The sequence below is a fragment of the Microcoleus sp. MOSTC5 genome (assembly GCF_036701825.1).
Lineage (GTDB): Bacteria > Cyanobacteriota > Cyanobacteriia > Cyanobacteriales > Microcoleaceae > Microcoleus > Microcoleus asticus.
Genome location: NZ_JAUBRK010000064.1, coordinates 1 through 47,523, shown reverse-complemented (window position 1 = coordinate 47,523; position 47,523 = coordinate 1). Strand labels below are relative to the sequence as shown.

The 47,523-nt window shown below is 45.3% G+C and carries 25 protein-coding genes; 7 read left to right on the top strand and 18 right to left on the bottom strand.

Features of this window, described 5'->3' with window-relative positions:
- Positions 1-223 precede the first annotated feature (223 nt).
- The 5 genes from QUA54_RS27575 to QUA54_RS27555 form a co-directional block, all read right to left on the bottom strand.
- A complete protein-coding gene (locus tag QUA54_RS27575; protein WP_445301594.1) occupies positions 224-6,871 on the bottom strand; it encodes a CHAT domain-containing protein in 6,648 nt (2,215 codons plus the stop codon).
- A 346-nt stretch (positions 6,872-7,217) separates the two neighbouring features.
- A complete protein-coding gene (locus tag QUA54_RS27570; protein WP_333417453.1) occupies positions 7,218-8,324 on the bottom strand; it encodes a hypothetical protein in 1,107 nt (368 codons plus the stop codon).
- Positions 8,321-10,237 carry a CHAT domain-containing protein gene (locus QUA54_RS27565; protein ID WP_333417452.1) on the bottom strand — a complete coding sequence of 639 codons (1,917 nt, stop codon included), beginning with the start codon at positions 10,235-10,237 and terminating at the stop codon, positions 8,321-8,323. Before QUA54_RS27565 ends, QUA54_RS27570 begins: the two co-directional genes overlap by 4 nt.
- Positions 10,227-11,384: a DUF1822 family protein gene (locus QUA54_RS27560; protein WP_333417450.1), complete on the bottom strand. Its 1,158-nt coding sequence runs from the start codon at positions 11,382-11,384 to the stop codon at positions 10,227-10,229. The genes QUA54_RS27565 and QUA54_RS27560 overlap by 11 nt, the downstream gene beginning before the upstream one ends.
- Before the next feature lie 25 nt (positions 11,385-11,409).
- On the bottom strand, positions 11,410-12,159 hold the full coding sequence (locus QUA54_RS27555) for a hypothetical protein (protein WP_333417448.1): 750 nt from the start codon (positions 12,157-12,159) through the stop codon (positions 11,410-11,412).
- A gap of 1,076 nt (positions 12,160-13,235) precedes the next feature.
- Here QUA54_RS27555 and QUA54_RS27550 point away from each other — a divergent pair.
- Positions 13,236-20,711, top strand: coding sequence for a hypothetical protein (locus QUA54_RS27550; RefSeq protein ID WP_333417446.1), 7,476 nt, complete (start codon positions 13,236-13,238; stop codon positions 20,709-20,711).
- Positions 20,712-20,958: 247 nt separating this feature from the next.
- Here the strand turns inward: QUA54_RS27550 and QUA54_RS27545 are convergent, their stop codons facing one another.
- The 3 genes from QUA54_RS27545 to QUA54_RS27535 form a co-directional block, all read right to left on the bottom strand.
- Complete coding sequence (locus QUA54_RS27545; RefSeq protein ID WP_333417444.1) at positions 20,959-21,912, bottom strand: hypothetical protein; 954 nt, start codon at positions 21,910-21,912, stop codon at positions 20,959-20,961.
- Positions 21,913-22,163: 251 nt separating this feature from the next.
- Positions 22,164-22,376 carry a hypothetical protein gene (locus QUA54_RS27540; protein WP_333417442.1) on the bottom strand — a complete coding sequence of 71 codons (213 nt, stop codon included), beginning with the start codon at positions 22,374-22,376 and terminating at the stop codon, positions 22,164-22,166.
- 140 nt (positions 22,377-22,516) lie between these two features.
- Positions 22,517-22,789 (bottom strand): hypothetical protein, encoded by a 273-nt coding sequence (locus QUA54_RS27535; RefSeq protein ID WP_333417440.1) that lies wholly within the window; start codon positions 22,787-22,789, stop codon positions 22,517-22,519.
- Positions 22,790-23,265: 476 nt separating this feature from the next.
- Here QUA54_RS27535 and QUA54_RS27530 point away from each other — a divergent pair, with 476 nt between their 5' ends.
- The gene (locus QUA54_RS27530) at positions 23,266-24,375 is read left to right on the top strand and encodes a hypothetical protein (protein WP_333417438.1); all 1,110 of its coding nucleotides are present in this window, start codon (positions 23,266-23,268) and stop codon (positions 24,373-24,375) included.
- A gap of 79 nt (positions 24,376-24,454) precedes the next feature.
- Here QUA54_RS27530 and QUA54_RS27525 read toward each other — a convergent pair whose 3' ends face one another.
- From QUA54_RS27525 to cobU, 3 genes are all read right to left on the bottom strand, one after another.
- Positions 24,455-26,524, bottom strand: coding sequence for an AarF/ABC1/UbiB kinase family protein (locus QUA54_RS27525; protein ID WP_333417458.1), 2,070 nt, complete (start codon positions 26,522-26,524; stop codon positions 24,455-24,457).
- Positions 26,525-26,794: 270 nt separating this feature from the next.
- Positions 26,795-27,217 carry a hypothetical protein gene (locus QUA54_RS27520; RefSeq protein ID WP_333417436.1) on the bottom strand — a complete coding sequence of 141 codons (423 nt, stop codon included), beginning with the start codon at positions 27,215-27,217 and terminating at the stop codon, positions 26,795-26,797.
- 276 nt (positions 27,218-27,493) lie between these two features.
- Positions 27,494-28,069, bottom strand: a complete 576-nt coding sequence (cobU, locus tag QUA54_RS27515; protein ID WP_333417434.1) for a bifunctional adenosylcobinamide kinase/adenosylcobinamide-phosphate guanylyltransferase — start codon at positions 28,067-28,069, stop codon at positions 27,494-27,496.
- 309 nt (positions 28,070-28,378) lie between these two features.
- Between cobU and QUA54_RS27510 the strand changes: the two genes are divergently transcribed.
- On the top strand, positions 28,379-29,347 hold the full coding sequence (locus QUA54_RS27510) for a glycosyltransferase family 2 protein (protein ID WP_333417432.1): 969 nt from the start codon (positions 28,379-28,381) through the stop codon (positions 29,345-29,347).
- 1 nt (position 29,348) lies between these two features.
- Here the strand turns inward: QUA54_RS27510 and QUA54_RS27505 are convergent, their stop codons facing one another.
- Positions 29,349-29,561, bottom strand: a complete 213-nt coding sequence (locus tag QUA54_RS27505; RefSeq protein WP_333301340.1) for a hypothetical protein — start codon at positions 29,559-29,561, stop codon at positions 29,349-29,351.
- Between QUA54_RS27505 and QUA54_RS27500 the strand changes: the two genes are divergently transcribed.
- Positions 29,470-30,405, top strand: coding sequence for a glycosyltransferase family 2 protein (locus QUA54_RS27500; protein WP_333417457.1), 936 nt, complete (start codon positions 29,470-29,472; stop codon positions 30,403-30,405). The genes QUA54_RS27505 and QUA54_RS27500 overlap by 92 nt on opposite strands.
- Before the next feature lie 126 nt (positions 30,406-30,531).
- Here the strand turns inward: QUA54_RS27500 and QUA54_RS27495 are convergent, their stop codons facing one another.
- The 4 genes from QUA54_RS27495 to QUA54_RS27480 all read right to left on the bottom strand — a co-directional run bounded on the left by QUA54_RS27495 (position 30,532) and on the right by QUA54_RS27480 (position 35,907).
- A complete protein-coding gene (locus tag QUA54_RS27495; RefSeq protein ID WP_333417430.1) occupies positions 30,532-31,140 on the bottom strand; it encodes a hypothetical protein in 609 nt (202 codons plus the stop codon).
- Positions 31,141-31,342: 202 nt separating this feature from the next.
- Positions 31,343-33,151, bottom strand: a complete 1,809-nt coding sequence (locus QUA54_RS27490; protein ID WP_333417428.1) for an ATP-binding protein — start codon at positions 33,149-33,151, stop codon at positions 31,343-31,345.
- Positions 33,148-34,761 (bottom strand): DEAD/DEAH box helicase, encoded by a 1,614-nt coding sequence (locus QUA54_RS27485; RefSeq protein WP_333417426.1) that lies wholly within the window; start codon positions 34,759-34,761, stop codon positions 33,148-33,150. The genes QUA54_RS27490 and QUA54_RS27485 overlap by 4 nt, the downstream gene beginning before the upstream one ends.
- Before the next feature lie 348 nt (positions 34,762-35,109).
- On the bottom strand, positions 35,110-35,907 hold the full coding sequence (locus tag QUA54_RS27480; protein ID WP_333417424.1) for a cation diffusion facilitator family transporter: 798 nt from the start codon (positions 35,905-35,907) through the stop codon (positions 35,110-35,112).
- 55 nt (positions 35,908-35,962) lie between these two features.
- On the opposite strand from QUA54_RS27480, the gene hpsU reads away from it, so the two are divergent.
- Positions 35,963-36,640: a hormogonium polysaccharide biosynthesis acetyltransferase HpsU gene (hpsU, locus tag QUA54_RS27475; RefSeq protein WP_333417422.1), complete on the top strand. Its 678-nt coding sequence runs from the start codon at positions 35,963-35,965 to the stop codon at positions 36,638-36,640.
- A 19-nt stretch (positions 36,641-36,659) separates the two neighbouring features.
- Here hpsU and QUA54_RS27470 read toward each other — a convergent pair whose 3' ends face one another.
- Together QUA54_RS27470 and QUA54_RS27465 are read right to left on the bottom strand one after the other, a co-directional pair.
- Positions 36,660-37,988, bottom strand: coding sequence for a response regulator (locus tag QUA54_RS27470; RefSeq protein ID WP_333417420.1), 1,329 nt, complete (start codon positions 37,986-37,988; stop codon positions 36,660-36,662).
- A gap of 5 nt (positions 37,989-37,993) precedes the next feature.
- Positions 37,994-43,588, bottom strand: coding sequence for a PAS domain S-box protein (locus QUA54_RS27465; RefSeq protein WP_333417418.1), 5,595 nt, complete (start codon positions 43,586-43,588; stop codon positions 37,994-37,996).
- 1,028 nt (positions 43,589-44,616) lie between these two features.
- On the opposite strand from QUA54_RS27465, the gene QUA54_RS27460 reads away from it, so the two are divergent.
- Both QUA54_RS27460 and QUA54_RS27455 read left to right on the top strand, forming a co-directional pair.
- Positions 44,617-46,104 carry a mechanosensitive ion channel domain-containing protein gene (locus QUA54_RS27460; RefSeq protein ID WP_333417416.1) on the top strand — a complete coding sequence of 496 codons (1,488 nt, stop codon included), beginning with the start codon at positions 44,617-44,619 and terminating at the stop codon, positions 46,102-46,104.
- A 227-nt stretch (positions 46,105-46,331) separates the two neighbouring features.
- On the top strand, positions 46,332-47,507 hold the full coding sequence (locus QUA54_RS27455) for a flagellar assembly protein H (RefSeq protein ID WP_333417415.1): 1,176 nt from the start codon (positions 46,332-46,334) through the stop codon (positions 47,505-47,507).
- The last annotated feature ends 16 nt before the right edge of the window (positions 47,508-47,523 follow it).

The window sequence follows — 47,523 nt, the reverse complement described above, 5'->3', positions numbered from 1 at the left end:
AGACTCGAACTCATGCACTGGCTAATTTCATAAATTCCTTTTTTTGTCAACTCCTAATACTGAACCGACGCCCTAGAGTTGAGTTGTCCTCTTCATAGCAAATTTATGACATAAAAAGATAGTAGTCGTCGTTAATCTCCGCGCCGGACACGGCGCTGTGCCGTTTCCTTACAGATATCGCGCCGGACAAGACGCCGTGCCGTTTCCCTACAGATATCGCCTATTACCAAGGACTGCCAATGATTGTGAATCCGGCCCAAAACTTCGGATGAGATAAATCTGAATTTGCTACTTGTGCCGATTGAGTAAGGTCGATCGCGCCTTGAGTTCCCCGCAATTGACCGTCTTTTACTACAATTTGTTTGTGGATCATTGCCAGTTGAGCTTTTCTGAGCGCTTCAGCTTTAATGTTTTCCGATCGCAAATTGCCATAAAACTCGGTCATCAACCCCAAAGTGCCGATATCATTAACTTTCCACAAACTTGCCAAAGCTGATTTGACACCGCTGCGGACGGCCAGTCCAGCAAATCCCATTTCTGCTGTATTGTCCCCGATCGCTGTTTCGCAGGCACTCAGCACTAATAATTCTACTTGTCGGCGATCGTACCACTTCGCCAACCTAAATTCATCCAGCGCCAAAGAGCTGTCCCACAAATCAATCTCAGCTTCCTTGCGTCCGTTTTCGCCTTGAGGAAAACTGGCGTGAGTAGCTAAGTGAACGATTCCAAATGCCTGTTGTTCGCGCTGTTTCCTCAGGTTTTGCAGGGTGAATTCTTGATTGAGAAAAGAGCGACCTTGCCACAAGGGAAATGCTGCTTGATTTTGCGTTTCTGTTCTCCTCCCGGCGATCGCAGATAATTCGATCGGCACCGCAGGCAAAGGATCTTTATAGGGAAACTCTGAAGCACCCATTGCTAAAACTTGGGCATTCCGCAAACTTTGATAATTGGTGTTAGTCAAGCTGATGCTGGGAATTGAACCTAAACTGTATTTTTCTATTAAAAATTGGTTGCCATCGTGCAAAGCTGCTATGGGCAATTGGCGCAAACCGGCATCAAATGCAAAAATGAGAGTGTCGATATTTAATGATTCTAAATTTTGAGAAATCGGTGCAACTAACCATTTGTAAAGTTCCTGGGCGCTTGGCAAATATCTTGTATCTTGCGAATCGAAAGGATTCCCTAAAGATTCCTGCAAGTATTTCACAGTTTCCTTTAATTCTATTATTGTGGCAATGGCGACTTTTTTGATAATCGGAGGGCCATCTGGAACTACTAAAATTAGCCACAAGTCTCTGATTCCTGCCACAGCGTAAACAATTACAGCTTGCTTCCCGGTTTCCTCCTTAATTGTTTTAAGAGTTTCTCTCAGATATTGAACGTTGATTTTTTTATCCGTGAAATTTTCCCCATAATAATTTTCGTAGTCTTGTTCAAATAGCTGGTCAATTAGAGCAATAGCATCGTTAGCATTGCCTTGTTCTAAAGTTTGTTCGACGAGCGACCTGCTAATTTGTGAGGGAAAGATATTTGGGATATCTGCGGGTGGGGGATTTTCTGCGATCGGAGGGGGAGTGGGAGTTGGTTCGGGAGTTGGTTCGGGAGTTGGGGCAGGAGTTGGTTCGGGAGTTGGGGCTGGTGCGGGGGCAGGAGTTGGTGCTGGTGCTGGTGTTGGTGCGGGTACTGGATTAACGGGAGGTGATTTTATTTGCGGCAGAGAGATTTGGGGAATATTTGCCAACCAATTAGTAGGGTTTTCAGCAGGTTGTTCTGGAGGAGGCGTCTCGGCGGGAGGGGGATTTAAGACTATGTATCCGTCGGGTTGTTCCGTGGAAGAAGCGCCAAGCTGCGACGGGTTTTCTGGAGGGTTTTCTGAAGCTGGGATAAAGGTAAGATTGGGTGTTTCAGCGGGCGGTATGTCGATCGATATTTGTCGATTATTGTCTAGTTGAAAGCCAACTCTGGTATTTCCCGTTTCAGGATTTAGCTCGAAAGAAGTTTTAGCACCCAATAAATCGCCAATTAAAAAAGCTAAATCTTGTTGGGGATTTTGGCTTGGGCTGACAGCGGGTGCGGGGACGGGTGCAGGTATGATCGAGCTTGCAGGCGCGGGTACGATCGCACTTGCAGGTGCTGGCTGAATTGGAGCTAACGGTTGGGTTAGAGAGACAAGAGGGGCTGTGGGCGCGGGATTTGGGGTGTTTGAAGGTTGGGGGGCGATCGCAGGTTGAGAGGCGAGGGAGGAGGTGATTTGGGAAACAGAGGGAAGGGTAGGTCTCGAAGCTATGCGGGCAGCAGCGTTTGGGGTTGTGGGAGTTGAGGGCTGCGTGGGGCGCGCGCGGGGTGGCAGTACGAATGAATCGGGCAATTCAGGTAGTCGGATGTTGAGGGGAAAACCAGGTATCGGATCGGGTGTTGCCGAAGGTGCGATCAAACTTTCGGGAATTGGGGCAGGTGCGATAAATATTTGGAGAATTGGGAAAGGTGCGATCAAGCTTTCCGGTGTTGGGGCACGTGCGATCAAGCTTTCGGGAGTTGGGGAAGGTGCGACGGGTAAACGCGGTGGGAGTTGCGGGGAGGGTGTGCCTGCAGGCGCTGGAGTCGGTGTTGGGGAAGGCGCTGGAGTAGCTGCGACTGTGGGTGCGGGCGATGGAGTAGCTGCGGCTGTGGGTGCGGGCGATGGAGTAGCTGCGGGCGTTGGAGTAGCTGCTGGTGTGGGTGTGGGCGTTGGAGTAGCTGCTGGTGTGGGTGTGGGCGTTGGAGTAGCTGCTGGTGTGGGTGCAACTATTGGCGGCGGTACGGAAATAATTTGAATGCGATCGACATCCTGTCTGTGAGTATAAAGATAGGAGTTATCCCGCAAAATTGTTTGAATAGGATTAGAATTTCCCCTAGTAATTGCACCCGCCGTTCCATTTGTGGCAGAATCACCCACAATAAACGGCGTTAATCCTGCGCCTCCGTGGCGGATAATTATAGTACCGCCGCTGCTATCTCCAGGACTTCCAGCCGTAGAAATGCTAGCATTGATGCCGTTTCTGTCTGTGAAGGAATTGAGCGATCGAAAAAACCTTCCCATTTGAATCTCGACATTGCCTCCCGTACCCTTGCCGAGACCACTTTGAGCGTTAATTTGACTCACCGTAATATCGCCCGCAGCACTGCGGTTATAAGCCGTGACATTCCCTGCATTCCCCTGCGCCGAAGAGTCAATTTTACCAACAGTAATACTTCCGGTAGCGTCGAGCAAGATACTGCCACCATTACCAGCAGACGAGGTATTGATATCGCCCGCAGCAATATTAGTTCCAGCGCTCAAAGCGATATTACCGCCATTGTTAGGGGAAGTCGCATCGAGATCACCTGTGGTGATTTCTCCGTTCTCACTAAACAAAGAAATTCCGGCGGGTGAGATGATATTTTTGGCTGTAATATTATTCGTAGTAATAATGTTAATTGCAGCGGAACTTTCGGGGATATCATCTTGAATATTGACGCTGTTGAGGGGAGCAACACTGCCAACAGCACCACCAAAATCAACACTTCCCGCATCGGGTTGAACAGTCAGATTGTAAGGCCCGTCAACAGTAGACTGAAAAGTAATATCGCCAGTCTCTAAAATTTTGACTGACAGGTTATCAGCTAATGTTACCGGAGCGTTAAAAGTAATATTATTGTGGTTGGTTTCGATATTTCCCTTAGCAGTAATAGTGTCCTTGGCCTGGACATCAATATTGCCACCAGTCACAGTAATACTGGGAGCGAAAGTGCGGGAATTAATATCAGATGTCGCAATAGTTCCGCCAGCAATTATGGTGACACCTCCGCCTTTACCATTTGCCGCAGCGGTAATAATTGGGCCGGCAGTTGTGTCGATATTACCGCCGCTTTGAATGCGAAGATTCCCGCTATTGGCGTTGAAACCGCTTAATAATAGGGCGCTACCAATTCCTGCCGTACTGATGTTGGTTCCAGCTTCGAGGGAAATATTGCCGCCATTGTTGCCGCCGATCGCATTTATGATTCCAGCAGTAGTGTCGATCGCCCCGCCGCTTTTAAACGTGATTGAGCCGCCGTCTTGATTGCCGCTCGCCCGGATGTCGCTCGTAGTAATATTTCCTGTAGCATTTAAATTAACATTGCCGCCTCTGTTAGTTTTAAGCTCGGGAGATGAACCGTCATAACTTGTCAATAGCTGACCTGTAGTGATATTTCCATTGCTATTAGTAAGGTTAAGATTTCCACCCTGTATTCCCGATACTGACACGCTACCTATATTAATGTCACCGTTGGCAGTAGATAAAGTAACATTGCTACCGTTGCCGTTACTAGAAGTACCGGCGATCGCACTTCCTGTTGTCAGTGTTGTGATGCCAGTGCTGGCTTGAATGGTAATATTTCCAGCAGCGTGATCGCCCGTAGTATCGATCGTTCCGGTATTTATGGAACCGGCAGTGCTCGTAAGTGCGATCGGGCCGCCCTCTTGATTCGCCGTTACATTGAGATTGCCAGTCGTAATATTGCGATCGGCATTCAAAGTAATTGATCCACCATTGCCCCCGGCTGAAGAATTATTGATATCGCCAAGCTCGATATTACCATTTACACTTTTAATATTGATATTTGCGCCATCAGATTTTGAACTATCATAACTTAATGCTGATATCCTACCTAAAGTAATATTCCCCCTTGCTTGTAAATTTACAGAGCCAGGAATGCCGAGAGAAGCGTTATTACTGGTATCTATAGCTTGGGGAGTCTGCTGGAAAATAATAGAACCCTGTTCGCTGATGATAGTAACATTACCGCTCGTCCCAGTAGGTGTTAATCCAAAACCCCCAGCAAAACTTTCTATACAAACAGGGGCGTTAGAACAGTTAATAGAGATATCGTTTTTTGCTTTGAGAGTAATGTCACCCGCTCCGCTGGGTGCGAAAGAAGCTAGACTACCTGTAGAAATAGTGCCACCTGCATTCAAAGTAATATCACCGCCCTTGCCACTGCCGCCCACACTAAGAAAAGTAGAAAGTCTTCCTGCAAGGATGTTGCCTCCAGCAGTCAAAGATATATCACCACCATCAGCATTTATCCCCTCTGTCCTAATCGTTTCTGTTTGAATGTTGCCTGTAGCTTGCATAATTACAGGGCCTATGTTCGTCGGGGTACTCGTATAAGCACTAATATTTCCTGTTTGAATGTTGCCGCCCGATCGCAAAATTACCGATCGGAAACTGCCTAATATAAATTCATCACCCGTAGTAGCACCCGCATAAGTTGCATCGGCACTCGTAATATCTATATCTCCATTAAAAATAATATTTCCCGTACCAAAAGTCGTATCTATTTTGATAGATGCGCCCGTATATTTCCCAGAAATAATGTTGCCTTTAGCTTGCATAACTAGAGGACCTATGCCCTTACCGAAGGTATTGTTATAAGTATCAATATTTCTTGTTTGAATGTTGCCACCAGATCGCAAAATTACCGATCGCGAATTACCCAAAATAAATTCATCTGTACCCGGAGAAGCACCAGCATAAGTTGCATCGGCACTCGTAATATTGATATCTCCATTAAAAATAATATTTCCTGTACCCGAAGTTGTATCTACCTTGAGAGATGCACCCGTGTAACCCCCTGAAGTATAGTCATCAGGTTGTGTAAAAATTGGATCGTACAGACTAATAAAATTCGCAGGTTTACCAGATAAATCAACAATCGATGTGTTACTGCCACTGCGAAAGTGAGCATCTGTTGATATGATACCATCACTCACTAAAGTCAGATTTCCGCCGCTCACAAAAGGCGTTTGCGAAAGATGATTCAGCGCCAAAAAATCGATACTTTGATTTCCCTGAATGTAGAGATTTCCGCCAGCATTCGCCACAAATGGATTTACCACACTATCGCGCACGCGCACTGTATTGTCAGCCAGCAAATTCAAATCACCAGTTGTACGTAACTGACTTTCAACTAATGTCAAATTGCGATTAGCTGACAGCGTTGCAGTCTCCGCAGTTACTTCTTTAGCAGTGACATCTCCATTCTCTACCTGTAAACCAGAACCAGTTAATTCTATTTGCCCTGCAGCGTTGACTGTTACCCCCGTGGCACTTCCCCCGCCACCCGCCAACAACTGTGGCAAAGATGCAATTGGCAACACCCAATTTTGAGGCAAACTGCCCGCTACAGATTGCGGCTGAATCTCCAAACTCAACAGATTTCCCGGTTGACTAATTCTGACTAAACTCTCGCCGGGAACCGCCACAATAATAATATTACCTCCCGGTGCAGAAAGTTGTCCCGTACTCAAAACCGTGCCGCCCAATAAACTTAAATTTTGCCCTTGTTCCACTGCCAAATTGCCTAAATTGACAATTCCTCCCGGCTGTGTATTTGTGAAAGCAAAACTATTAGGATTTCCGACTAATAAAGCATAATTATTAGTACCAGCCACACTAAACCAGTTATTGCCAAAACCGATGCCCGTCGCAGTAGTAGCAGTGAAAGCAGCAGGCACGTTCAAACTGGCATTTGTACCGAAAACAATTCCCGCCGGATTCATTAAAAACAAGTTGGAATTGCCGCCCGTAACTTGAATTAATCCGTTAATCAGCGAAGCATCGCCGCCGACAACGCGCCCTAAAATATTGCGAATATTGGGATTTGATATAAAATTAGCAGTTTGTCCTTGAGTTAAACCAAATTGCTGGAAACTGTGAAATAGATTTGCACCGTCACCGGATTGTTGGCCGCCTTGGATGTTAAATTGGTTGCCGCTGGGAGTAATTTGAGTATTCGTGCCGTCGGTTGCGGGGGTGATTTGGGCTGTGGCTGTTTGGGATGGGGCGAAAAGTCCTATTTCCCACATTGTTAAGGCGGTAAATGAGAGAAAGGTGAGGAAAAAGCGGGGTTTTCTGTTTGTTGATTTCATTGTTTTTTTAGTAGATGATATCTCGTACACTCTGATAATTGCGAAAGTCCGCCAGCGCCCTCTGACAGTCCCAAAGTCCGCCAGGGAATGAATTCCTTGGCTCATAGCGAAAGTCCTCTTCAGAGGACTGTAGAAAAAAGTTTGGTATTAGTCCACTGAAAAGGACTATAGAAAAACTTTGATATAAGTCCACTAAAGTGGACTTAAGCTTTGAGGCAGGGAATTCATTCCCTGCCGGAATTCACGTCACAAGCCCTGCCGGAATTCACGTCACAGCGCGTTACTATTTCCTCTCTTCCCTTCTTTGCAAATCCCGCAATTGCTTCTCTACTTTCTCCGCCATCGGCAAATCTCCCAAAGTTGTATATCCATCTTTTGCCAGTCGCAAATATTTCATAGCTTCCAGATTATTTCTCATCGCTGAATGAACTTGTCCCAATCCGTATCGAGCCACTGTCAACTCCTCAATATCGTCAGGTTTCGCCGTATTAATCACCTTGGAATAGTAGACTTCAGCCTGGGGAACCAGTTGTAGCTTTTCCAGATACAGGTCGCCCAACGTGCGATAAATGGGCGGTGTTTCCACTCCTGTTTCTTGTAACTTTTCTAAAATTTCTCTTGCTTCGGCAATCAAGTTTGTGTTAAGATAGACGCTAGAAATTGCTAAATTTTTGGCGTTTTCGTTAGGTACTTGTTTGTCGATCGCCCCAACTGCATCCTTAACGGCCTGAACCTGCTTCTCATCCAGCAACCCAAACTCTATATCTCCTTCTCCCACGGCACTTTCTGAAGAAACGCCCGTATTCGCCTCGACAATTAATCTGTACTTAACACCCGGTTTCAGCGCTGGTTCCCCCGGATACACAGCCTCAGTGCCGCTAACAGTCATTTCCCAGTTTAATTTCGCTCCATTTTCGCGGAGGCTCAACTTATAGCTAGTCGCACCAGCAACCGGATTCCACCGCAAAATTGGCTTGCTGTCGAGCAATTGTGTCCGCCTCGGACTGATAATATAAGGAATTGGCGCGCTATTCCAAGCAATTTTACCGTCGCCGCGATCGGGACATTTAATCAAGTCGGTGCTGCAATCAGATTTCGACTCTTCTTTGGTAAACAAACAGCTATTCAATTGATTTTCACCCGGTGCGATCGACTTAATTCCCAAATCTGCACATTGGATCGTCAGTTGTGCGTTTTGTGCTGTTCGCAATTTGTCTCCCGGATAAATCGGCGTACCGCTGGTAGGGCGAACAATTCGGCCGTCTTGGCGCTCGATCGCAACTTCCCCGCTACTATGGATAATCAGTCCGTTGGATATTCTGTTACTGGCTGCTAGTGCGGTAGTTGCGATCGAGCTTAAAGCTATAAAAACTGCAATCCTGATTTTCACTTGATATTTCCTTTTATTCGTAAATGTTGTTTGGCACTTTGGATACATTGCTCTTGTTCTGGTACGCTAGATTTAGAATATTTAATCGTTTTTTTCCAGTGATATAACGCTTCATGTGGTTTACCTTTAGTTTCCAGAACCTGTGCTAAATAACACTGAGCTTCAGGGCTATTATCTTTCAATCCAATTGCTGTTTGAAAATCTATTTCGGCATCGTCATATTGCTTTTCTTTGAACCGTATCCAGCCGCGATTTTTGATACAAGCAGCTTTTACTCCGTCGTGTTTAGCGTGTTCTAAACAAAGGTTTATCGCCTTTAAAGCTGCTTGATGTTTATCCTTGCGGATGAATAATTTAGATATTTGAGCAGAAGCATCAGGAAGTCCTCGCAATACAGCATTTTGCATTGCCTCTAACGCACCTCTATCGTCATTCAATTCGTCGCACAACATAGCTAAGTTATAGTAAGGTTGTGCATAATTTAGGTTAATTAAACTTGCTAAATTGTAGAATGTTTTAGCAATTAAAGGTTTATTTTTACGGTGGTTTTCCATGCCAATTTGATTAGCAACTGGGGCAAGTATCGGGCCCATTAACATATAACTGCTAGCGGTAGTAGCTAAACCGATTCCCAGGCGCTGCATCAAATTAGAAATAAAAATAGAGATATCGTTGTTTGGGCGATAGCCCCCAGTATCACCCAAAACATCTCCCACAGCAACAACCGGGCGATCGCACTCTAATTGCGGTAAAGTCAACCCCTCAAAAGTTGGCTGCTGACAGAGCACTGGTATCGCGCTCGCGCCAGGGAACTCAGATTCCCACTTCTGCAAATCATCCTTAGCTTTTCGTACTGCTAAAAACAAAGGATTGTCTTCGCTTAAATATCCGAATAAAGACTTAACAAAATCGTGAGCAATTTTATCGGGTATCGGCGCACGCATCACAATCATTGACGGTAAAGGCAAGCCTCCAGCAACTAAATCTGCTGCCAATTGGAGGCTAGAACAAGAGTTTAAAATTAGCAACTCCAATCCTTGAAAAATTGATTTTTCCAACCCCTCTTTTAAATAGTCTATTGTGACAGTATTATCGCAATCTGCTTGATTAATATGCAGCCATCCCTTGACAGCATTGCTATTGCTATGTCCGCCGTAATATAAAATCTGCCAATTTTTTTCATCCTTTAACAACTTCTCGCGTAACTTTTCCGGTGTTGGCTGGTGAATAAATTGTAACTCGCAGCGATCGTAGCCCAAAGATCTCTGAATACTTTTCTCATCTTGTTGCAGATCGAGTCCCTCACTATTACCGGAGACACATAAAATTCTACCTCGCGAAGGCAGAGGCATTCCGCCTATAGTTGCCTGTTTGAGAGCTTTTCTATACTGTGACGGACTTTTAATTATCTCACAATTTTTGTAATCTTCGCGAAATTTCCACGCATCCCAAGGTAGATGCCAATTTTCTGAATCTTTTATTTCTAGAAATACTTCAAAGCACTGATATCTGCCACCAAAAGCATCAACTACGTTTCTAAAATTATGCTCAATTCCAGCATAAAATTCCTCACTACTCAGCCACTGGCTCATCACTTCATTCAAGCATTGATAGATAAATTTAGGATTCTCTTCAGAAATATTTGTGATCCCTGTGGGCTTGACTTTAATCCTAGAAAATATGTTGCTAGATTGTCTAGCAAGGCAAATATTTTGCCACCTTCTTTGCATCTCCTCAACTTCCGACGCTGGTGGCAAACTTCCTTTAAATTTATGGACTGTTGTTCGGCTTTCTTGAAACTCCCCTGTGATGTCGGGAAAACCCTTTTTTAGATCTCCCATCCCTAAACCCAAGATAAATCTTAAGCTCATAAATTTGATGCGATCGCAGTGAATCAAAATATCATACCACAAAATTTTCTGTGACGCTGAAATTATCCAAAGCTACTCGAATACTAAAGCTCTCGTCTCCCTCTACCTCAATATCTTCCAGCAAAATGCACCTGTCCTGAATCCTTGATTGTGACTCGTTTAGGTTTTCTCCGATGTCGGATATTAAGGAAAGTTTAATATTTGTTGGTAGGTAACGCTCTCCCATCGCCGGATATAATTGAACCTGGACTTTGAAAGTGCGATCGCCCTCTTTGGTAATAGCAACCAACAAAGCAACAGTAGTTCTGCCCAAACGCATTCGTAAGTCTATCAACTTTGCCCGCACAGCATCGGCTGCAGGAAACCTATTCATGCTGCTGTGATAGCCCTGGGAGGCAGATTCGCCACTAGAATTTCCACCTCCTCTAAATGCAGGACTTAGGTGCTCATCAGGAAAAATTAAATCTTCTAAATTTTGTTTACCTTGCTCAATTTTATGCCAACCTCTTTCTCTAAGATTTTGCAACCAATTGCCTGAATTAGATTTAACTGGGTTTTTAATCTCAACAGGCGAAGTCTCAGGATGTGGATTAGATACTGATTCAATAGACTCCAAATCCGATCTAGATATCTGATTCAACCACTGACGAAGATTGACTTTAGATTCCGACAAATGTTCGAGGTGAATCAAAAAGTCATCCAAAGAATTTAAATCCCTTAATACTAATTCTCCCGTCTTGGCAGTCGGAGAAAATCCCAGCAATCTTGCTTCCTTGTTATCCCCATCAATTTCTACTACAATATAACCGATACGTTCCTCCCTAGCTTCGATAGGAATAGGACATATTTCATAGGTATTTGCTTGTAAATTTTGATTGCCGTTGTCTGCCTTTTGATGTATGGCCTTAATTGGGCGACATTCAATTTTTCCCAACCCTGTAATATACAAATCTGCCGTATCCTCAAGCATCCGAATTACTGAATTCCAGCTATCGCATTGAGTCAAATCAGCTTCAATATCTAAAATTTTTAAATAATTTTGGACTACCAAGACTGCCAGAGTATTGAGATAAATCTGTTCTATTTTTTTCGGATGATTGTGTGCGGAAGCAAATTGCCATGCTAAACGAATTGCCTTTTGGGTAATTGGCATTGGCAATGATTGAGTTCCGGTAATATTGTTATTCATTTCCCTACTTTAACTCCTTCTATGATTAATAGCCATGATTTTCGCGAAATTCTTGCAAATGATTACGACATTTTTTTTTGTAAAAGCCGTATAGTGTAGGATAAGGACAGCCAAACTCTAATGCTATTGTCGAAAAAGTTTTACCAGATGACAAGCTTCTCAATATAACTTGACAAGTTAGATCTTTCCGCCCTCGAATGTGCTCGCTTAATACCCCATCCGGGTTGGTTTCAATCCAGTTTTTGACTTCTTCAAAATCTCGAATATATTCGAGAATATGACTTTCATCGCGATCGGCTAGCTGTTTGATTAGATCGATCAATTCTCCATCTGGTAAAAGTTGTTCGTTATTGCATATCTTTTTGTTTTCTTTAGCCCTCTTAAGAGTCAAAGTTAAAAGTCGCCACTTCAAGCAATTGTTAAACCAAGTAATCGGATTACTTCGAGTGCGATCGTATTGAGTTCCTGTGCGGGCTTCCCACAAATTGTTACAGAAAAACTCCCACTGATCTTGAACTGCATCTTGGTAGAAAGGTTCATTTTTATGATTTTGGCAGATCAGGCCGGAATTTTGGATCTTAGTCACAATTTGGCTCAAATAACGCTTTCTGGTAAAACCAGGAGGATGCTGGGAAGCTTCGATGAAAAGCCGATCGAGCTCTTGATATAGAAGTTGTCTGTGGGATAAATTCGATTCTCCCTCACCCTCAACAGCATCGGTTTGGTTCTCGGATGGGCGGTCTTCCCCCTCGGAGGGGATGTACTCATCATTCATAGTTCAGTGCGGCCGCAACTTTGTTCCTACATTTATTTATCAGGGTGAGTTGGAGGAATTTATGCGAAATTCTGAAATCTTTTTTGAGCGGATGGTTGAAAGTCTTGCTGTGCGGTGGATTGGGCTGTTCAATTAGATGTGAATTTTTGTTAAGACGCATCAAAACCTGCATAAACCGGGTTTTTGCGATTTATGCAGGTTTGTAACGAAGTATTCTGCGAAAAACCCGGTTTCTGACCACCCGTGCGTAACATCGATCGCCCTTAAATCCCGAAAACACCCGTCGTTCCGTACTTTCACCCAGTGTTTGCAAAACTCGACCAAAAAAACTTGAGAGTTTTGCATAAAACTACTGAGCTCACCCCGATAAGTAGATAGGAAGAACAAAAAGGCTTGAGGGGCGATCGATCTTTGGCGCTAACAACCAGATCGATCGCGCAATCCGGCTATCTCGCAATCCGGAACTCCGGCAAGGGTTGAAACCCCTGCCTCAAAGCGAAAGTCGTCTGAAGACGACTGAAGAATTTACCAGTCCTCTTTGAGAGGACTTTGGCTATGAGGCGGGGAATGAATTCCCCGCCGGATTGTGGGAAAGCGCGTGATTCGATCGCCCTTAAATCCCGAAAACACCGGTTGTTCCGTACTTTCACCAGTGTTTGCAAAACTTTACAAAAAAAACTTGAGAGTTTTGCATAAAACTACTGAGCTCACCCTGATAGATATACAGAAGGGAAATTACGAAGTTCGATCGCACTTGTTGAGAGTTATTCAAAAGTCGCATCGCCCGTAACTTCCCGATCGAAATCCGAACCAACATCCCAACGGATATTGGAAACGGGTTCTTCCGATGTTGGTTTAGTCTATTTCCACGGTTGCATTTATTGAGTTGATTTGAGTCAGTAATTGCGACAACTGAGTTGAAGTGCGATCGCACTTCGCGAGACTTCAGTTTGGGTAAATGACGGATATACGACAGCTAGAGAGTGCAGAAGTGCAGAAGTGCGATCGGGCTTGTCGATACAGTCGCTTTGTCAATTTTCAGAACAGTTTGTATCTACCACGCTAGGATAAAAATCATGGCTACTCCTAACTTTGAATTCGATAAAGTTTACGACCAACTGGTTGAAGATGGAGGTAAATCTCATTTTCTCTATGTCAATGGAATTCGTACTCTCGACTTTGAGTTTAATCGTGACCTGAATTTACTTGACGCACAATGGAAAATCCGTAACAATAAATGGGCGCAAGGTGAATCAGGTTTTCGAGGATCAATTGAACTAGATGACAGATACTTAAATACATCAGGTGGCAAAGATTTTGTAGACCTTGCTTCCTTTGCAACTAATTTTCTCTTTGAAATGGCTCTTAATAATCTTATTAATTTTGATGATTGGAGCCCTAGCAAAGCCAAAGATTATAAAGACGCTCAAGATTCTGGTTTTAATTTAGGTGATTTTTTTGGATCGTTGCTTGGCAATTTTCAAAAAGCTTTTGATTTATTTAATGATTTTGGAGAGGCTTATGAATTAGCTAAAAGCTTTGTGAATGTTTTTGCTAGTGGCGGAAGCGCAGTTAATCTTTTCAGCGATGCTGATTTTACAGCCAAAGCCATAAAGTTTCTGCAAAAATTTTTGCCAACTCCAATTGATGCTGCAATTAATAGTTTGTTTGATGCTCTTAACCCAGATTTAAAGGAAGCTCTCAAACAATTCTGGTATCCAGATATAGCACCTAGTCAGGAGGTAAATAGCCTGTGGGTTCCAGATGTAAACAAATGGCTTATTACACCAAATAATTCTCTAATTCTAGTTGGTCACTCTCAAGGCAACTTTTTCCTAGAAGATGGCTTGCAAGAAATCGGAGGAGCTAGCAAGGCAGATCGAATTAGAGTCCTAGCAATGGGTTCGCCAAGTAGCTATATCAATGCGGGCGGTCTTACTTTATATAAAGGAGAAAATGTTTCCAACAACAATCTCAAAAATAACGATCCAGTAACATGGCTTCAACTCGATCAGCCTAACCCATTTGTCTGGGAAAAATTAACTAAAATTTTTCAATTGGGAGTTGGAATGATCAGTCCAGGAATTAGCGAGCATGAATTTAATGTATACCTGGCTCAACACAAAAATGTTGTTGATGATTATTTGAATAATGTTTTCTACGAACTACACCCCAAAGGATTCTATTTCCCCAAAGGAACGGTTACTACGAGTTCTACCAACGATGATGATTGGGTTCAAGGAGATGGTAACATTCAAGGTGGCTTACGCAACGATGTTTTGCTAGGAACTGGTGATAGCGACACCTTAACAGGCGATTCTGGCTTCGACTTTTTGGACGGGGGAGAAGGAGGAACTGATACTGCTAATTATTCCGGCAGTCCAATTGGAATTAAAGTTCGGGCAGACAAAGTTGGTAATTCCGATGTTTACAAAGTTGAAGATGGCTTTGTTGTAAAAGGCGAAAAAACTGTAGACACTCTTGGAAATATTGAAATTATCAGCGGTTCCTCCTCTCCTGACACAATGACTGGCGGTGACTACACCGATATCTTCTACGGTCAAGGCGGAAACGACCTTTTTTGGGGGCAAAAAGGAGATGACAAATTCTACGGTGGCACTGATAATGATACAGCTTACGGCGGCGATGACAATGATGACCTTCGAGGTGATGAAGGCAGCGACGATTTAAGAGGAGAAAACGGCAACGACACCCTTTACGGCGGTCAAGATAATGATTTCCTCTACGGTGGCGATGGTGAAGACGAACTTCGCGACGAACAAGGTGCCGATGACCTCCGAGGAGAAAATGGCAACGACTCTCTCTACGGCGGAACCGAAAATGATTCCTTGTACGGGGGCCAAGGTGAGGACAAACTCTACGGCGAAGAAGGAGACGATGACTTAAAAGGAGAAGAAGACAACGATTCTCTTTACGGCGGAACTGGCAAAGACACCCTCAATGGCGGCACAGGAAATGACGACTTGCGAGGCGAACAAGGCGATGATTTATTACAAGGAGAAGCCGGAAACGACACTTTATATGGTGGCGAAGACAAAGACAAACTTTACGGTGGGTTAAATGCCGACTTACTCTACGGCCAGGCTGGCAACGACCAACTTTTCGGTGAAGAGGGCGACGACATCCTAGACGGTGGTAGCGACAACGATATCCTCATCGGAGGTACCGGCGATGACAAACTCTACGGCCAAACCGGCAACGACATCATCCAAGGCAACCAAGGCGAAGACTACGCCGAAGGTGGCAGCGGCCGCGACTTCATCCAAGGCAACGAAGCCAACGACATCCTCTACGGGCAAGAGGGCAGCGACACCATAGAAGGCAACGCCGACGACGACTTCATCGATGGCGGCAACGGCCAAGACTTGCTTTCCGGCAATACCGGAGATGACAGAATTTACGGACAAGCCGGCAACGACATCATCCAAGGTAACGAAAACAATGACTGGCTGGAAGGTGGCGACGGCCAAGACATCATTGATGGCGGGGCCGATGACGATGATATTTACGGACAAGCTGGCGAAGACAATCTTTTCGGCAGTCAAGGCCAAGACTACATCGATGGTGGTGACGGCAGAGATACCCTGTTTGGCGGCTTCGATGACGACGTACTTTTAGGCCAAGGCGGCGATGACACTCTCAACGGCAACGCTGGCAATGACGAATTATTTGGCGGTACTGGCGATGACTCGTTAATCGGAGAAATCGGCGATGATTTAATTGACGGGGGAGAAGGAGTCGATCTCGTTAATTACAGAAATTCCCCCAGTGGCGTTATCGTTAATATTGACGAAAATAGCGACTACGACAACAACACCAATCAACGTTTCAAAGAATTCGTCACCGATGTCAATCCCAGCGAATATTACACCGAACTCGAACGGGATTTTGAAATTGCCGCTGGTACTGGTAAAGACGGTTTTGGCACTACCGATGCTTTGAGAAACTTAGAAGATATCATCGGTACTCGCTTTGAAGACATCTTAATTGGCAACGAAAAAGATAACCGAATTTGGGCATTAGAAGGCAACGATTTATTAATTGGCAATGCCGGCAATGACTCATTTTACGGCGGAGATGGCATCGACATTCTCAGCTACCGCCGCGACCCGAACGGCGTTACTGTCAACTTACAAACAGGCGATGCTATCGACGGTTGGGGCGACCAAGACAAAATTGCCGATATTGAAAACGTCGCCGGTTCTCGGCATGACGATAATATTACTGGCGACGATACGGTTAACGTTATCACTGGCGATGCTGGGAACGATCGCATTTACGGACTCGGTGGCCACGACAAACTCTACGGCGAATTCGGCAATGACCTAATCTACGGTGGCGAAGGCGGCGACAGCATCTACGGCAACCAAGACCGAGACACCCTATACGGTGAAGCCGGTCAAGACTACATCCGAGGTGGCGATGCCGACGACTTAATCTACGCCGGTAGCGATGACGACACCGTTGCCGGAGACGCTGGTTACGGCAACGACACAATTTTTGGCGAAACAGGCAAAGACTTACTCTACGGTGGCGCTGGCGACGACTTTGTGTACGGCGGCGAAGACAAAGACACCATCTACGGCGAAGGCGAAAACGACAAACTCTACGGAGAAGGAGACACCGACCTCATCTACGGTGGCACCGGCGACGACGAACTCTCCGGCGGCGACGACCAAGACACCCTCATCGGCGAAGTCGGCAACGACACTCTCGCAGGCGATGCAGGCGACGACACCCTAGACGCCGGAACAGGCAACGACTATCTCTACGGCGGTACCGGCAAAGACACCCTAAATGCCGGCTTCGGCAACGACCAACTTTACGGCGGCGACGATGCCGACATCCTCCTAGGCAAAGAAGGCGACGACAACCTCTACGGCGAAGCCGGCGACGACTCCCTCGATGCAGCAGAAGGCAACGACAACCTCTACGGTGGCGACGGCAAAGACATCCTCGATGCTGGAATCGGCAACGACCAACTTTGGGGAGGTCAAGACGGTGACACGTTATACGCCAAAGCAGGCGACGACAAACTGTTTGGCGAAGCGGGCAACGACTCCCTCGATGCAGCAGAAGGCAACGACAGTCTCTACGGCGGCGACGGCAAAGACATTCTCGATGCCGGAATTGGCAACGACTACCTCTGGGGTGGTCAAGATGACGATACTTTATCAGCCCAAGCTGGCGATGACTACCTGTTTGGCGAAGGCGGCAACGACAGCCTCGATGCAGCCGAAGGCAACGATTCCCTTTACGGCGATAGTGGCAAAGACTTTCTCAATGCTGGCGCAGGCAACGATTACCTCTGGGGTGGTCAAGACGACGACACTTTATCAGCCCAAGCGGGCGACGACTACCTCTACGGCGAAAACGGCGATGACATTCTCGATGCTGGCGAAGGCAACGATTCCCTCTACGGCAATAGTGGCAAAGACATTTTAGATGCCGGAAGTGGCAATGACTATCTGTGGGGAGGTCAAGGCGATGACACTTTATCAGCCAAAGCCGGCGATGACAACTTGTTTGGGGAATCTGGCAATGACATCCTCGATGCAGCAGAAGGCAACGATTCCCTCTACGGTGGCGACGGCAAAGACACCTTGTTCGGTCAAGCTGGCAACGACTTATTGCAAGGCGGTTTCGGCGACGACTCACTCTTAGCAGGTGACGGTAACGATACCCTTCTCGGTCAAGCTGACAGCGACACTCTGTACGGCTTCGGTGGCGATGACATCCTCGAAGGCAACTCAGGAACAGACCGACTTTTTGGGGAACTCGGCAACGACTCCCTTGACGGTGGTACTGAAAACGATACCCTCGAAGGCGGCGACGGTAACGACATTCTCGACGGTGGCGAAAATAACGACAGTTTGTTCGGACAAGTCAGTGATGATACGGTTATCGGCAACCGTGGCGATGACATTGTTGACGGCGGTTCCGGCAATGATTTGCTTCAGGGGAACGAAGGGCGCGATCGAATTTACGGTCAATCCGGCCTCGATACCCTGTTCGGTGGCGACGATAGCGACACCCTTTGGGGAGGAGACGACGCTGACAAATTGCTGGGAGAATCCGGCAGCGATACCCTGTTCGGCGGTTTCGGCAACGACCAACTCGACGGCGGCGAAGATAATGACAGCCTCTATGGGGAAGGTGGCAATGATACCCTAGCCGGCGGAACAGAGGACGATTTCGTTGACGGCGGAACCGAAAACGATACCCTCTCCGGCAATGACGGCCGCGACAAATTATACGGCCGCCAAGGCAACGACTTCTTAGAAGGCAATGCCGATGACGACGAACTGTGGGGTGGAGATAACGAGGATACGCTGTTAGGACAAACCGGAGATGACATTCTGCGGGGCGAATCTGGCAACGACAGCCTTGATGGTGGCGAAGGGGCCGATCGACTTTTCGGTCAAATCGGCAAAGATACCCTCTCCGGTAACAGTGGCGACGACTACCTAGAAGGCGGCGCAGACGATGACAGCTTAACTGGAGGCGAAGGGCGCGATCGTATTTTCGGAAATGACGGTAACGACATCGCCGACGGCAACAGCGGCGACGACTACATTGACGGCGGGGCAAACAACGATACTTTAGCAGGGGGAGAAGGGGGCGATCAAATTTTCGGTCAATCCGGCAACGACAGCCTCGAAGGCAACGACGACGACGACTTCCTCGATAGCGGCACCGGAAATGACACCCTGTGGGGCAACGACGGCGACGACGAACTCTACGGCCGTGAAGACCAAGATTTCATCGACGGCGGGCGCGGCAGCGACCAAATCTACGGCGGAGATGCAGCCGACACCCTCCTCGGACAAACCGGAGAGGATAACATCGACGGTGGTTCCGGCGCAGACTCGATTCTCGGCAACGACGGCAACGACAACATTTGGGCTCAAGCTGGCAACGACTTCATCAACGCCAACGCTGGCAACGACAACGTTTGGGGCAACGAAGACGACGACAGGATTTTTGGAGAAGCAGGCGAAGACAAAATCGACGGCGGTTCCGGCTACGACACCATCGACGGCGGCGCCGGCAACGACGAACTGTTCGGCGGTACGGGCAACGACCAATTATTAGGAGGTGCCGGCAACGACAAAATTGACGGCAGCATCGACGACGACAAACTCTTCGGAGGTGCCGGCAACGACTTGATGTTTGGCAGTGAAGGGCAAGACACCATGTTGGGGGAAGTCGGAGAAGACACCCTCTACGGCGGCGATGAAACTGACATGATGGACGGCGGCGCCAGTAACGACTTGGTTGTCGGCGACTCCGGCGACGACACTCTCACCGGCGACTCCGGCGACGACACCCTCGCCGGCGGCAGTGGCAACGACTTGATGGGAGGAGGTAACGGCGACGACTTGATGTTTGGTGAATGCGAAGACGACACCATGCTGGGAGGTGCCGGTAACGACACCCTCGACGGCGGTTGCGGCAACGACTTGCTAACCGGGGAAGCTGGCAGCGACAACCTCTTGGGTAACGAAGGCGATGACAGTCTCGACGGCGGCAGCAGCAACGATACCCTTGATGGCGGTAATGGCAACGACTTCTTAGGTGGCGGCAGCGGCAACGACAGCCTGAACGGCAACGATGGCGATGACAGTCTCTACGGCGGCGAAGGAAACAACGTGCTCAAAGGCGGCAACGGTCAAGATACGTTGATTGGAGGCAGCAGTACCGACCTGTTTGTGCTATCACCAAGTTCGGGACTTGATAACATTTTCTACTTCCAGGCCGATCGCGATTACTTCGGACTCTCACAAGACCTCACTTTTGACCAATTGCAAATCGTTCAAGGCGGCGAAAATTATACTAACGATGCCTTGATTAGCATCGCAGGCACCGGCGAACATTTAGCTTGGGTGAAAGATACTCAATTTAGTGCGATCGACAGTTCTCGGTTTATCCCCGTCACACCCGGAGGTGCGCTTCCCGCAGCTTTCAATACTCCCTCGGATACCGATCTTTTAACCGGCGAACCTGTTGATAGTGACGATGTTCTAAGTGCGATCGACAGCGGTTCTAGCACTAGCCCATCAAGCACGACTACTGAAGCAATTAGTCAGCAAAACAGCACGACTACTGCGTCAATTAGCCAGTCAAACAGCACGAATACTGAATCAATTAGTCAGCCAAACAGCACGATTAGCGCGCCAGCAGCCAACCCACAACCGCTAACAACAGCTACTAATCCAGCCATTTCGACAGCAACTGATGGCACAACTACCACCGATAACATCTTGCTAAACGGCGGTTTAATTCCAACCATGAATAGCTTTAGTGGCATCGATGATGACATTCTCATCTACGACTCTAACAGCTTGTTAACATCTCTAACCAGCGCTCAAACTCAGCCAATTATTCCTTTGCAAGCGGCGAGTGTTGGTAGTGCGATCGCCCCCACTGCTAATACTTCTGGTAAGGAAGCTGACCTCTTACTTAATGCGAATCCAAGTCCCATTCAGCTACCAAAAAGTAGCGATTTAAGTGGCACTTCTACCTTGTAGTAATTGTAGATTTGGTTGAGAGCGATCGAATAGATAAAAACCCGGTTTCTTGAAAAAACCGGGTTTTTTGCAGTTTTTGCGGTTTGTCATACCAAATCCGGGTTAGCTATTGTCGCGATCGATGGTATGGTTCGTCGCTCGTTCTAACGTTGCTGTTCAGCGGCTGCCAATAACCTTTCGTGCCTAACCCGATGACGTTGATTCGGTTGGGTGCAAGCGAGTTGTTATGCGGCGGAACTAGCAGGCTTTATGCCTTTGTTTTTAGTAGGGAAGCAATTTCAATCATTAATTTTCGGCGCTCTGGCTGCATATAATCAAGATTTGCTGACCAGTTCAAAATATCTATGATTTCTGCTGATTTACTGGGAGCAAATTGATTGTTTGTTACCACTCTTCTTAGTGCCAATAAAGCAGCGTATTGAGTGTAGGGCATCTCCATAATACCAACGGCTCTAGAAACTAACAAATTTATATAATCAGTTGATGTGTTCCACTCAACGTGCTTGTAAGCAGACAAACGCTCTCCCCCCTTCTGGCTATTTAGTCTTTCATGAACAGGAAAATTTATAACTTTAGGAATTAAAGTCCACATAGTTGAGGAAATTTCGTGCATTAATTTTGTGCGGTTATGTCCATAGGGCATTTCATCTCTAACCCTATCGTAATAGCCAGCCAATTGATCTATCCGCTTCAATGCTTCCGTTGAATCTATATCGCTCGCAGGATCAACTAAAGCTATGGCATCTCGATAGCGTCCCTCAAGCTGCTGCTGCGTTTCCTGAGATGTTAGATTTATAGCCCCAATATCTGATATTTTTTCTTCGTATTTTTCTGAGGCTTCTTGAACACCGTATTTTAGTTTAATTCTCAGTATATTAGTCTCAATTTCCTCAATGCCTTGTTCGCGTAACCAATTTAAAGAACCTTGCACTTGCGGAAGTTGAGAAAGAATCCAAGGAAGTAAAATAGGAAGCCAAAAAAGAAAGAGAAGAACTAAAGTTACCGATGTAACCTTTAATTCAACTGAAAAACTCCAAATATTGCTGTTAACTTTATCCGATTTAATATAAATGCTGAGTACGCTTAATACGATTAAGATAATGATAGTAATCGAGTATTTTTTTCTTAAAGAAGAGGAAAGACCCGAATAGATACTCAATCGCTCATCTTGATTAATCTTTCGATTTGAATTTCTATTCATAGAATACCACACCACACTTTGCACTAGCGGTTTAACTTTGAACAATCTGAATGCCTTCTACTCTACCTTAACTCAACAAATAAACCACCCCGATCGCCCTGCCGGTGAGAAAAAGTGACATAATTTTGTAAAGACTTGTAAATCGTAAATTGTCGAGCTAGAAGAAAAAGCGATCCCCTACCTTTCGGGAACGCTGCGCGAACGGGATAGCTTCGATCGCGCGTACTTGCAACCTTGAGGACAGCTACAACTCATCGAGTCACCAACCCGCCTTCTGTAAACTGAATAACAACTTCTTGCTCATCCAGCAAGGCAGTTCCAAGTAAAGGTCGCCTTCCTGTCGCAATGACAAGGACTTCTCGCTCTTCACCATCCCAAAGGACGATCGCTTCGTGAAGTGGTAGCAAGACTTCACTATTATCTGCCAAATTTGCGGGAATGTCGTGTCTAAAGGTCAAGCCCATCAATGAAACAGCTTCTAGAGGAAGACACAATTCCCAGTGAAGCCTGTATCTATGACGAACTCAATAGGGATGCTTGAGCCATTCGGTAGCAAGAAAGTCAGCGTTACAGTTGCGTGTCTATTTGTCACAATCCCAGATAATCACTTGCAGACACGCTCCATGACACCACCAAATGAGACAGCAACGTTATATCCAATGCGAATACCAAAGAGTCGGGCATTTGGGTGCTTCTTACTAAGGTTACGAGATGCTTGCAATCCAGTTTTATCGACTTCATAATCACCTGTTTCAATGTCGATGATGACCATCTTGCCGATGTTCTCTTCCACTTCGACCTTTTGGCGGATGTTGCTTTCGTACAATTGCTTTGCACGTTGTGCAACTTCTTCGCGGCTTAAAAGGATGGCCTGCATATATTGACTCCCGAGCGCTACGCTTTTCTGTGACTCCTTCTATGATAAGGGACGGACAAGCAGGGTGAGCATTGCAGTTCATTAAGTAAATTTGTTTTATTTTCCCAAAAGCAACTCTAACCCATAATAAGATGTAACGGAAAAACCTATTACTCTTGTGACGAAAAGCAAGGAAAAACCGATGATCTAATATCAATTAACGCCCGCAAAGTACCACCACGTACAAGTAGTTGTTTCCCTAAACCGCGTTAACTTAGAAAACTATAAAACTCCTGATGCAGCATTAACAAAACTGCTAGAACGTTGCAGTCCACACCCAAGGTAAAAAACCCGGTTTCTTCCGTCGGAGTGCGTAAGTCATGTACTGAATTAAGCGCAAATGTAAAGTTTTGTTACAACTTACTTGACACCAGGAACTAAATCTATACTATTACTGACTATAATTGGGTAAAAAATAAATTTGTAGGGGAAATTCTATGCAGAAATTAACTCGAATTTTATTCACTACAGCTTTAACCCTAAGTATTTTTTGTTCTCCCACAGCAGCTTTCGCAAAAGCAAAAATTCAGATAGCCATCCTTTTAGATTCTAGTAATAGCATGGATGGACTGATTGACCAGACTCGTACTCAACTTTGGCAAATTGTTAATTTTTTAACTAAAGTAACCAAAGATGGCGAAGTACCAGAGTTAGAAGTTGCTCTCTACCATTATGGTAATGACAGCTTACCTTCCTCGGAAGGTTTTGTCAGATTATTAACTGGGTTTACTCCAGAATTAGATTTAGTTTCCGAAAAGCTATTTAGTATCAAAACCAACGGCGGTCAAGAATATGCTGGCTGGGTAATTCGTTCAGCAATGCAAGAATTAAACTGGAGTAAAAATCAGGAAGATTTTCGCGTGATTTTTATTGCGGGGAATGAACCATTCGATCAAGGCCCAATAGTTTGGAATCAATCTGTCAATCTCGCTGTCAAAGGAGATACACTCGTTAATACAATCTACTGTGGTTCAGCCGAAAGTCAGGAACGACAACTTTGGGCATCAGGAGCAGATTTAGCAAAAGGCAGTAGTTTTAACATTAATCAAAACCAACAAATTGTGGTAATTAAGTCCCCTTACGATGACGAAATTTCTACTTGGAATACTAAACTCAATCAAACCTACATTCCCTACGGTAGAGAAGGAAGAGTAGGACAACAACGTCAAGCAGTTGAAGATAGTAATGCTGGCAGCAATACGGTTTTGCGTAGTGCGTCCAAAGCTTCTGAATACTATGATAATGCTTCTTGGGACTTGCTGGATGCTCTTGAAAACGGAACAGTTAAGCTAGAGACAATATCAGATGATAATTTACCAGAAATCATGCAGGGGATGACGCTAACACAAAAAAGAGCATATGTAGCTGGAAAGAAAACCGAAAGAGAAGCGATTAAAAAGACGATCCGCGACTTATCTCAAAAGCGTACAGCATATATTGAACAACAGCGCCAATCTAGTACCAATAGTGGTGGAAATACTCTCGATCGCGTAATGATTCAGAGTCTCCGCCAGCAATTAGCCGCTAAAGGATTCAAGCTTAATTAAAAGAACGCAGATGAAATTCCATCTGCGTTCATCTGTGTTTATCTGCTAATATCGGCGGTCAAAAAAACGCCCAATCAAACTACTTCGCAGCAGGTAAAGACAACTGAGGCGAAGTTTTAGGGTAGCTTCCATTCTCAGGAATTGCTGCCGGTTCCTGCGAAAGCAAAAACTCGCGAATTACCCTAGCAACTGCTCTTTGAGCTAAACCGCCGACTACTTTCTGCCCCATATTCTGCACTTCCGGTTTCACCAACAACTGCGGAAGTAGCTGCAATACTTTCATCGTGTCAAAACCGGGAGTTGATTGCAAAATATCCCAAATCCGCTTGATGTGCTCTAAGTTTTTTTGTTCAGTTTGTGAAACCACAGGTTGATTTGCCTTGACTCCAAACCATTCGCCGACTACAGCTTTGGCGTTAGCAAAAGCGTTGCTGGAAAGTGTGTCGAGACTTTTGACTAATTCCAAGACAATACGATCGCGAATGAAATCTCCTCTTTCGGAAAATAAATACTCTAAAGCTTGGTTCAAGATTTTGCTGACATCGTAATCCTCGCTCTCGCGGGCATTTTTGAGCAAGTTTTCTAAGCGGTTCCAGCGGAATTCCCCTTGTTTGAACAGCAAGTCTTGCAGGGATGCTCTCAATTCCGGTGCGGGGTCGCTCAACAGCCGTTTTGCAACGTAAGGATAAGCTTTGCTCAACACTTTGAATTCGGGGTCAACGTTGATGGCAATCCCTTCTAAGGTGACGAGCGATCGAATAATCAAAGCATAGTAAGCTGGAACTCGGAAAGGATATTCGTACATCACCGCCGAAAGCTCGTCAGTAATGCTTTTGAAATTTAGTTCGGCAACGCTAGCACCCAAAGCATTGTTAAACACGCTGGCCAAAGCTGGAATAATTGGCGTTAAATCGGTGTCTGGCGTTAAAAACTCCAACTTCACGTAATCTTTTGCTAAACCTTCAAAGTCGCGGTTCACCAAATGCACCACAGCTTCTAACAAGCCGTATCGCTGATAAGGTTTAACTTCGCTCATCATCCCGAAATCGAGATAAGCCAACTGACCGTCAGGAGTTGCCAAAAGATTGCCGGGATGCGGGTCAGCGTGAAAGAAACCGTGTTCTAGCAGTTGTCTGAGAGAACACTGCACCCCCACTTCAATTAAGTAAGGAGCGTCGATTCCTTGAGCTTTAACTGCTTCTAAATTAGTCAGTTTGACGCCGGTGATCCACTCCATTGTTAAGACGCGGCGGCGGGTATATTCCCAGTAGATGCTGGGAACGTAAATGTCTTTGATGTGACCGTATAGTTGGGCAAACCGTTCGGCATTTTGACCTTCGTGGGTGTAGTCCATTTCTTCGTAAATGCGCTCGCCCAACTCGTCCATAATGCTTGCGAGGTCGCTGCGAATTATTTTGAAGTTGTTTTGTGCCCAAACTGCAACGCGCCGCAGGATGTAGATATCTAAGCCGATGTTCTCGGCTAAATCTGGTCGCTGCACTTTGATTGCGACTGTTTCCCCGGTTTTGAGTTTGCCTTTGTAGACTTGTCCGAGAGAAGCTGCGGCGATCGGATCGGGGGTGATTTCTGCGTAGATGTCTTTGGGGTGGGCGCCCAATTCTTCTTGGATGAATTGATATGCTACTTCATTCGGAAATGCTGGCAATTGGTCTTGCAGCGTTGTTAGTTCTTCTAAATATACTGGCGGTACTAAGTCAGGCCGTGTTGAGAGTGCTTGTCCGATTTTGATGAAAGCTGGGCCGAGTTGCGCCAGAATTTCTCGCAGTCGGACGGCGCGACGCTTTTGGTTGGTGGCGGTACGACCTGTTTTGCCGTCGAACCACACACTGAAGGCAAAGCTAAAAAATGTCCAAACAACGCTCGACAGCCTTCCCCAGACTTGTAGAGGTCGCTTTCGGTACAGCGCTGCGATCGCCACTGGATCGTAGCGCACAGCATCTCCTGCCAACTCATAAGCTATGTCTCTGGCTGATTTGAGCGGTTCGGGAGTGACCGCCACTGTCTCTAGTTCTACTTGTACAGCTTGCAGGGGAACTGTTTCTACCTCTTTGACATTCCCGAGTGCAGCGTGAGTCCCTGAATTTGAGTAAGTTAGCGGGGAGGCTGGCGATACCGTCTTGACATCCATAAAACTCAGACCTGTGAAGCATTGTAAAGACATTGTAACAATTTGTGGCCTTCTCACCACTGCTTTAAGGTATAAAACCGAAGGCAAAAGTTATTAGTCCTTAGGGGTTAGTCACTAGCCAATAGTCCAAGACTTATGCACTAGGACTACAGAAAGCGGGTTTTTTACTGGATCTGGGGGTTGCAACGCGTCTTTTCGCGAAAAACCCGCTTTCTGGTCACTCGTGCCTCCGCTCGATCGCGTCACGTGAACGCACTACAATGTCATTCTTTATTCGCCCCCAGCTTTGAGGAGTCGATCGCGAATTCCTGACAGTTGCGATTTTGTGCTGACTGGCGATCGAGGTTGGGGCAGTTCGGTATCGGGCCAGTTCGGTAAGTCGTTACAGGGACAGAACTCCGGGGGCATTCCAGTTTTTTGGAACACTACGGGCATCGCGCAGCGCGCGCAGGGGCTGATTTCCCAAGCTGGTGTCAGCAGTTGGGCAATTGTTTCGTTTGTGCCTTGCAGGTAACAGTCTCCGCTGTCAGGGGAGATAATTTTTTGCCAGCAGTCTTCAAATTCCTGGCTGTAGCGATCGCCCGCAATTACCGATTTGGGCAGCAGCACTTCGGAACCGTTGCGAATTAATACTTTTTTGCCTAACTGAAACCAGTAAGCAATATATTTTCTCACTTCACTCTCTGATGCCATAATTTTTAGTCAATCTGTCAACTATTTGGCGATTTTAGACTTTCAATGTGCACTTGGCACTCTTTCTCAAGAGACATTTTATATTTTACATTATTTGAAAATTTTGCTATTCCTCGTGTCAAATTGTTGTGCGGTTTGCCCGAAGGAGTATGTTTTTTGACTCATTTATCTGAGTCTTGAGTTTTAAATCTCAGTTAAAATTATACCTGATTTTCAGTTAAAATTGTCCATTGACAAGCGAGATTTTTTCTCGCTTGTCAATGGCGAATCCGGCTGTTAATTTTTCGCAGCAGGCGGCAGCGGCGTACCCAGAACGCTCAGATCCAAGGCGTAACCTCCGGTGACGAGATAAACATTATCGGCGATCGCCCCGATCTGGCGCACGAGAGTGCCGAGGCGATCGCGAAACACCCGCCCCGCCGGATAAGCAGGCACAACGCCCCATCCGGTTTCTTCCCCTACCAAAATCACATCAGCCACCGCCGACTTCAAACTAGCCAGCAACTCGTGCTGCGCATTAGCCCAAACTGCCGCTTCTTTTTCCAAAAGATTCGCCGTCCAAGTTCCCAGGGAATCAATCAACAAGCAATCCGAGGGCTTGCCGGCTCGCACAACGGCCGATAATTCGATCGGCACTTCTAGAGTTGTCCAATCAACAGGACGGCGATTTTGATGCTGTTCGAGGCGACGAACCCACTCCAAATCCGTTTCATCAACCCGGCCGGTAGCCACATAGATTACTTGTTTTCCCGAACCCGCAGCCAGAGTTTCGGCCCATTCACTTTTGCCACTTCGGGCAGGCCCAGTTACTAAGATTAATTGTCTCGATGCCGGGGGTTGTGAGTTAGTCATTAGTCAGTCGATTTTAGATTTTAGATTTTAGATTTTAGATTTACTCCACAACAAATGATTTTGGGAGATTGAAGTTTGGTTAAAATTTTGGGGCTGCTGGCGACTAATGTCACGGGTTTGTCTCCGTTCTTTGGGCGGGGTCACATACAAAGGATTAAACATAATTCCCAATTGCCAATTCCCAATTCCCAATTACCAATTATGATTTAAACTGCCAACTATCAAATGCTTTTTAAGCGATAATAGCATTGTTGAGACAATATCACAGTAAGTCGATCGCGAGCCCCAGTATTTCCCAAGCTGTTATTTATGCCAGACCCTCAGATATCAGCGATTATTTGCACCCACAATCGCGCCGCCTATTTAGGGGGGGCGATCGACAGCTTGCTGGTACAGGATTTTCCCGACAACTTTGAAGTAGTAGTAGTGGATAACGCCTCTAGCGATTATGCGAGCCCGGAAAGTTCCACTTCGCGCACCCGCGAGGTGGTAGAAGCAAGACTGGGCGATCGCCGCCTCAAGTACGTCTGGGAACCCGAAATCGGTCTGTCAGTAGCCCGGAACACCGGCGCTTCAGAAGCTCGCAGCGAAATATTAGCTTATCTCGACGACGACGCTGTTGCTGACCCTAATTGGCTCAGAGTGCTGCACGCGGCTTATCAAAGCAATCAAAAACTCGCCATCGCTGGTGGCAAAGTCAATTTGCTCTGGCCTTCTGGAGTCAGCCCGCCCGAATGGCTGTCACCGGGATTGGCCCAGAACTTGGGAGCATACGATTTGGGGGAAAGTTGCGTTTACGTGACTGCGGCCGGTTTGACTCCCAGGGGTGTAAACTACTCGATCCGGCGCACTTTTCTCGAAAAAATTGGCGGCTTCGATGTCAAACTCGGTAGAGTCGGCACAAAATTGTTGTCAAATGAAGAGTTGCGGGCCACAGAATTAGCTTTAGAGTTAGGTTGGCAAGTAGTTTATCTACCGGAGGCCGTGGTGCTTCACAATGTCGCAGCAGAACGGCTCAACAAAGCTTGGTTTCTAGAGCGCGGGTGGTGGCAAGGCATCAGCGAGTGTTATCGGGAACAATTGTCCGATCGAGCGGGTATTGCTCAGCTTGGGCGAGGGGGTGAAAGAATCTTGAGGGGTGTCTGGAAGTCTTTTAAATATATTAGAGATCCGGCGCTGCGCTTTGAAAATTTCGTTTTTGCCTGGGGTCAAATCGGTTATTTGAGCGCAGCCATCCGCGGCCTGATTTTTGCACCGAAATCGACCACTAGGCATTAGGCTATAGGCAATATCCCTCGCTGCTCAAGTCGTCGGCGCGGCTGTGCCGATCGCATTTCATCCACAAAAACTCTACCGCATTCAGGTTCAAGCACTCGATTATGACATCTAGTTCATCCAAGATTCCGGTTTCAGTTCTCATTCCGGCAAAAGACGAAGAACTTAATCTACCTGCGTGTCTGGCCAGCATTGCCAGGGCGGATGAAGTTTTCATGGTTGATTCTCAAAGCAGCGATCGCACGGTAGAAATTGCCATCAATAGCGGCGCAAAAGTAGTGCAATTCTACTTCGACAAACGCTGGCCGAAAAAGAAAAATTGGTCTTTGGACAATCTGCCCTTTCGCAACGAATGGGTATTAATTGTCGATTGCGACGAGCGCATTCCGCCGGAACTTTGGGACGAAATCGCGCGGGCGATCGAAGACCCCAATTTTGACGGCTACTACCTCAACCGCAAAGTCTTATTTTTAGGTCAGTGGCTGCGTTACGGCGGCCGATATCCCGACTGGAATTTGCGTTTGTTCAAACATCAAAAAGGCCGTTACGAAAATCTCGGCACTGAATCCGTCCCCAATACTGGTGACAACGAAGTTCACGAACACGTCATTTTATCCGGTCAAGTCGGCTACTTAAAAAATGACATGATCCACGAGGATTACCGCGATTTATTTCACTGGATAGAACGGCACAACCGCTATTCTAATTGGGAAGCTCGCGTTTATTACAATATTATTGAAGGGCGCGACGACAGCGGCACTATTGGTGCTAACTTATTTGGAGATGCCGTACAGCGGAAGCGATTTCTCAAAAAAGTTTGGGTGTGGCTGCCTTTTAAACCAATGCTCAGATTTATTTTATTTTACTTCATTCAGTTAGGCTTTTTGGATGGAAAAGCCGGCTATATTTATGCAAGGTTATTGAGCCAATACGAGTATCAAATTAATGCCAAACTTTACGAGTTGCGTTGTTGTGGCGGTCAGTTGAATGTGGCGGAATCTCAACCGCCTTTGTCGCCGCCAGTAGTTATCAGTCAGGAGACAGAAGTGAAATTGCCGTGAGAATATCTGTTAGTCCGCGTGGAAGAAAGTTTGTGCAGACAGGGTTTCAACCACCGAGTCTCTCTTAGCCTGTTACTGAGGGACTTCGTTTGACAAGATGCGATTTCAACCGCCGGGTTTCTTGACCTAATTAATACTTGAGTGAATGCCACTAGCTAAAATACCTAAAATTTTACCTAAATCGTTGATAAAATATTCGACTAAATCAATTTCGATCGTCTGTTTTGTTAATTTCAAAAATTTCCAGTTAGTGCCGGTGGTAACGGTACCGTAAATCACAGGAATTTCGTTGCCTTCATTTTCATTAAAAATTTGCGCTGCCAACATTTCCGCTACGCATTGTCCCAAGCCAGCTAAAATATTTTCTTTTTTAGCTTCTACGACGGTAATAACTGGCGCACTAACAAATAAAAGTTCAGGTGATTGACTGATGATAAAATCACAACTGCCGTTTAATCCTTTACTGGCATCCACACTAAAGTCAATACCCGAAAACCAGCTAATTTGATAATTTAATTGTTTTCTGAGCTCGACGAGAATTGGAGCAATAATTAATTCCGATCGCGCTTTTTCCGTATTGCTACCAAGGGCTAAAGGTAGATTATCGCGCAGGGTTTCTTGGAGAAAATCGCTTGGTATTAATTCTGGAATTTCTGTGAAAATATTAGAGCGCTCAGAAATGGTTAAATTAAACTCTTTAGCAACTCGATTTAAAGTAAAATCACTGTAGGACATTAGTTATCTATTTCTATGGTTGAGTTTTATTGTGGTTCGAGAGGATTCGTTAGGGAAGCTTGCCGTAGGCATCGCACTTCTTCCGGTTCCTGCAAAATATGATGAACTGGTTGACTTTGGAAAGTGGGTAAACAGAGTGGCACAATATCTGCCACTAATGTTAAACCCCTAACCCCTAGTTAAACAATGATAGAGCCTTCAGTTATTCCTCACTTTCAAGGAATTGTCGAGCCACCCGTCCCCAATCAAAACGAGCTTCCTGTGCCTTATTGCGTAGTTTTCCAAGCGGTTGCTCATCCTCGTACCGCGCCCAAGCCATCAGTAACAATTTCAAACCCTCAAGAGAATTTGTTAGACGAAAGCGAAGTGTTTCAGGATCTACACCTTCTACCTCTTCTTCTAAAACTTCGACAAGGTTTTTGTAGGCAGGATGGTTAGCGTTCAAAAATATCATAATTGCACCTCCTCCCCTTTCAACAGAAAAAAAAGCAGCAGTTTCTATATCTGCTTTTCTAAAAGTGTACTTCAAACCATCAGAAACGGTTTTTGCAGCTAACTCTTCAGCTTCAGATGGCAGAACACCTCTATCTATTAATTTGCTTTCAATAATTTCCTTTCGCTCCTCTAAAGGAAGTGACTCATCCTTGTCGCTTTGCCCTTGGTGTCCATCTTTCTTCCGTTCTTCTGTCACATCAGTTGCAACTTTCTCCGCAGAAGATCCTTGATGTCGCTTTTGTCCACTGCCTGAAGCAGGCGTTTGTGCATTAATCTGATTTCGCATAGTTGCTATATTTTTATGGAGCTTATAAGCAATGTCTATTAATGGGCCTCTGGGGTCTTCTTCTTGGATTAGTTCTTCTTTGAGTTCAATAATTGTTTTTCCATCTCTTAGCATGGATTCGATATCTAGATTCGCCAGTTCTGAAAAGTTACGGGCAGATTGCTTATTGTTAGTGACCCCAAACAAGTCGTCAAGTGTTGGGGGAAATTCTATCTCGACTCCCCACCATCGCTCTGTAGCTCTTTTCTGTGCCCAAGACTCGTCTAGTTCCAATTCACGCCCTGCTCGAACGACTGAAACGCCCATATTCCTACCAGCGTGCTTTCCATGCGGAAGATTACCAGGATTCTTTCCTGGCCGGGCTTCCTCCTTAGCATAAGAATAACGAATTTTTACTTCGTGATTGTTGCCACGAAACTCAATGATAAAAGTTGTCTCATAGCTGTTTTCTTCTGGCCACGGATGAAACATTGGCGTTTGGTCAAAAGGATCTGGGCAAGAAGTCTTTGCCATGAGATAACCCGGATCGTTCGGCTGTGCAAATTTTTCTACCATGATTTTGGTAGGTTCATTAATATCAAAAGTTGCCATACGAATGACTACTTCTTGAGTATCTAAAAATTTTCGATACATTCGTCCAATCACGAACTCGGAATTTTCGATGATTGTCTTACCAGTCTTCCACATACAGCGATCGATATCAGACCAGACAACTAATGTTCCCGTCTCTCCAAAACCTGTTGTGACTTTTTCCCAAATCTCAGGGATAGGGCGCTTCTGAGGTTCGGGAACTTCAGTAAGCTGCTTGTTTTTAATTTCATTCAAATCTAGGTATGTGTAAATTGCATTTTTTACACCACTCTGCCAAGTCCAAACATCCACCCGTTTACACTGGGAAATTGAAGAGCATGGCAACCCCATATCAAAGCGCCCCATTCCTGTATGTTTGTCTTCTGCTAGATAGGTTCCGTTGCCGAACTGTAAAGCCATTCGCAAAACAGTGGAATCCATGCCGCTTCCATTATCTAAAACAGCGATTTTATGAATGCGCGAACTACGTCGCTGTAGCTGAATTTCTTTCTCAGCACACAGAACTTCTACCTCAGTAGCATCCGCTTGAATGGAATTATCTATGAGTTCGGCTAGTGCATAGGCTGCGTTTTTATAACCGTTGTCACGCATTGCTTGAACAACTAAATGTACCGGAACGATATCATGTTGTTTTGTCATTTTAATCTCCAAATGTCTTCCCAATTGTTAAAAGCATCGGCAACACTGCCAAATCCAGCTAAGTCTGTGTCCACTACAGTAACAATCTCAGCTTGTTCATTGCCACCTGCTTTAAGTCCGCGAATAGCACGTCCAACCATCTGGCTGTATAAAACAAGCGACTTGGTGGGACGAGCAATCACGGCGGCACTGGTTCGCGGGGCATCAAATCCTGTTGTAAGAACGCCATAATTACAGATAATCTTAGTTTCTGGACTGTCATCTTTAAACCTCGCAATGATTCGCTCTCTTTCTGAAGCAGGAGTTTTAGCAGTTACAGCGGATGCTTGCCAATTTCTAGCTTTCAGCACAGCGGCTAGAAGTTTTGAGTGTTCTACAGATATGGCAAACACCAAAATACGCTTGTGGGTCTTTGCCAAATCTTCAATTTCCAAAATAATGCGGAGATTGCGCTGTTCGTTGTGAGCTAGGCGAGTCAGGATATTTTTTGGTAACTCTAACTCTTCTTCAATACGCTTCAAGTCGTTATTAGATAAATTCAATCCACTCTGGTGTAGTAAAGGTCGGTATTCTACTCGTGCCAAGTATTGCTCTGACACTAGGTAGTCTACTGGATTCTCGTAGCCAGGAACCTCCAAAATAACCTTGCGCTGTGCAAAGAATTCAGCTAACTCTTCGTCAGCACTAATGTCGGCCCAAGTGCGGCCTGGTGTAGCTGTTAACCCAAGCAGTGCTGTGTGTTCGTATGGTAAAACGAGAGAATCGAGGACGAGCTTGTAAGTTTCTGCAATTGCTTGATGGGCTTCATCAATAATGACAAGAGAAGAACGATAACCTAATTTGTTAATGAATTGAATGCTACGTTTAGCACGACTGTAAAGCTTGGAAAGACCTGCAACTACTATGCCATCCCGCACCTGATCGAGATCGAGTTCGTGGTTTCCCCAGAAACGATAAATGGATAAATCGCGATCGCCTAAATATCTCCAGGCGCGTTGAAACTCGGCGGCGGCTTGTTCGCAAAGTTCTTCACTGTATGCCAACCATACGACTAAAGTAGGCTCTTGCGCTCGCAGGCGATCGGCGATAATGTGCATTGCCGTGCGTGTCTTTCCCGATCCGGTGGGCATATGAAGCAGAACACGCCGAGGTTCTTTTTGGAGGTACTGTTTGACTTTGGCTGCTGCACTACGCTGATGAACAAACAAAGCGTATTGAGGCTTAGCCAAATCCGATGAGGGTGTTTCTTCAGATTCCTCAGTTGATGGTACAACCAATTCAAAAAAGTCGAAAAGCGCACGTTCGCGTTCCGATCCGCGACGTATTTTGACTTCTTTTAGGGCTTGAAAGACATCTTCATTGTCTGAAGCTGACAAAATTGTAGCGAGAATTTCAGCTTGTTTGGGTCGTAATAATTCAAATAGGATAGTGCGAGTGTCTTTTGATAAAAGCAAGCTTTCACGAGAATAAATCCTCACCAAAACTTCACGCAGATTAGTGGGAGTTGCTAGGCGACTATCAAGAAGCTTCACTAAACGGAAAGCTGAACTACCCAATAAAGTTTGTAGCGTTTCTTCATCTGCTCGTGATAGTAGATCGTCAAAATTCAAAGGACGCACCCCTCGTATATAATCGTCATAGCTAACAAGCTAAGCAGGACAGCTCATCATCTTCGCTGTCAAGTAAGTTCTCTAGTGCTACTTTGCAGAAACCCCCAATTCAGCAGTTCTAAGTTGCCTGTCAAATCTGGGTTTCTTCACCGTTGAGGCAATTCAGCAGGGTGTGAATTAATGGCAGATAGGCTTGAGCGCGGTTTTATTTTATTGTGAGGAGTTGTCAATAACACCAATATTTATCTTATCATAATTAGGGGAAGGTTCTTCAGCTCCCTTCACAAAACTTTGATTTTTACCGCAGATGGTTGCAGATATACGCAGATGGAAGCAGATGAAGAGATGTTATTTGATGAGTTCTTCTAGCGATGGAAAAAGCAATTTTTCTGCGCTCACTTTTTCGCAGTCGCAAGGCTGTTGACTTGCGGATATTGCTGATACTTTTCCTAGCAGCAATTGGATGCTTTCTATTAGCAGCGGTAGAGTTAATAAAATAATTGATGCCGAAACTAGCAAGCTAATTAAGCCGTCCGCCCAATTCCAGTGCAGCCACGCCACAGCGATCGCAGCTAAAATTACTCCAACCGACGAAAAAATGTCGGCAACTGCGTGCAGAAAGGCGCTTTTGAGATTTAAGTCGCCGTGACAGCAGGAATGCAAGCAACAAGCATTGATTGAGTTGATGCTTAAACCGACTATGGCGGTAATTAACATCGGGAGTCCTTCTACTTCGGGAGTGGGGGCCTGCAAACGGTCGATCGACTCTGCGGCAATCCAAAGGGCGATCGCTACTAAACTGATACTATTAATTAAAGCAGCAATGATTTCTCCTCGTTCAGGGATTGGCGATTGTGCGATCGCACAATCTACGGGTTTACTTTTGCGTTTGACTGAAGAGTACCAAGTCGCTGTCAAAGTTATTGCTAAAGCTGCTACATCTGAAAAAACGTGACCCGCATCTGCTAATAGGGACAAGCTATGAGAATTAAGTGCGGCGATTAACTCTGCAACAAAAAAGCTGCTAAGCAGTACCAATGCTGTTTGTAAAAGTCGCACTTTGCCAATTCTGGGATTTGTATTCTCGCAATGTACGAGATCCTTGGCGTTTTCAGATTCAAAATTGTCCGTAACTGGAAATGTCATGCAGCAGTCCTTCAGGTTAAACTCGATTTTTAATTAAACATTAAATTAACTATCAATGACTTATAATATACCAAATCTGAACCAAGAACCGGAAAAGCCGATCGCAAATTCCCAAAATCCTGAAATAAACCATCGTCCAATTAGCGACAATCAGTTAAATACTTTGACAGGGGAATCTTTGGTTGATTTGCGGCTGTACAACCAATCAAACTTCGATCGGGGAAGACCTGGTTGGCTAATTTTGGTTTGGTGGTGCGTGCAGGCGATCGCATTTTCCCTCACTCCACACCCTTTTAACGGCATCAGAAGCGGCTTGCTGCGGTTATTTGGAGCGAAAATAGGTTGTGGTGTGATTATCCGCCCTACGGCTCGTTTTACCTATCCTTGGAAAATTGAAATCGGCGACTACAGTTGGATCGGAGATGATGTTGTATTGTACAGTCTCGATCGAATTGCGATCGGCAAACACTGCGTCATTTCTCAAAAAAGTTACCTCTGCACCGGCACTCACGACCCCCAAGACCCAGCCTTTGGCTTAATAACAGCATCTGTTATCGTTAATAACGGCGTTTGGATTGCGGCAGACTGCTTCATTGGCCCTGGTGTCGAAATCGGTGCCAACGCTTTAATTGGAGCTCGCAGTAGTGTCTTTAAAAATATGCCTGCCGGCTTTGTTTGTACGGGTAATCCCTGTCATCCGCGCTATCGGCGAGAAATTAAGCAAAGTTCGTAAGAGACATTGCACCGGGAAACTAAGCAGCTTGACTAGCTTGTGGCCGAATTGGAATTTCAATGACGAATTCTATTCCCTTTCCTGCTATAGGCTGGCAGTATAATCTGCCCCCATGCTTTTCAACGATAATTTCGTAACTGATAGATAACCCCAACCCCGTTCCTTTACCGATAGGTTTGGTGGTAAAAAAAGGGTCAAATAGTTTCGGTTGTAAAGTTTCGCAAACTCCCCGACCGTTGTCACTAATATGAATAGCAACCCAATTATCGTCAATTACTTTTGTAGAAATTTGAATGCGGTTCGGGTTTTGTTTGATTTCTGCAAAGGAACGCTGCTGATTCGATTCATCTAAAGCATCAATGGCATTGGAAAGAATATTCATGAACACTTGATTGAGTTGTCCGGCATGGCATTCTACTGGTGGAAGCTGACCGTACTCTTTTATTAGTTCAATCTCTGGATGGTCTGGTTTTGCTTTTAAACGATGATGCAGGATGGTGAGTGTACTATCTATTCCTTCATGGATATTTACTGCTTTCACGTCTGCCTCATCCAGGCGAGAAAAAATTCGCATAGACTTGACAATCTCCTGGATGCGCTGCGTTCCTAAGTTGATTGAGTTAAGAACTTTTATAAAATCTTCCTCCAAAAATTCCAGTTCTATTTCATCCATTGCTGCTTGAATCCGAGGGGTGGGATTTACATAATCTTCTTGATAGAGGTGTATAATTTTTAGTAAGTTATGAGCGTACTCTTGGGCATAACCCAGATTCCCCGAGATGAAATTTATAGGGTTATTGATTTCATGAGCAATCCCAGCCGCCATTTGCCCTAATCCCGACATTTTCTCGTTTTGGATTAACTTAATTTGCATTTTTTGCAAAGCATCATAGGCTTGGCTGACTTCTTCAACTTTTTGCTCCAATAATGTATTTTTTTCCTCTAACTTGTCTGTAAGAACATGAAGCTTTAAATGCAGTTTAACGCGAGCTAATACTTCCTCCTGTTGGAAGGGTTTGGTAATATAATCTACAGCCCCAACCTGAAATCCCTCAACTTTATTAGCCGTATCCGAGAGAGCAGTCATAAATATAATGGGAATCTGTTTAGTTTCTGGATTAGCCTGTAATCGACGACAGGTTTCAAATCCATCAATTTCGGGCATCATGACATCTAGTAAGATTAGATCTGGTAGAGCATATTTGACCCGCTCTAGTGCCATTTTTCCAGATTTGGCGACCCGAACTTCAAATCCTGCCTGACTTAAGGCATCAGATAAGACACCTAGATTAGCTGAATTGTCATCAACTATCAGAATCGTACTATTTGGTTGAATTGGTAAATTCATAAACCTTACTTGTAGGACTGAATAAAAGTTAAAATCTCTTCGTCTTGAAAGTCTTTTGCCATTTGATGCAATATTTTAGCAAAGGGAATGTATTTGGCATCTATTTCTTCAAGTAATGACGCCTGCTTAACTATTTCTAGGAAATTTCCTTTCATAGCCAGCTCGTATAGTATTTCCATTTCCGTAGCAGGTGGGGCAATTAGCTCGTTGGTATCTGAGGCGATCGCCAGTGGATCTTCATTACCTTCATAAACCCATTCCAAATCAAGATACTGTTGTAATTTTTGCAGGAGTTCCGTTGCTTGAACAGGTTTAGGAATAAACGTGTTGCCTCCTGCCTCTAAACTTCTGTATTGATCGGTTTCAAATACGCTGGCAGAAGAGACAATAATAACGATGTCTTTGAAATTATCCGATTCTCGAACCCGCTTAATTAGCTCGAAGCCATCTAATTCGGGCATTAGTAAGTCGGTAACGATTAAATCTGGCTGTACCTCTAGAATTTTTTCCCAGCCTTCCTGCCCATCGTTGGCTTCAGAAACCTCAAAGCCGATCGGACTGAGCAAATTGCTAATTACTGAACGGTTAGCCCATTTGTCATCGATAACCACAATCTTAGGTTGGCGGTCTTTGATGCCGATAATCTGCCCGCGATCGTCGATTTGAGACGTTTTCACCCATTCATCGGCTTGAGACAGATTGACATCGAACCAGAAAATACTGCCCACATTCATCTCACTTTGAACCTGAATGGTACTGCCCATTAGTTCTACAATCTTTTTGCTAATTGCCAGTCCCAATCCCGTACCTTCCGTCTGCCGCCTGCGATCGCCTACCTGCTCGAAGGGCTCAAAGATAGCTTGGATTTGATCTTGTGCAATGCCGGTACCTGTATCGCGTATTTCAAAGCGAATTTTTCCTTCTGTTGCAAAACTGACTATAAAAGTGACACTGCCCTCATCCGTAAATTTAATAGCGTTGCTCAAAAGATTAATTAACACTTGTCGCAAGCGTTTTTCATCTGCACGAATACCGATCGGGAGTTCGGGGCTTGATGGAAAATGGAAGTGAATTCCCTTTAGTTCAGCTCGGATACGACACATTTCTGCGACACCTTGCAGGAACGCCGGGAAATGAAAATCGGTGGGCATGAGTTCCACTTTCTGCGCTTCAATCTTCGACAAATCGAGAATATCATTGATTAAGGTCAGTAAATGCGAACCGCACTGATAAATAACATCAATGCGCGATCGCTCTTCTTGATTCAAGACTTTGGAACGCTGAAGAATCTGCGCGTATCCCATGATGCCATTAAGCGGAGTCCGCAATTCGTGGCTCATGTTGGCAAGGAATTCACTTTTAGCCCGATTAGCTGCTTCTGCGGCTTCCCTGGCTTTTGCCTGTACGAATTCTGTTTGTTTGCGATCGTGGATATCGCTACAAGTGCCAACCCACTCCCGGACGCTGCCATCTTCGTTCAGAATGGGTACCCCTCTAACTTGAAAATAACGATAGTTTCCATCCGCTCCCCGGATTCGATATTCTATCTCAAACAGGGTTTTCGTTTGCACTGCTTCCATCCACACCTGAACCGTTCGTTCGCGATCGTCCGGATAAATTGGATCTAACCAGCCAAAACCAACCACCTCAGCTTCAGTTTGCCCGGTGTAAGCTTTCCAAGTCTGTAGCTCCGTGCCTCTTCCTTCAGCATCCATTGCCCAGACGATTTGGGACGTAGCAGCGATGAGCGATCGATAGCGTTCTTCGCTTTGTTTGATAGCCTCTTCGGCTTGTTTGCGATCGTGGATATCGCTACAAACGCCAACCCACTCCAGGATGCTGCCATCTTCATTCAGAATGGGTACCCCTCTAACTTGAAAATAACGATAGTTTCCATCCGCTGCCCGGATTCGATATTCTATGTCATACAGGTTTCTCGTTTTCACTGCTTCCATCCACACCTGATTCGTTCGTTCGCGATCGTCCGGGTGAATTGCATCTAACCAGCCAAAACCAAGCACTTCCTCTACAGTTTGTCCCGTGTAAGCTCTCCAACTCGGTAGATCCGGGCATTTTCCTTCAAAATCCGATGTCCAGACAATTTGGGACGTAGCAACTATTAGCGAACGATAGCGTTCTTCGCTTTGTTTTATAGCATCTTCGGCTTGTTTGCGATCGTGGATATCGGTGCAAGTGCCAATCCACTCCCGGATGCTGCCATCTTCATTCAGAATTGGCACCCCTCTAGCTTGGAAATAACGATAGTTTCCATCCGCTCCGCACATTCGATACTGTATGTCAAACAGGCTTATCGTTTGCACTGCTTCCATCCACACCTGAACTGTTCGTTCACGATCGTCGGGGTGGATTGTATCTAACCAGCCAAAACCAACCACCTCAGCTTCCGTTTGTCCGGTGTAAGCTCTCATACTCGGTGAATCCTGGCATCTTCCTTCAGGATCGGTTGTCCAGACAATTTGGGAGATGGCAAGGGTTAGCGAACGATAGCGTTCTTCGCTTTTTTTTATAGCATCTTCGGCTTGTTTGCGATCGTGGATATCGCTGCAAGTGCCAACCCACTCCCGGATGCTGCCATCTTCATTCAGAATGGGCACGCCTCTACCTTGGAAATAGCGATAGTTTCCATCTGCTCTGCGAATTCGATATTCTATGTCATACAGGCTTTTCGTTTGCACTGCTTCCATCCAGACCTGAGCGGTTCGTTCGCGATCGTCCGGGTGCATTGCATCTAACCAGCCAAAACCAACAACCTCAGCTTCGGTTTGTCCGGTGTAAGCTCTCATAGCCGCCATATCCGGGCATCGCCCCTCAGCATCGCCTGTCCAGACCATTTGGGACGTAGCAAGGATTAGCGAACGATAGCGTTCTTCGCTTTTTTTTATAGCATCTTCCGCTTGTTTGCGATCGGTAATGTCGGTATTAATTTCGAGTTGGGCACAAGGCTTTCCTTCTGCGTCGCGTTGTAATGTCCAGCGACTGGCGACAATAATATGCCGATCGTCACGGGTAGTGTGGTGCAGTTCTCCTTCCCAACTTCCGTGCTCGAAAAACTCTCCCAATAAGGTTTCTAATGGTTTAGGGAAGATGGTTTCTAAGAATTCGTGAATGAACTCCCCGGCTACTTCCGCTTTTGTCCCACCATAGAGCTTTTCTGCACCTTGATTCCAGTAGATGATGCGATCGTCCATATCTCTAATAATGATACTATCGCTAGCTAAGTCCAGTATTTCTAGGGTTTGACGGAGTGTTTGCTCGACTTTTTTGCGATCGCTAATATCTCGTGTAGTGCCGATAATGCCGAGGATATTGCCATTAGCATCCCGCCAAGGAGCCTTTGTCGTCAAAAACGTCTTAGTGGTTTCACCCTGAGAGACATCTTCCTCGTAAATCTCAGTGATTCCTGCTGCCAGGATGTGGCGATCTTTTGCGATCATTTCACGAGCACTCTCAGGCGACAGTAATTCCCCATCATCTTTGCCGATGATTTCCTCAATTGGCTTGCCTAAGAAGTTTGCCAAATTGGAGTTCATGGCAACATAACGCCCTTCCCGGTCTTTAACCACAATGATGTCTGGCGTACTTTCCAGAATCGAGTTCAGCAGTGCGTTGCGTTCGCGCAGAGCTTCTTCGGCTTGTTTGCGATCGCTAATATCTCGCGTTGTAGCGACGATACCCAAGATATTGCCATTAGCATCCCGCCAAGGAGCCTTGGTAGTCAAAAGGGTCGCACTGGTTTCATGATTAGAGACTTCTTCCTCATAACTCTCAGTGATTCCTGCTGCCAGGATGTGGCGATCTTTTGCCATAATTTCACGGGCAATATCAGGCGGCAGTAGTTCCAAATCGTCTTTGCCGATGATTTCTTCAATTGGCTTGCCAAAGAAGTTTGCCAGATTAGAGTTAAGGGCAACATGACGCCCTTCCCGATCTTTAACCATAATAAAGTCGGGCGTACTTTCCAAAATAGAGTTTAAAAGTGCATTGCGCTCGCGCAGTTCTGCTTCGGCAAGTTTGCGATCGTTAATATTTCGCGCTATGGCGATGACGCCGAGAATATTGCCTTGATTATCTCGCCAAGCAGCTTTCGTAGTTAAATAAGTTCCGCCAATCTCACCTTGAAAGATTTCTTCTTCGTAAGTCTCAGTGATGCCTGTTTCCATGACCTCACGGTCTTTTGCCATCATTGAAATGGCAACGGCAGGCGACAGCAGTTGGGAATCATCTCTGCCCAAGATGTCCTCAATGGGTTTACCGATAAAGTTTGCTAGGTTGGAATTAAGAGCAACATATCTGCCTTCTCGATCTTTGACCACAACGATGTCTGGTGTACTTTCTAAAATAGAGTTCAAAAGTGCATTGCGTTCGCGCAGAGCTTCTTCAGCTTGTTTGCGCTCTGTTATATCCGTATTTGCTCCCACCCATTCGCGAATCGTGCCATCAGCTTCTAAGATAGGCACTCCACGACAACTCATGTAGCGGTATTCCCCGTCATGGCGGCGCATACGGAATTCAACTTCATATAGCGATCGATTAGCAACAGCAGTTGACCAGGCAGTGCCCATAGACGAGCGATCGTCTGGATGGATAGCGTTGAACCCACCCCCTCCCTTGTAATCATCAAATGTCTGTCCTGTAAATGCACTCCAAGTAGGTTGCTCGATCGCCATTTCGCCGTCCGTATTGCAAATCCAAATAATTTGAGCGGTGGCTTCCATCAAAGAACGAAATCTTTCTTCACTCTGTTTGAGGACTTCTTCTGCGGTTTTGCGATCGCGCTGCGCCGCCTGCTGTTCGCGAATATCCCGCACAATAGTGGAAATAAACTCGATTTCACCCGCTTCGGTTTTGTGGACGATCAAAACCTGGGAGACTGGAATTTCTTCCCCATCGCGTGACAAAAATAGGATTTCACCAGCCCACCTACCCTCTCGCAAGGCGGTGGGAATTATTTCGTTGTGGAACTTTGCTTTTGCCGAGGGAGCTAATACAGAATCTATAGTAAACGGAGATCGTGCTTCCTCTGGGGACATCCCCAGCATTTCCTGTCCGGCTTTGTTGAGATAGACGCTATGCCCAGTCGAATCCACAACTCCTACTAAGTCGGAAGTTGCTTCCAAAATTGCCGTCAGTCGTGCCTGCTTTTGTTCTGCCCGCTTGCGATCGGTAATTTCAATTACAATCCCACCAAGACCAAAAACGATGCCATTTTCATCCAACAAAGGATAGTAAGATGCTTGCCAGTAGCGGATAATACCTGGTTCTTTCGGCGTTTCACCCACTAATTCATAATCCAGAATGGGCTTGCCCGTGTCCAGAATACCTTGCAGCATCGGTTCCACAGTCGGAGCCAATTCTGGCAGCACTTGACGCACTGACCTACCAATATGGTCTGCCACACAAACGCCATTCATCTGGGCCAAAACTTCGTTAATTTGGACATACCGGAGTTGGCGGTCAAAAATCAACATTCCGGCGTTGGCACCTGCAAAAAAAGCGTCGAAGCGATCCTGTGGCAATATCTGTGCTGTTGTGCTCTCTTGCTGTGGCGGTTGGTTTTTATCTGGCGGCAATTTGCTCATATTAAATCGTGCTTTTCAGCTATAATTCTAGAACTTCTTTCCAATTACGCGATCGCAAGGTTTTCGTTTTCTCCTCTTTGGGTACTGAAGAAAACGTTCAGCAGGGCGAACATTAGGTTTTCAATCGGCGATATATGTATCCCTTGCGACACTATTTCCGTTAATTCTTCGGATCTATCGCCAAGCAGTTCTATTGTTCATCAATTCTATTGCTAATCAATCCTATCGGTAGAACATTGGTGACAACTTAAGCTAGGGAAGCATTTGTCAATCAACAATTATGCTCAGCATTTACTTAGATTTTGGGTGGAGAACTTAGATTTGGGCGATCGAGGAATCATGCCTCACGCCATATTTATGCCCACCCACCCCCAAATCGCGCATTTTCCACTCCTAAACAAACAGTGTTTTAAGTAATTTTACTGATTGACAAATGCCATTAAGTTTTAATTTTTTCCCAATGTCGGTAGAATGCCAAGTATTCTTGGAACGTTCTCAATTTTAGCTAAATCCGTTAAATTTTCAGCTAGACATTCTTAGATATACACAAGACGGACGCAACTGGCACAGTGATAGCAATCTCTCTCCCACCAGTTAAACTCATTGTAATACTGCGATCTTTGACTTGTCTACTTAAATAGTCCTTGAATAATCGCTGCTTAAGTTGATAACGGGACTTAAACCAAAAATTAGCGGAAAGTATGATAAAATCCAAGACAGTTAAAGTTGACTAAAGCTAGTAGAGGGTTCGCATGAATAATAGATGATTCCGCTATGGCGAAAAAGTGGCACACTAACCGCAGGCAGGGGAAGACCATATATCCGAGAAATTGCCAATACGCATAACGGCGTAGTCTGAATAACCCCATATCTGCTCTGTAAAAAATCAGTTTGTTCGGATACTCAAAAAAAATACAAATCTCGTAAAAGAGACTTTTTTTCTGGTTTTTTTTACTTGAAAATAAGGATTTTAGTCTTTATTATTAAAGGTTTAACCTTTAATAAACTTATTATTAACTGGAACTAAAGTGACTACGATACCCGAAGAATTATTGATAAAAATCTCCCAAATGTTTACAGCGACTTTATTTACAATAGGTGAGAGTCCTGTATCGCTGCAGTCACTTGTGGAACTGATTGTATTGTTCATAGCTATCCTCATCATATCGCGTTCTTTTACTGGCTTTCTTAAGGAACGCTTGCTAGTTAGACTGGGAATTGACGAGGGAAACCGGGAAGCGATCGCAGTAATTATTGGGTATTTAATAGTAGCTTTCGGAGCGATCGTCGCCATCCAAAGTATAGGCTTCAACCTCGCTTCTTTTGCAGTAGTTGCGGGGGGATTGGGAGTGGGAATTGGTTTTGGAATCCAGGATTTAACAACTAATTTCGTCAGCGGCTTAACGCTGCTTTTAGACAGACCTGTGAAAGTCGGAGACTTTGTGGAATTAGAAGGATTAATGGGAATCGTCAAAAAAATCTCGATTCGATCGACCATCATCCAAACCAATGACGACTCCAGCGTCATAGTTCCCAACAGCAAAATGATTAGCAACAAAATCGTTAACTGGAGTTACGAAAACTCGCTACTCTGTCTGCGAGTTCCCGTAGAAGTAGCCGAGAATAGTAACCCGCTGTTAGTGACAGAAACTCTGTTAAATATTGCTTACGCGGAGGCGGGAGTTGTTTGCGAACCGAATCCGAAAGTATTGTTTGTCGAGTTTGGCGATGATAGTTTTAAATTTGAACTTTTAGTTTGGACGGACAGGCCGACAGACAGAGAAGTAATTAAAAGTTCTTTGAATTTTGCGATTGAGTACAATTTCCGCCAGCATAAAATAGAATTTCCGTTCAACGACAGAGAAATTTATTTGCAAAATCCCGAAGTTATTTTGTCAATGTTCAACAACAAAAAAAGTGGAATTGACATCACGAACACTTCCTCGGAAAACAAGCAAAAAATGCCGATTATTGCAGAGGAAATGAAAAAGAAATCGTCCCTTAGCTGTTTGCTGCGAGAGGTGGAATACTTTGAAAATCTGACGGATCTCGAATTGCGGCAATTGATTGAAGTTGGATACCGCCAACGGCTGCGATCGCAAGAATTTTTATTTCGCGAAAACGACCCTGGAGATGCTTTTTACATGATTCTTTCAGGTTCAGTGGAAGTTTTTGTGGAAGCTATTGACAAACATCTGAATAACCTCGGTACGGGTCAGTTTTTGGGGGAACTTTCTTTGATGTTGGGAATCCCTAGAACTGCTTCGGTGAGAGCTTTGGAAGAAACAATTTTGTTTGCTATCAATAAAGAAGGATTCCAAAAAATTTTAACAGAGCAGCCGGATTTATCTGAACAAATTATTCAAGAGATAGTGAAACACAAAGAAGAACTAAGCGAGAGGCAACAGCAACTTCGAGAAATGGAATTGGTAGATGCAGCGGAAGACGATGAAAATCCTATAGAGTGGGTAAGGAAACGGCTCAAAGATCTATTTAGTGTGGAAAGTGAAAATTAACCTAAACATTCCTGGACGCATCAATTAATTCTGTAGGGTCGTAATGCGCACCTTACCATAAGCTGTCCCGCATCTTGCGTTGTATTTTTCGGGCGCCCTACGAGATCTTACCTCACAAGAATTTCATCAAACTTGACTGTAAAATTTAGATGCGCCTAGGCTTACTCACCTAAATCAAAAGCGTGTATATATGCTAGGATTCACTGATAAAACTCATCCTAATTTCTATGACGCGATTTATTCACGATCGCTTTGCCAAAGAATTTCTGGAAGAATTGCTTTCGCCGATCGGAACGGTTAATATCGGCCGCGATGTAACTTCCGAAGTCCGAGAAATCGATGTTTACTTCACTCCCAGCACCGCAATTCCTGAATATTCAGAAACCCTGGGATTGTTGGGAAAAATGGCAAACACAACAGCAATTTTTGAACCGTTTCGCAATCCGGCAAACGTTAGCGAAATTTGTAGCTGTCTGGGCAAGTTATTGGACGTGCGAGGTGAATTGGAGCGAAAATTTAGGATAGAAAATACTCGCTATGATAACGCTCAGTTACCCAAACTGTGGATTTTGATGCCGACAGCATCGAAAGCATTGGTAGATAGCTTTAATGCGGTACCCGATACAGAGAATTGGATGCAGGGAATCTATTTTTTGGGGGAATCTTTGCGATCGGCAATTGTGGCGATTCACCAGTTGCCAGAAACTCCAGAAACTCTGTGGTTGAGGATTTTGGGCAAAGGGGGAGTGCAGCAAAGGGCTATTTCCCAATTGAGCGCTTTAGCAACGGACGATCCGTTGCGGATTATCGCGCTAGAATTGCTGTATCGGTTACAGTCAAATTTAGTAACCGATGCGCCACAACAATTAGAGCCAGAAGAGCGGGAGTTAATTATGGCCATTGCACCACTTTTTCAACAACAAATACAAGCAGCACAGCAACAAGCTAGAGAAGAAGGACTAGAACAGGGACTAGAAGAAGGACTAGAACGAGGCAGGCAAGAACAACAGCGCTTAATCTTAGAAAACTTTCTGCGAGTTAGATTTGGAGAATTAAGCCCCAAAATGACTGTTTTTCTCTCTCCAATATCCAACTTGGCGGCGGCGGAATTTACAGTTTTGTTGCTGGCAATATCGATGCTGACAGTTGATGAAACAGGGCGGGAATCAGCGGTTAAATTGTTAGCTGAAAGTGCGTTGCAAATGCGATTGCCTGAATTGGGCGATATTCTGCCTGCAGCCGTTACTAATTTATTGGCATTGCCTGTGGCAGAATTGACATTGTTTGTAGAACAACTGCCGCAGTTATCGGCTGATGAATTGAGGGAACGGTTAGGAAAAACACGGGTCTTCTGGGTTTGCGGTGTAAACTGTATAATATATGAACTTTATGCTAGAGGCTAAGCTCATGGATTTTCAT

Coding starts and splice junctions, on each gene's coding strand:
- QUA54_RS27575 (WP_445301594.1), bottom strand. CDS start 6,871: ATGTGGGAAATAGGACTTTTCGCCCCATCCCAAACAGCCACAGCCCAA.
- QUA54_RS27560 (WP_333417450.1), bottom strand. CDS start 11,384: ATGAATAACAATATTACCGGAACTCAATCATTGCCAATGCCAATTACC.
- QUA54_RS27555 (WP_333417448.1), bottom strand. CDS start 12,159: ATGAATGATGAGTACATCCCCTCCGAGGGGGAAGACCGCCCATCCGAG.
- QUA54_RS27550 (WP_333417446.1), top strand. CDS start 13,236: ATGGCTACTCCTAACTTTGAATTCGATAAAGTTTACGACCAACTGGTT.
- QUA54_RS27545 (WP_333417444.1), bottom strand. CDS start 21,912: ATGAATAGAAATTCAAATCGAAAGATTAATCAAGATGAGCGATTGAGT.
- QUA54_RS27540 (WP_333417442.1), bottom strand. CDS start 22,376: ATGGGCTTGACCTTTAGACACGACATTCCCGCAAATTTGGCAGATAAT.
- QUA54_RS27535 (WP_333417440.1), bottom strand. CDS start 22,789: ATGCAGGCCATCCTTTTAAGCCGCGAAGAAGTTGCACAACGTGCAAAG.
- QUA54_RS27530 (WP_333417438.1), top strand. CDS start 23,266: ATGCAGAAATTAACTCGAATTTTATTCACTACAGCTTTAACCCTAAGT.
- QUA54_RS27525 (WP_333417458.1), bottom strand. CDS start 26,524: ATGGATGTCAAGACGGTATCGCCAGCCTCCCCGCTAACTTACTCAAAT.
- QUA54_RS27520 (WP_333417436.1), bottom strand. CDS start 27,217: ATGGCATCAGAGAGTGAAGTGAGAAAATATATTGCTTACTGGTTTCAG.
- cobU (WP_333417434.1), bottom strand. CDS start 28,069: ATGACTAACTCACAACCCCCGGCATCGAGACAATTAATCTTAGTAACT.
- QUA54_RS27510 (WP_333417432.1), top strand. CDS start 28,379: ATGCCAGACCCTCAGATATCAGCGATTATTTGCACCCACAATCGCGCC.
- QUA54_RS27505 (WP_333301340.1), bottom strand. CDS start 29,561: ATGAAAACTTCATCCGCCCTGGCAATGCTGGCCAGACACGCAGGTAGA.
- QUA54_RS27495 (WP_333417430.1), bottom strand. CDS start 31,140: ATGTCCTACAGTGATTTTACTTTAAATCGAGTTGCTAAAGAGTTTAAT.
- QUA54_RS27490 (WP_333417428.1), bottom strand. CDS start 33,151: ATGACAAAACAACATGATATCGTTCCGGTACATTTAGTTGTTCAAGCA.
- QUA54_RS27480 (WP_333417424.1), bottom strand. CDS start 35,907: ATGACATTTCCAGTTACGGACAATTTTGAATCTGAAAACGCCAAGGAT.
- hpsU (WP_333417422.1), top strand. CDS start 35,963: ATGACTTATAATATACCAAATCTGAACCAAGAACCGGAAAAGCCGATC.
- QUA54_RS27470 (WP_333417420.1), bottom strand. CDS start 37,988: ATGAATTTACCAATTCAACCAAATAGTACGATTCTGATAGTTGATGAC.
- QUA54_RS27465 (WP_333417418.1), bottom strand. CDS start 43,588: ATGAGCAAATTGCCGCCAGATAAAAACCAACCGCCACAGCAAGAGAGC.
- QUA54_RS27455 (WP_333417415.1), top strand. CDS start 46,332: ATGACGCGATTTATTCACGATCGCTTTGCCAAAGAATTTCTGGAAGAA.